Here is a 54,118-nt window from a genome sequence, read left to right as displayed (position 1 = left end):
GAGCGAGCCGGGCAAGGGCGCCGCCTTCATCCTGCACCTGCCGCTGGGCGCCGCGACCACCGCCGCTGCGCCGGAACTTCAACTGGAACTGTAAGATCGTCCCGGGTTCGTCCTTCGACGCCCGAGCGACGACCTTGGGGATTTCAGCGCCGCGCGGTCTTCGACGCATCCCGCGCCGGTCCGAACTCCGCGCCTGCGTTCCATTCCGGCCACTGTTCGCTGTCGGCCAGTTCTCGACCGACGGCGTAGATCAGGGCCACGTCGGCCGCCGCCGCATCCATGCGCCAGGTTTCATCCCATTCATCTGTAGGCTGATGATAGCGGTTCCGCACATAGTCGCGACTGGCGGCGCTGGCGCCGGTGAAGCCCGCCGCCGGGAACAGGGCGGGCACGCCCTTCAGGGCCAGGGGGAAGTGGTCGGAACGATAGAAGGCCCCGGCCTGGGGCGCCGGGTCGGCGATCAGGGCGCGGCCCGCCTGGGCCGCATGACGCGCCAGGACGTCGTCCAGCTGATTCTTGCCCTTGCCGATGACGACCACGTTGGGATCGATCTCGGTCCCCGGCAACAGACTGTCGACATTGATGTCGGCGACCGTGGTCTCCAGCGGCCAGACCGGATTGGCGGCGTAATAGGTCGAGCCCAGGAGGCCCGCCTCTTCGCCCGACCAGGCGGCGAAGAGGACCGACCGTTTCGGACGCGGGCCTTCGGCGAAGGCGCGGGCCAGCTCAAGCAGGGCCGCGACGCCGGTCGCATTGTCCACGGCGGCGTTATAGATATTGTCGCCCTGGGCGTTCGGCGTGCCGACGCCGTAGCCGTCCCAGTGGGCGCCGTACATCACGGTCTCGTTCGGCCGTTCGGCGCCCGGAATGCGGGCGATGACGTTCTTGGTCTCGACCCGGTCGGCGATCTGGCCGAAATCGACGCTCATCGTCAGGCCGGGCAGGGCGACGGGGCGGAAGTCGGCGCGGCGGGCGCTGGCCTTCAAGGCGGCAAAATCCAGGCCGGCGGCGGCGAACAACTCTTGCGCCTTCGCCTGTTGAATCCACCCCTGGAAAGGCGCGCGTTCGGCGTCGGGATCGGCGCGCACGATATCGAACTTGGGCGCGGCGGACGAGTTCTGCAGCGTCGACCAGCCGTATCCGGCCCCCTCCGTCTCGTGCACCACCAGCACGCCCGCTGCGCCCCGCCTGCCCGCTTCCTGGAATTTGTAGGTCCAGCGGCCGTAGAAGGTCATGGCCTGCCCGTCGAACCGCCCCGCGACAGGATCGCCCTCGGGCGCTTCGAAATCGGGGTCGTTGACCAAGACGACGACGATCTTGCCGCGCACGTCCACGCCCTTGAAATCGTCCCACTGTCGCTCGGGCGCGGTCGCCCCATAGCCGACGAACACCGCGGGCGCGTCGGTCACGGTGATGCGGGTCACGGGCCGATCGCTGGAGACCAGCACATCCGGGCCGCGTTCCAGGGCGATGGTGCGGCCGCCCACATGGGCGGCGACGCTGGCGGGACCGTCCTGGCGCGTGCGCGACAGATGGGCGATCTGGACGAAGGCGCCGTCGGGTCCGCCGCCCTGGGCGCCCGCTGCGCGGAACTGTTCGACCAGCCAGGCGACCGTTTTCTCCTCGCCGGGCGAGGCGGGGGCGCGGCCTTCGAATTCGTCCGACGCCAGCACCCGCACCGCTTCATTCATCCGCGCCGGGTCGATGACGGTCGCCGGCTGGGCCAGGGCGGGCGCGCAGGCCGTCGTCAGGGCCAGGGCGGAAACGGCGGCGTAGGCGAGGCGCATCGGAAAACTCCTGCTGGGATGGGCCGACCCTGCCCGCCTCGGCCTTATCTGTCGAGCCAGGCGATCACCCCGGCCGCCGCGACCACCCCCGAGGCGAAGCTGGCCTGAAGCAGATAGCCGCCCGTCGGCGCCTCCCAGTCCAGCATCTCGCCGGCGACGAAGACGCCCGGCCGGCCGCGCAGCATCAGCCGGTCGTCCACGCCGTCCAGCCGGACCCCGCCCGCCGAGGATATGGCCCGCTCCAGGCCTTGCATCCCCGTCAGATTCAGCGGCGAGGCCTTGACCCGTTCGGCCAGGGCGCGCGGCGACGACGGCAGGGGGCCGGCCTCATGCAACAGGGCGACGGCCGCCGGGTCCAGCCCGACGGCCTTACGCAGATGATTGGACAGGCTGGCTTTGCCGCGCGGTTTCGACAACCGTTCGGTCAGCCGCCCGGCCGCCATGTCGGGCTTCAGGTCGATGCGGATCTCGGCCTTGCCCTCCGCCGCCACCGCCTCGCGAAGAGACGCCGACAGGGCGTAGATCGCGCCGCCTTCGAGGCCATAGAGGGCGATCATCGCCTCGCCCCGCACGGTCCGGTCTGCGTGCGTTACGGCGATCCCCTTCAGCGGCCGGCCGGCGAACCGATCGCGGAACCGGGGCGACCAGGCGACGTCGAAGCCAGCATTGGCAGGGCGGAACGGCGTCGTCGGCGCATCCAGCCAGGCCATCCAGGCGCCGTCAGATCCCAGACGCGGCCAGCTGGCGCCGCCCAGGGCCAGGACCGCGGCGGCCGGCCTTTCCAGCCGCTCGCCGTCGGGGGTGTCGAACGCCAGCGCCCCGTCGCGCCAGCCGATCCAGCGCGAGCGGGTGCGCATCTCGACCCCCAGCCCTTCCAGTCGCGTCAGCCAAGCCCGCAGCAGGGGTGAGGCCTTCATCGCCTTGGGGAAGACGCGCCCGCTGGAGCCGACGAAGGCGGGCTGGCCCAAGCCCTGGACCCAGGCGACCAGATCGGCGGGCGAAAAGACGTCCAGCCAGCCGGCCACGGTGGTTCGAGCGTCGCCGTAGCGCCCGACGAACGCCTCCAGGGGTTCGGAATGGGTCAGGTTCAGCCCGCCCCGCCCGGCCATCAGGAGTTTTCGCGCGACCGACGGCGTCCGCTCGTGGACGACCACCCGAAGACCGGCCTGGGCCAGCCATTCGGCGGCCATCAGCCCGGCGGGGCCGGCGCCGATCACATGGACCTGATTTGCGGGCGGGGTCATCGCCCCGCTTTGCCCGGTCGCGGCCGCGCTGGCTATAGCCGTCGGCTTCGCTATGTTCCGTGTCATGAGCGTCGCCTTCACCCGAGAGGAAGATCTCGAGGCCACCGCCGCCGACCTGGCGGACCGCCCGATCTCGCCCCATCCCAACCTGGTCACGCCGCAGGGCCTGGCGATGATCGAGGCCGAACTGGCCGCCGCGCGGGCCGCCTATACGGCCGCCCAGGTCCAGGGGTCGATCGAGAGCGACCGCACGGCCATGGCGCGCGCCACGCGCGACCTGCGTTACTGGTCCGCCCGCCGCGCCTCGGCCCAGTTGGTCGAGCCGGGCGAGGATGAGGGCGCGGTGCGTTTCGGCGGCTGGGTCGCCATCGAACGCGACGACGGCCGCACCCAGACTTGGCGCATCGTGGGCGAGGACGAGGCCGATCCCGCGAGCGGCTCCGTCAGCCATGTCTCGCCCCTGGCCCGCGCCGTCATGGGCCGCCGCGTGGGAGACGAAGTGATCGTGGCGGGTCAGGCCGCCGAGATCACGGGGGTCGGATAAGGCGCTCAGCGCGGTTTGTCGCCGCCTTCGCCCAGGATTTCGCGCATCATGTCCAGGATCAGCTTCTGACTGCGCGCGGGCAAGCGCGGCGCCAGCCGGGCGATCTCCAGACTGTTCTTGGTCGGGCGGTGTTCGTGATCGAATCCGGGGGCGTCGTCCTCGGCCACGCCCGGCTGGGTCGGATGGAAGCCCTCGAAGAAGAAGGGAATGCCGACCTGCATGAACTCGGCCATCTCGAACAGTTTCGAGGCTGAAACGCGGTTCGCGCCCTTTTCATACTTCTGCACCTGCTGGAAGCTGACGCCGACGGCCTTGGCCAGCGCCGTCTGGGTCAGGCCCAGGTCCAGCCGCTTCTCCTGCACGCGGCGGCCGACATGGCGATCGACGGGGTGCGACTCTTCGCCTTTTTCACGCGCCATGGTCTCGCTCCCCCGCCTCAGATCGCCAACCGATTCGACCGGACCCTAGATCGGCGAAAGGACGGCGCCAAGGACATGGTGAACGCCGTTAGCAACATCAGCGCCAGCGGCCAATCGCCCAGCCGGCCGTAGGGGGTGATCCCGACAGGACGGGGCAGAGGGGCGTCGATAACCCCCATGACGCCGGGCTCCAACCGTTCTCCGTCCACGATTCGGCCCCACGGGTCGATCATGGCCGAAATCCCTGTCGGGGTGGCGCGCGCGATGGGCAGGCCGGTCTCGATGGCGCGATAACTGGCCAGGTTCAGATGCTGGCGCGGGCCGGACGTGGCCCCGAACCAGGCGTCGTTCGAGGCGTTGACGATCCAGTCCGGCCGCCCTGCCGCACCGGGGGTGAAGCCGGGATAGAGGCTCTCGTAGCAGATCAGAACCTGGGCCGGCGGCGCGCCCGGCATCGCGATCGGCGCCGGCGTCGGGCCGGCGGAGAAGTCGCTGGGCATATGCACCAGGCTGCGCAGACCCAGGGACGTCATCAGCGAACCCAGCGGCAGATATTCGCCGAACGGCACCAGCCGGTGCTTGTCGTAGACCGCCGTGATCCGCAGACCCGCCCCGCCCTCGTCGGCCAGGGCGAACAGGCTGTTGTAATAGCGGGCGCCCTCTGGCGAGGCCGGGTCGGCCTCGCCGCGCGCCAGTCCCATCAGCAGGGTCTGGCCGGGCCGCAGGGCGCCGGCGATGGCGGCGGCGTCGGCCGAGGCGAAGACGTCGTTGGCCGACGCGGGCAGGGCGCCCTCCGGCCAGACCACGACATCGGGCGTTCGCGCCGCCGCCTGGCCGGTCAGAGCCACATAGCGATCAACGATGGAGCGATAGGCCTCGGGCGACCATTTGGTCTCCTGCTTCACATCGGCCTGGACCAGACGCACGACCGTATCGGTGAACTCGAGGTGCGATTGCGCCAGCCGAACTGCGCCGAACAAGCCGACCGCGATCAGGGCCAGGGCGCCCAGACCGGCCGAGACCAGGCGGCTGCGCCTCTCGCCCGGCCCGATCAGCGGAGCGAAGGCGGCGGTCGCCGCGACGGTGATCAGGCTCAGTCCGTAGACGCCGACGACCGAGGCGAACTGGGACATGCCGCCGCCCGCGCGCCAGGTCGCCCCGGCCGGATTCCACGGGAAGCCGGTCAGCACATGGCCGCGCAGCCATTCGGCGGCGCAGAACAGGGCGGCGAACAACAGGACCCGCACCGCCCCCAGCGGCGCGAAGCGACGATACAGGGCGCAGGCCGCGCCCCAGAACAGGCCCAGGCCCGCCGGCAGCAGGCTGGCCGCGAACGGCGCCATCCACGCCTGGTCGGGATTGACGAAAAACGCCTCGGCCACCCACCAGCAACCGATGAAGAAATAGGCGAAACCGGCCAGCCAACCCATCCAGAAGGCGCCGCGCACCGTGTCGGACCGCTCCGACAGGATCATCAGCAGCGGATAGCCCAACAGACCGATCAGAACGCCGAACGGCGGATGGGCCAAGGCCGTCCCGGCTCCGGCCAGCAGGGCCAGGGCCACGCGGATCAGTCGCCAGATCCAGGCGCGCCGGCGCTGGGGCAGGGCGCGGATCGGGGCGGCGATACGGTTCAGCAGGGCGTCGGGAAACATCGGTCGGTCCTGGCTGAACTCTAGGCGAAATCGCCGGCATAGGGGTCGGCGACCCCGATCCGGGCCAGGACGTCGCGCTCCTCGGCCTCCATCTCCTCCGCCTCGGCGTCGTCCTCGTGGTCCCGGCCCAGCAGATGCAGCACCCCGTGGACCACCAGATGGCTCAGATGGTCGACCAGGGTCTTGCCCTGGGTTTCGGCCTCGGCCGCGCAGACGCCATAGGCCAGGACGATGTCGCCCAGGTGCGGCGCGGCGCTTTCGGGCGCGGGAAACGACAGGACGTTGGTCGGCCTGTCCCTGTCGCGGAACCGGGCGTTCAGATCGCGCACGGCGGCGTCGTCGGTCAGCAGGACGACGACATCGCCTTCGACCGCGCCCAGGGCCGCGCCGGCTGCGCGTTCGACCACGGCTTCTACGTCCGCCAGGGCGAAGGTCCAGTCGTCCGCCTCGACCTCGATCTCGATCATGCGGGGTCTTCGAGGTCCGGCGCGGGGCGCCCTTTCGCCGCGTCGGCGTCATAGGCGCGCACGATCCGCTCGACCATGGCGTGGCGCACCACGTCCGAGGCCTCGAACTTCAGGACGCCGACCCCCTGCACCCCGTCCAGAATCCGCAGGGCGTGGGCCAGGCCGGAATCGCGCGGATTCAGCAGGTCGACCTGCGACGGGTCGCCCGTCACCACCATCCGCGCGCCCTCGCCTAGGCGCGTCAGCACCATCTTCATCTGCAGCCGCGATGTGTTCTGAGCCTCGTCAACGATGACGAAGGCGTGGCTGAGGGTGCGGCCGCGCATGAAGGCGATGGGGGCGGCCTCGATCTCGCCCTTGTCGCGACGGCGCTGGACGTCTTCCGGCCCCAGGATGTCGTTCAGCGCCTCCCAGATGGGGGCGAGATAAGGATCGACCTTCTCGTTCAGATCGCCGGGCAGGAAACCCAGCTTCTCGCCCGCCTCGACCGCCGGCCGGGTGATGACCAGCCGGTCCACCTGGCCGCGCCGCAGCAGCGATGCGCCATAGGCCGCCGCCAGGAAGGTCTTGCCCGTCCCGGCCGGCCCGACGCCGAAGCTCAGTTCGCAACGGCCCAGCATGTCCAGATAGGCCGCCTGGGCCTTGGTCTTGGGCACGATGGCGCCCCGCTTGCCGCCGGGCAGGGAGACGCCGGCCGCCGTCATGCCGGGCGTGCCCTTGCCGCCGCGCGCCTGGCCCAGGGCGGCGCGCACGTCCGCCTCGGTGACATCGGCGCCCAGGGCCGCGCGCTTGGCCAGGTCCTCGACCACCCGGCGGGCGTCGGAGCGATCGCGCGTGCCGCCATTGACCGAAACGCCGCCGCCCGGCGCTTCTATCAACACCTTGAAGGCGTCCTCGATCAGGGCGACGTGGCGGCTGTTGGGTCCGATCACGGCGCGCAATTCGGCGTCGTTTAGGGGAATGAACTCGGACTCGCGCGCCACTAAGCCGCCTTTTGCTGGGAGATGAGACGGCCATGCAGGCTGTTCTGCCGGCCGGACAGGATCTGGACAGGAACGATCCGGCCGATCAGATGATCCGCATCGTCGACATGGACCGACTGCAGATAGGGCGAACGGCCGATGGCCTGGCGCCGTTCGGGGTGCCGACCCGGCCGTTCGAACAGGACGTTCAGGGGCCGTCCGACCTGGGCCTGGTTGAAGGCGACCTGCTGTTCGCTCACCAGGGCGATCAGCCTTTGCAGCCGTTCCCTGGCGACCTCCGGTTCGACCTGCCTGCCCATGCCGGCGGCGGGCGTGCCGGGGCGGGGCGAATACATGAAGGCGAAGGCCGAGGCGTAGCGGACCTGACGCACCAGGTCCAAGGTCTCCTCGAACTCCCGGTCCGTCTCGCCGGGGAAGCCGACGATGAAGTCGCCCGACAGCGCCATGTCGGGCCGCGCCGCGCGTATGCGCGCGATCAGGTCGAGATATTTCTGGCGGCCGTGCTTGCGGTTCATCAGCCGAAGGATGCGATCCGATCCCGCCTGAACCGGCAGGTGCAGATAGGGCATCAGGGCGTCCAGGTCGGCATGGGCGGCGATCAGGTCGTCCGACATGTCGTTGGGATGGCTGGTCGTATAGCGGATGCGGTCCAGCCCGGGAATGTCGGCCAGGGCGTAAGCCAGCTCGGCCAGGGTCGCCTTCTTGCCGTCCGCGCGCTCGCCGTCATAGGCGTTGACGTTCTGGCCCAGCAGGGTGACTTCGCGCACCCCGCGCCCGGCCAACTGGCGCGCCTCTTCCAGCACGGCGTGGAGCGGCCGGGACCATTCCGCCCCGCGCGTATAGGGCACCACGCAGAAGGTGCAGAACTTGTCGCAACCCTCCTGCACGGTCAGGAAGGCGGTCGGCCCCGTCGTACCCCGCGCGACGGGCAGGGCGTCGAACTTGTCGTCGGGGGCGAAGTCGGCGCCGATCCGCTCGCCCCGCGCCCGCGCCGTGCGCGTCAGCAGTTCGGGCAGCTGATGATAGGCCTGGGGGCCGACGACGATGTCGACCGCGGGCTGGCGGCGCATGATCTCCTCGCCCTCGGCCTGGGCGACGCAGCCGGCGACGGCGATGGTCATGTCCCGGCCGGCCTGGCGGCGTTCGTCGCGCATCTCGCGCAGCTTGCCCAGCTCGGAATAGATCTTCTCGGCCGCCTTCTCGCGAATGTGGCAGGTGTTCAGGATGACGAAGTCGGCCTCGGCCGCGTCGTCGGTCGTGGCGTAGCCCAGCGGGCGCAGCACATCGGCCATGCGCTCCGAGTCATAGACGTTCATCTGGCAGCCGTAGGTCTTGATGAACAGACGCTTCTCGGCCGCCGTCTCGGCTTGGGAAAACGGGGTCTGGGTCATGTCGGGCTTATGGTCGCCCGCGTCCATCCCGGCAAGGCGGGCCTCAACCGGCATCCACGTCGGCGGGATCGACGCGGGCGGCGTGGCGCGTGAAGATCAAGCCTTCGCGCTTGGACGGCTCGGCCCCCTCGATGGCGACGCCGTAAAGCTCCAGCTTGTGACCGATCAGCTGGAAGCCCAGACGTTCGGCGATCTCGGACTTCAGCCGTTCGATCTCGGCGTCGAAGAATTCGATCACCTCGCCCGACTTGGTGTCGATCAGGTGGTCGTGATGATCGTCGCCCGCCTCTTCGTATCGGCTGCGGCCGTCGCCGAAGTCATGCTTTTCGACCACGCCGGCCTCTTCGAACAGGCGCACGGTGCGATAGACGGTGGCGATGGAGATGTGCGGGTCGATGGCCGAGGCGCGGCGGTACAGCTCCTCGACATCGGGATGATCCTCGGCGTTGGATAGCACCCGGGCGATCACCCGACGCTGTTCGGTCATGCGCATGCCGCGTTCGGCGCAGAGTTTTTCGATCCGGTCCATGACCCTAGAATAGGGGTTCGACGCGCGTCAGGGAAGCGTCGGCGTGACGCGCGGGCCAGACAGGTCGCGCCGCAGCGCCAGGGCGTCGGTCCGGCGCCCGTCGGCTCCGGCGTAATAGGCCTTGCGTCGGCCGATCTCGACGAAGCCGGCGCGGGCGTAGAGGGCGCGGGCCGCCGCATTGTCCTCCGCGACTTCCAGGAACAGACTGTGGGCGCCGGCCGTCGCGGCGGCGTCGCAGGCGCGTTGGACCAGGCGGCGGCCCAGGCCCCGGCGACGCGCACCGGGCCGGACCGCCAGGGTCAGGATTTCCGCCTCGTCCAGAACGACCCGGATTAGGATGAAGCCGTCCGGCTCGACCCCCAGAAGGACGCCCGGCTGGGCCAGCAGATCGGCGAAGGCCCCCGCCTCCCAGGGCGCGGCGAAGGCCTGGGCGTGCAGGGCGGCCAGGTGTTCCGCCATCTCAGACTCGGTGGTGCTTTCGGTCATGCCGCAGTCTGGCGCGACTGGCCCGGCAGGCGGCTGGGGGGCGTGGCGTCGGGCGCGCGCAGATAGAGCGGGCGGGGAGGATTGCTAACCGGGTCTCGGTCGGCGGTTAGACGGGCCAGGGCTTGCGGGGCCGGCGCGACCCGGTCGTCCCTTTGCGAAAAGGCCAGGTCGGGGAAGGCTTCGGTCAGGACCGTCGCGCCATTGCCGATCAGCGAGACCGCCGGGCCGAGGTCCGCAATCCGCTGCGCCGCCTCTTGCAGCGAAAGGGCCTGGGCCTCGCCGAGCGGGGCGCCGGCGGCGAACAACCGGGCGTAGACCTGGCCGCGCCGCGCATCGACCAGGGCGGCGACCGGCCGGTCCTCGGCGTCCAAAGAGGCCGCCAGGGCGTTCAGCGTCGAGATCCCCACGACCGAGCGATCCAGGGCGGCGCCCAGCCCCTGGGCGAAGGCCAGGCCGACGCGCAGGCCGGTGAAGGAACCGGGGCCGACCGTGACGCCGATCCGGTCCAGGCTTTCGAAACCGCCGCCGGCCTCGGCCACCACGTCGCGCGCCAGCCCGCCCAAACGCTCCTGGTGGCCCTTGGCCATCGGCTCGAACCGAACGGCCAGGGGGCCTCCATCGGCGAACACCGCCGCGGTGCAGGCGCCCAGCGCCGTATCGATCACCAGAAGTTTCATGACGGCCTTTTAGGCGGCCTGGACCAGAACCTCCACCAGCCTCGTCAAGGCCTGGCGGATGGCGCGGTTCTCCATGCGCGAGAAGGTCAGCGCCATGGCCCGGCCCTCGGGCGTGGCGCCGACCGCCCGGATCAGGGACAGGTCGCCGTCGTCGGGGCGGTCCGTCGCCTGGGGGAAGAAGGCCTGGATCGGCGCGCCCAGCGCCTGCGCCAGCCCGTGCAGGCGCGAGGCCGATATGCGGTTACGCCCGCTTTCGTATTTCTGAACCTGCTGGAAGCTGACGCCCACCCGCTCGGCGAGGGCGGTTTGCGACAAGCCCAGCGCCATGCGCCGCGCCGCGATCTGCGATCCCACATAGCGATCGACGGGTTCCGAGGCGCGGGGCGATCTTGAAGCGTTCTCGACCATGGCGGCAATGTTTCACGGCTCGGCTTGAAACGCAACGATTTCGTTTCATTATACTTCGATGCGCGCGGTGACGGCGGACAGGCGGCGGATGCGGTCGCGCGCGATGGTCTCTGCGAGGTCCAGGGAACCGGCGCCGAAAACCTTGATCGTTTCGGCGTCGCTGCCTTCATAGACGCAGACCCTTATGTCGCCTTCGACGGTCTCGATCACGCAACCCTGTCCCCGCCTTGGCCAGACGCCGGGCCGGTATTCCACGACGACGCCCGAGACAGCCCACGGCGACAGCCGATCGTCCGAGATCTGGAGACGCCGCACGACGTCCGACGGGGGGCTGTCCATGAACGCCCGACCGCGGCTCTCGACCCCGGAAGGCGAAGGATCGGCGTCGCCGTGCGATTCGCCGGCGGTCGCCAGCAGCGCCAGCGCCTCGGGGGTCGAATCGAGGGCGCCTGTCAGGCGGCGTTGCACATCGGGGCGAAACAGGCCGGATCGGCGACCGGCCTCGTAAAGCCCCCATCCCTGGCTGGTCATGTCCAAACGCGCGCCGGCCTCGGCCTGGGACAGCCCGCGCTCTCGGCGCAGCGCGGCCAGGGCCTCGCCCAGACGCAGGGCTTCGGGATCGGGGGTGAAACGCGGCATCGCGGCCAGGATGGCGCAAGCCGGCGTCCGTGGCGAGGATGAAACCGTTTCAGGCGGTCAGAGCGTCTGCTCGACCCGCGTCACCTCGGGCACATAGTGGCGCATCATCTGCTCGACGCCGGCCTTCAGCGTGGCGGCGGATGACGGACAGCCGGCGCAGGCGCCGCGCATCCGCAAGGCCAGCACGCCCGTTTCCTCGTCGAAGGAATCGAACAGGATGTCGCCGCCGTCCTGGGCGACCGCCGGGCGGATGCGGCTGTCCAGCAGGGCCTTGATTTCCGTGACGACCTCGCTGTCGTCCTGAGCGTGGTCGTCTGTCTCGCCGCCGCGCGTCAGCGGCTGGCCGGAGACGAAATGATCCATGACGACGCCCAGTATGGGCGCCTTCATCTCCGACCAGTCCGGCCCCTGAGCCTTGCGCGTCACCGAGACATAGTCGGCGCCGAAGAAGACGCCGTCGACGCCCTCCAGTTCGAACAGGGCCTCGGCGAGGGGGGAAGCGGTCGCCTCGTCGATGGTGCGGTATTCGAGCGCGGCGGCCGGGGACACGTCGCGGCCGGGCAGGAATTTCAGCACATTGGGATTGGGCGTGGGTTCGGTCTGGATGAACATGGGCGGGAGATGCGCTCGCCCCCGCCCGGTTGCAAGTCCCGCCCCCATCCTTAGCGGCGCTTCAGTCCGCCCAGAATGCCGCGCATCAGTTCGCGGGTCAGGGTCGATCCGGCCGTGCGCAGCACGGACTTGGTCAGGGCCTCCATCGGCGTCTCGCGGGTGGAGCGGCGGGCGCCTGTCGCGGCTGTGCGCCCGGCCTGCGCCTGAGCTTTGGCCTGGACCCTGGCCTGCGCCTGGGCGGCCTTGTCCGCCTCTGCCCGGGCTTTCGCCTGGGCCTGGGCTTGCGCCTCGGCCTGATCGGCGGTGTGGCGGTTGGACAGGATTTCGGCGGCGGACTCGCGGTTCAGCACCTGGTCGTAGAGGCCCCGCACCGGGCTGGCGGCCATGATCGCCGCCCGCTCGGCGTCCGTCGCCGGCCCCAGACGCGAGGCGGGCGGCCTGATCTTGGTGCGGGCTACGACGGTGGGCGCGCCCTTTTCATCCAGCACCGACACCAGCGCCTCGCCCACGCCCAGGGCTTGAATGGCCTCGGCCGTGTCGAAGGCGACGTTGGCGCGGAAGCTTTGGGAGGCCGCTTTCAACCCCTTCTGCTCCGACGGCGTATAGGCCCGCAGCGCATGCTGGATGCGGTTGCCCAGCTGGGCCAGGACGGTGTCGGGGATGTCGGCGGGGTTCTGGGTGACGAAATAGATCCCGACGCCCTTGGACCGGATCAGCCGCACCACCTGTTCGACCTTTTCCAGAAGGGCGCGCGGGGCGTCGTCGAACAGCAGGTGCGCCTCGTCGAAGAAGAAGACCATACGCGGTTTTTCCGGGTCGCCCACCTCCGGCAGTTGTTCGAACAGTTCCGACAGCAGCCAAAGCAGGAAGGCGGCATACAGGCGCGGGCTGTTCATAAGCCGAGTGGAATCCAGCACGTTGACCTGGCCTCGGCCGTCCAGGCCGACGCGGATCATGTCCTCCAGCTTCAGGGCCGGCTCGCCGAAGAAGGCGGCGCCGCCCTGCTGCTCGATCTGGAGCAGGGACCGCTGGATGGCGGCGATGGAGGCGGGGGCCACATTGCCGACCTCGCGCCCGATCCGCTCGGCGTTCTCGCCCACATAGACCAGCAGGCTGCGCAGATCGTCGAGGTCCAGCAGCAGCAGGCCGTCCTTGTCGGCGACGTGGAAGACGACGGTCAGCACGCCTTCCTGCACGTCGTTCAGATCCAGCATCCGCGCCATCAGCACCGGACCGATCTCCGAGACCGTGGTGCGGATCGGATGCCCCTTCTGGCCATACAGGTCCCAGAAGACGACCGGCGCCGCGCGCGGCGTCAGGGTTAGGCCCATCTCGGCCGCGCGGGCCAACAGTTTCTCGTTCGGCGCGCCGACCTGGGAAATGCCCGACAGGTCGCCCTTCACGTCGGCGCAGAAGACCGGCACGCCCGCGTCGGAAAAACCCTGGGCCATGATCTGCAGCGTCACCGTCTTGCCCGTGCCCGTGGCGCCGGCGACCACGCCATGGCGGTTGGCCCGGTTGAACAGCAGGTTCTCGGGCTGGGCGGCGTCGGACTGGCCGAGGAACAGGCCGGGCGGGGTGTCGGACATCAGGGTCTCCGATTGGGGCGTCAGCCTAAGCCTTAGCGCGTTCCAAACACGGTCGGAACAGCGATTGACGCGGCCGCCGCACGGCTTGACAACACAGGGATGAAAACCCCTGTCGCCGTCCCGTCCTCGAGCGTGTCTCGAAACGCCGTGGCCCTGATCGCCACCGTGGCGGCGGGGGCGGCCCTGTATTGGCTGCGGGACATACTGACGCCCCTGGCCATGGCCATCTTCCTGCTGATCATGATCGACGGGGTGAAGCGATCGGTGGAGGCGCGAACGCCGCTGGGCCACCGCTGGGCCGGAATCGCGGCCCTGACGCTGGTGGTGCTGGCCTTCTTCGCCTCCATCGCCATCATCGTGAACGGAGCGGCCGGCTTCTTCGGCGAGGCCTCGGGCGTGTCGCAGAACCTTGGCCCGCGGATCGACCAGATCATCCGCGACGGCTACGCCCTGTTCCGGCTGGACAATCCCCCCACGGCCCAGGATCTGGTCAATGGCGTGGACGTGCGCGGCTGGCTGACGACCCTGGCCTTCCAGGTCCAAGGCATCGCCTCGGGCGCCTTCTTCGTCCTGGTCTATCTCGGATTCCTCCTGGCTTCCCAGGCTGGTTTTCGAAAGAAGATCGTCGCCATGTTCCCGCAGAAGGCCCAGCGCGACGAGGCGGTGGCGGTGTTCCAGCGCGTGCGCGGCGGGGTCGAGGGCTATATCTGGGTCCAGTCGGTGACGGGCGCGATGATCTGCGTCGTGGCCTGGGGCCTGATGCGGGCGGTAGGGCTGCAGAACGCGGAGTTCTGGACCTTCGTCATCTTCGTCGTCGGCTTCATTCCGGTGCTGGGCGGGGCGGTCGCGGGCCTGGCGCCGCCGCTGTTCGCCCTGGTCCAGTTCGAAAGCTACTGGCCGGCCGCCATCCTGCTGGTCGGGCTTCAGCTCATCCTGTTCGTGGTCGGCAACTTCATCCAGCCGCGCATGCAGGGCGACAACCAGAATATCGACCCGGTGGTGGTGCTGCTGGCCCTTGCCTTCTGCGGCAAGATGTGGGGCGTCGCGGGCATGTTCCTGTCCACGCCGCTTGCGGTGATGGCCATGGCCATCCTGGCCGAGTTCAGGGGATCGCGCTGGATGGCCGTGCTGCTGTCCGGCGACGGCCAGCCCTATGCCGAGGAGAAGGCCGCGACCCGGCACAGGGCCAGGCCGGAGCCGACCGCCGACACCTGATCAGGGCCGCCAGCCGCTGACCTGGTCCGCTTCCGTCTCGCCGTCCAGGGCGCCGCGCGTCTTCTTCACCTCGGCCCAGGCGGCGCGCAGCAGGGCGGGCACGCCTTCGCCCGACACGCCCGACACCAGCATTGGGCGCCGACCGGCGACCGCTTCCAGCTCGGCCGCCTTCTCCTCGCGCGCCTCGGGGGTCAGGGCGTCGATCTTGTTCAGCGCCAGGATTTCGGCCTTGTCCGCCAAGCCCTCGCCGTAAGCCTCCAACTCGCCGCGGATGATGCGATAGGCCTCGGCCACGTCGTCCTGCGTGCCGTCGATCAGGTGGATCAGGCTGGCCGAGCGTTCGACATGGCCCAGGAACCGGGTGCCCAGCCCCGCGCCCTCGCTGGCGCCCTCGATCAGGCCGGGAATATCGGCGATGACGAACCGTTCGGACGGCGACAGGTCCACCATCCCCAGGTTCGGCGCCAGGGTGGTGAAGGGATAGTCGGCGATCTTGGGCTTGGCGGCGCTGGCGGCCGACAGGAAGGTCGACTTGCCCGCATTGGGCAGGCCCGCCAGACCGATGTCGGCGATCAGCTTCAGCCGCAGCCAAATCCAGCGTTCCTGACCTTCCTGGCCGGGGTTGGCGTAGGTCGGCGCCTGGTTGGTCGGCCCCTTGAACCGCACATTGCCCCAGCCGCCGTTGCCGCCCTTCAGCAGCAGTTCGACCTTGCCGGGCGCATCCAGGTCCAGCAGCACGGTCTCCTTGTCCTCGTCCAGGACCTGGGTGCCGACCGGCACCTTCAGATGGACGTCCTCGCCCTTGCCCCCATGCATCTGCCGGCCCTGGCCGTGGTGGCCGGTCTGGGCCTTGAAATGCTGCTGATAGCGATAGTCGATCAGGGTGTTCAGCCCTTCCACCGCCTCGATCCAGACGTCGCCGCCCTTGCCGCCGTCGCCGCCGTCCGGCCCGCCGTTCGGAATGAACTTCTCGCGTCGGAACGACACGGAGCCCGCCCCGCCGTTGCCGGAGCGGATGTAGATCTTGGCCTGGTCGAGGAACTTCATCGCGGGCTTATGCCGCAGATGTGCGGCGAATTACAGGCCCGGCCGCCCGGCTCTATTTCAGCGCCAGCGTCACCGTCTTGATGTCCACATATTCGTCGATGCCGTGGATCGAGCCTTCGCGGCCATAGCCCGACTGCTTCACCCCGCCGAACGGGGCGACGGCGGTGGAGATCAGGCCGGTGTTGACCCCGCACATCCCCGCTTCGATCCGGCGGCTGAAGCGCATGGCCCGGTCCAGGTCGCGGGTGAACAGATAGGAGGCCAGGCCATAGTCGCTGGCGTTGGCCTTCTCCAACGCCTCTTCCTCGGTGTCGAAAGCGAAGACCGGGATCATCGGGCCGAACGTCTCTTCGTCGCGAAACAGGGCGTCGTCCCCGCCCAGGGTCACGGTCGGCTGGAAGAAGCGCCCGCCCAGTTCGTGGCGCGATCCGCCGGTGAGGACGCGGCCGCCGTCGGCCTTGATCGCCGCGACGTGTTTCTCGACCTTGTCGACGGCCTTGTCCTCGATCAGCGGCCCGACCTTCACCCCTTCCTCGAAGGCGTTCCCGACGCTGATCCCGGCCACTTCGGCGGCCAGCTTCTCGGCGTAGGCGTCCGCGACCGATCGCTCGACATAGACGCGGTTGGGACAGACGCAGGTCTGGCCCGAGTTTCTGAACTTGCCCTTGATGGTTTCGGCCACCGCCAGGTCCAGATCGGCGTCGGCGAAGACGATCAGCGGCGCCGCCCCGCCCAGCTCCATCGACAGGCGCTTCAACGTCGCGGCGCACTGCTCGGCCAGCTTTCGCCCCACGCCGGTCGAGCCCGTGAAGGACAGTTTTCGGATGTCGGGGCTGTCGGTCAGCACCTTGCCGATGGTCGCCGCATCGCCGGTGACGATCGACAGCGCCTCTTTCGGCAGTCCGGCCTCATAGGCCAGTTCGGCCAGGGCGATGGCGGTGAAGGGGGTCTGGCTGGCGGGCTTGACCACCGCGGTGCATCCCGCCGCGAAGGCCGGTCCCAGCTTGCGCGTCAGCATGGCGGCCGGGAAGTTCCAGGGCGTGATCAGGGCGCACGGTCCGACCGCCTCGCGATAGGTCAGGATCAGATGGCCCAGCGGGCTGTCCTGGGTTTCGCCGATCAGCCGCTCGGCCTGGCCGGCGAACCATTTCAAGAAGCCGTTGGCGTAGGCGACCTCGCCCTTGGCCTCCTCGAACGGCTTGCCGTTCTCCAGCGCCATCAGGGCGCCCAGACCCTCTGTGTGATCGTCGATCAGCGTGGCCCAGGCGCGCAGGAAGGCCGCGCGTTTGTGGGGATCGCTGCGGGACCACGATGCGAAACCCGCGGCGGCCGCCGCAACGGCCCGTTCGGTCTCGGCCGCGCCCAGGTCCGGCACATGGCCGATGATCTCGCCGGTCGCCGGGTCGTCCACGGCGATCCCGGCGCCGTTCGCGGGAATGGGTTCGCCGCCGATCAGGGCGTGCTGACGAAGCAGCGCGAGGCCGGCGTTGCGGGCGGTCTGGTTCACGGCGAACTCCTGTGGCGATCCGTAAACGAACAAGGCCCCGACGAAGCGGGGCCTTGCAAGTCTGTCGAAGCAGCCGAGGCTGCTTCGAAATCAGTTCTTGACGTCTTGGGCGGCGCCGGTCACGGCTTGGCCGGCGGCCTGGGTGTCGCGACCCACGCCTTCGACGGTGTTGCAGGCGGCGGTGGTCAGGGCGGCGGCGGCGGCGACCAGAACGAAAATCTTGCGCATCAGGAAACTCCGGGGGTTAGCCGAGGTGAACGCCTCGGTCCTGCCGGATCAACGCGACGCCACGGCTCCGGTTCCTTTGGCTGCGGACGACGTGTCGGCCGGGTCGACGGGGATGAGCGCCTCGGGCGTGGCGAAGGTCATGCGGGCGATGGTGCCGCCGGTCGGCGCGGGTAAGAACTCGGTCTCGCCGCGAAGCTGTTTGGCGAAGGCGCTCATCAGGGTGCGGCCCACCCCGACCTCGGCGCCGGCGGGGGCGCCTGGCCCGTCGTCCTCGACTTCGAGAACCGAGGTGTCGCCCTGGACGCGGAAACGCACCTTCAGCATGCCGCCGCGCAGGGCGAAGGCGTGCTTCTGGGCGTTCGTCACCGCCTCGACCAGCCACAGGGCCAAGGGCGCCAGCTTGTCGGGATCGACGTGCAGGGAATCGGCGTCCACCGAACTGACCACCACGGGCCCGCGGCCTGCCTCGCTGGCCACCAGCTGGCCGACCAGTTCGTTCAGGAACTCGCACGCGTCCGCGTGGCGGATGTCGGCGCTCTGGTAGAGGGTGCGGTAGATCAGGGCCAGGGCCGAAATCCGCTGGCGCGTGTCGCCCAGGGCCGCCTTGGCCGGCGCGTCGGTCAGGGCCCGCTGCTGCATCGACAGCAGGGACGAGATGATCTGCAGATTGTTCTTCACCCGGTGGTGGATCTCGCGCATCAGCGCGTCCTTTTCGGCCAGGGCGTCGGTCAGCTCGCGGTCGCGCACGGTGATGGCCTCGGCCATCTCGTCCAGGGTCTTGGCCATGGTGCGGATCTCGGCGGGCGCGTTCATGGCTTGCAGCGGGCGCACAGAAAACCGGCCCCGCGCATAGATGGCCGCCACCCGCTCCAGATAGTCCAGCCAGCGGATGAAGATGCGCTCGGACAGAAGCATCACCGCCGCGAAGGCCGTCAGCCACGCCCCCAGCGGCAGCAGCAGCGTCCCGATCGGATTCAGCCGCGCCCAGGACAACAGGCCTTGCGACGGCGCGGACAGCAGGGCGTAGAGGTCGCCGCCGGCCAGGGCCGCCCCGGCGTAGTCGCGCCGGGCGCCGGCGGCGTCGCGCGCGTCGAACACGGCCGAGCCCTGGCTTCGCGCCCGTTCCACCCAATCGGCGATGTCGTCGTCGCCCGCCAGAATGAAGGCGCCGGGATCGCTGGCGGTCAGAATGCGTCCCGCCCCGTCGGTCAGGGCGGCCTGGGAGCCGGAGGGCAGGGCCGGATCGTCCAGATCGGTTTGCAGCGCCGACAGCGGAATGACCGCGGCCATGGCGCCGTCGAACCGGCCCATCGGCCGCTCGGCCCGCGTCGCGACGATCAGGGCGGCGCGATAGCCGGCGTCGTCGGGCGCCCGCATGACGACCATTTCCTCGCCTTCGCGCAGACGCTGGAACCATTGGGCGCGCGCGGCCGGGGCCACGCCCGAACGCAGGCCGTCGGGCCGGCCCGAGGCGCAGACGGCCTCGCCCGTCGGACTGATGCGATAGAGGCCCTCATAGCCCTCCAGCTGGCCGACCAGGGCGGTCAGCCGCGCAGCGCAATAAGGGCCGGTGGCGTCGGGACTGAGAGCGCGCAGCAACACCTGGGCGCTGTCCAGCTGGGCCTTGGCGTCCGAGGCGCTGCGTTCCGCCGCGAGTTGCAGATCGACCTGCCGATCCTCGGCCTGGCGGCGGAAATCGGCCTGGGTCTGGATCAGGCTGAGGACGAAGATCGGCAGCAGGGCCATGGCCATGGCCGCGCCCAGTCGAAAACGAATGCCTTGGAATCGGTCCTTCGTCCACGTGCGACCCGGGCGCGGCCCTGCGGCGTGGGACGGCGCATTCACCGCCGATCAGCCCCGTGCGCCGGCCAGCCTGTCGGCCTCGCCCAAGATCGTCCGCATCGCCTCTCCGGCCGCCTGGCCGTCGCGGCTGTATCCACCCTTCTCCAGCGTGGCCTGAAGCGCGCGGCGCGCGCGGCTGACGCGGCTCTTGACCGTGCCGACCGCGCACCCGCAGATTTCGGCCGCCTCTTCGTAGGCGAAGCCGCCGGCGCCGACCAGGATCAGGGCTTCGCGCTGTTCCTCCGGCAAGGTCTTCAGCGCCTGGCGCAACTCGTCCAGGGCGACGGGCGCTTCCGGGTCGTCCACGGCGACCAGGGTGCGTTCGGCGGCTTCCTGGTCCAGCTGCGACTGACGCCACGATCGGCGCTTCTCGGAATAGAACTGGTTGCGAAGGATCATGAAGGTCCAGGCCTTCATGTTGGTGCCCATCTGATAGCTGGCGCGCGCGTCCCAGGCCTTCATCATGGCGTCCTGCGCCAGATCGTCGGCGGCGGTGGGATCGCCGGTCAGGGTGCGGGCGAAGGCGCGCAGATGCGGGATCAGCAGGACCAGCTCGCGCTTGAAGCCCTCGTCGTCGGCGGACGCCGGCTTGGGGGCGGCTCCCAGGCGTGAGGTGCTCATGCGGGACCGTCCAACGCCGCCTTGGCGTCGGCGCGCTTCAGGATTTCCAGGAACTCGTCCGGCACCGGTTCGTTGACGACTTCGTCGAACATATGCCGCAGCTTGACGCCGATGGCCTGTTGGCGAAGGCGCGCTTCTTCGAGGTCCGCCTCCCCTTTGCGGTCCGCGCCGCTGGCGCCCGAGGAGTCGGTAGAATCAATCATAGACAGAACAAGGCCCACCCAACGTCTTCGCGAGATGCCAACCTAACGTCGTCCCCGCGCGCCGGTTCCTGCGACGCCGATATTTTAAGCTCAAGCTTGGTCGAAGGCTGGGAACCGCGACGGATATGATACGTTTATGTCCGCTGTAGCGCTTTCCCTTGCCGGGAGGGCGGAGATTTGTCGGGGACTTTCTGAATGAGCCTTTTGGCTAGACTCGCGCCGCACCTGCCTTATGTGCGTCGCTACGCCCGCGCCCTGACCGGCGATCAATCCACGGGCGACAACTATGTGCGCGTCGCGCTCGAAGCTCTGGCGGCGGGCGAGCAACAGCTGTCGCCGGACATGACGCCGCGCGTGGCCTTGTATCACGTGTTTCACGCCATCTGGTCCTCGACCGGCGCCCAGCTTGAGAGCGGCGGCCTGGAGACGACGGGCGCCGACGCCTCCCAGCGTCTGCTGCGCATCGCGCCTCGATCGCGTCAGGCCTTCCTGCTGACGGCCCTGGAAGGGTTTACTCCGTCCGAAGCCGCCCAAATTCTTTCGGCCGATCCCCGCGACGTCGAACGGCTGATCGCCGACGCTCAGGCCGACATCGACGCCGAACTGGCCACCGACGTTCTGGTGATCGAGGACGAGGCCATCATTTCGGCCGATATCCAGAGCCTGGTGCAGGAGTTGGGCCACCGAGTCACCGGCACCGCCACTACCCATGACGAGGCCATCGAGGCTGTCGCTCGCCACAAGCCGGGCCTGGTCCTGGCCGACATCCAGTTGGCCGACGGCTCTTCCGGCATCGACGCGGTCAAGGACATTCTGAAGACGATGGACGTGCCGGTGATCTTCATCACCGCCTTCCCGGAACGCCTGCTGACCGGCGAGCGGCCCGAACCGACCTTCCTGATCACCAAGCCGTTCCAGCCCGAGACAGTGAAGGCGGCGATCAGCCAAGCCCTGTTCTTCCATCCCTCGCGACAGAAACAGGCCGCTTAAGCCCCTGGATCCTTCTCGAATCCTATAATGTCGGAGGCCCCGTTCGCTCGAAGCGACGGGGCTTCCTTATCTGGGCGGCGCCGGGGCGAAAGAAAAGATGCGCGGCGGGAACCCCCGTTGGTCGGCGTCGTTATCGGCATGCGGAGGCGGCGACGCCCCCCCGACTTAGACTGGCCACTGCCGGTCTGCCGCCTCCGCGCCTCATTCTCGATGACGCCACTTCAAAGCGGTCCGAAAGGGCCGCTTTTTTCTTGGCCTGCCGCTCGACCGACGGCAGCGGCCGGGCCAAGATGGTGGTCAAAGAACCTTCAGGAGAGACGTCGATGGCTTCGCGGGAACACAGGACAAATCGTCAGTGGGTGCTGCGCCAGCGCCCTAAAGGATTGTTACAGCCCGGGGATCTTGAATTGATCGAGACGCCCGTGCCCGACCTGGCCGAGGGCGAGGTGCTGGTCCGTACCGTCTATCTGTCGCTGGACCCGACCAACCGCACCTGGATGAACGATTCTGAAGGCTATCTGCCGCCGGTGGGCCTGGGCGAGGTCATGCGCGGCCTGACCTTGGGCGTGGTGGAGGACAGCCGCGCCCAGCGGTTCAAGGCCGGAGACGTGGTCATGCCGATCTCCGGCGGCTGGGCCGACTACGCCGTCGTGCCCGAGGCGGCCCTGCGTCCCGTCCATCGCGCGCCCGGTCTGCCGCTGACGGCCAATATGTCGGTGCTCGGCATGACCGGCCTGACCGCCTATTTCGGCGTGACCGACGTGCTGAAGGCTCAGGCCGGCGAGACGATCGTCATCTCGGCGGCGGCGGGCGCGGTCGGCTCCATCGCCGGCCAGATCGCCAAACAGCGCGGCTGCCGCGTCGTCGGCATCGCTGGCGGGCCGCGGAAATGCGCCTGGCTGGTCGACGAGCTCGGCCTCGATGCGGCCATAGACTACAAGAACGAGGATGTGGGCCAGGCGCTGGATCGTCTGGCCCCAGACGGCGTCGATCTGAATTTCGAGAACGTCGACGGCGACATCATGATCGCCGTGTTCAATCGCCTGAAGGTGCAAGGCCGCATGGCCGTGTGCGGTCTCGTGTCGTCCTACAACGCCACCAAGGCGCCGCCTTCGCCGAACTTCGCGCGCATCATCACCCATCGCCTGCACGTCCAGGGCTTCCTGGTCCTGGACTACGCCGCGCGCGCCAGAGAGATGGTCGCCGAGATGGGGCCGTGGCTGGCCGACGGCCGGGTGAAGTGGAAGGTGCACGTCGACGACGGCCTGGAAGGCGCCGTGGATTCGCTGAATCGCTTGTTCACCGGCGATCACGACGGCAAGCTGCTGGTCCGGGTTTCCGAGGAACCCGCCTGATCCCGCCCGACCCCGCTTAGACAAGGCCCCGCGCATGAGCGACCCGCTGCACGTCCATTTCGAAGACCTGGAGGTGGGTCGGGTCGTGCCCCTGGGCGCCTGTGCGGTGGATCAGGCGGCGCTGGACGTCTTCGTCGAGCGGTTCTCGCCCGGCTGGGACGCAGCCTACGGCGCGCCGGACGCCATGGTCTATGTTCTGTGGAGCCGCCTGGCCGCCGACAAGTCCGGCGGCTGGGCCCAGACCAAGGTCCTGGCCGTCGACGGCCTGCGCTATATGCGCAATCCCCCGGCGGGCGAGCTGCTGCGCGGGCGGATGACGGTGATGGGCAAGGATCCGGTCGGGGACGAAAAGGGCATCGTCATCGCCTCCCACGACCTGCTGGACGAGGCGGGGCGGCTGGTCTTCTCATGCCTGACGCGGGCGGTCTTCTCGCGGCGCTGAAAACCAAAACGCCCCGACGGCGCGAACCGTCGGGGCGTCTATTTGGTCCGAACGTCCGTCCTAGTTGACGGTCGCCGGCTGGGCTTGGCGCAGGAAGGCCAGGGCGATCAGGCGGTCCCAGCCCAGCAGCGACACCAGGTGGGCGTAGATCTGGCCCAGGGCGCCGTTGTCGCGCAGTTCGGCCAGCTTCTCGGCCGGCAAGGCGCGCAGCTTGTCTTCCGACACGGCGAAGTATTCGGCCAGCTTCTGCGGCTCGCCCGGCGTGCCGTCGGGGTTGCGCGGCGTGAAGACGGCGTCGCGGGTGTCCAGCAGGTCGAGGTCCTTGATCAACTGGACGAAGCTTTCGGTGCGTTGGCGCTCCTGCTCGAAGTTGTTGCAGAACTCCATCGCCATATTGGTGTAGTCGCTGGGCTGGCCATCGACGAACAGCGGGTTCTGGCCGCCCTCGGCGACGATGGCCGCGCCGCGGTCGATGCACAGGATCAGGCGCTGGTTCTGCTTGTCGTCGGCGAAGACGAACGGATAGCGGCGCACATAGGCGGGCACATAGGCGTCGCCGCGGAACTCGCCGTCGTCGGCGACGAACAGGTTCTCGCCCTGCCGCAGGCCCATGACCACCACCGGCTGGCGGTTCTCGCCGGTGAAGATGATCGGATAGGACAGGGCGGCGGCCGCGAATTCCGTGACCGTCAGCGGCACGATGTTGGTCTGGGCCACGAAGGCGTAGGGCTTGTCGGACGGATTGACGCCCAAGGTCCCGTGAACGCTCTGATCCAGCGGCTCGGGATTGGTGTAAAACAGGACATTGCCTTCGAGCGGCGAGTTGTTCGTGTCGGTCATGAAGCGAGGACGCTCTGGAAATGGTGGTATGCGGCGGGCCTTCTAGCCCAACCCCGACCCAGCGGCAAACCGTCGGCTTGCGTGTTGCGGCGAAGGGCGTCAGCCATTAGCTGTGGGCCATGGGCGCCGCTTGCGATCACGACCACGACCATTCCGGCCTGAAGGGCGGCGCGCTGGATCGCGCCCTGGCCTCGGCCGAGGCGCGCGCGATCCGCCAGGGCGAGCGGATGACGGCCCAGCGCCGTCGGGTCCTGGCCCTGCTGCTTGAGGCCGGAGAGCCGGTCAAGGCCTATGACCTGATCGCCCGCTTCGGCGAGGACGGCCAGGCCGCCAAGCCGCCCACCGTCTATCGCGCGCTGGAATTTCTGGAGCGGTTGGGCATGGCGCACCGCATCGCCTCCATCAGCGCCTATGTCGCCTGTAGCGACGAGGGGGACGCCGTCCACGCCGCCGCCTTCCTGATCTGCGACTGCTGCGGCGCGACGCGCGAGGTCAGCGGGCCCGACCAGGGCGCCATGAGCGCCGCCGCCTCGGCCGCCGGCTACGCCATCGCCCGCACGACCATAGAGGCGCACGGGCGCTGCGCCGCCTGTCGCGAGGCGGCGTGATCATGGATGCGGCGTTGCTGTCCCCGCCGCGCCGCCTGTCCGTGCCGATCGACAACCGCTGGGGCGCCGGCGAGATGGCGGTGCTGGATTTCGGCGATCCGAACCGGCCGGTCGACCTGATCTTCAGCCACGCCAACGGTTTCAACGCCGCCACCTATCGCAGTCTGCTGTCGCCGCTGTCGACCTCGCTGCGCATCTGGGCGCCGGACCTGCGCGGCCACGGGCGTTCGACCCTGCCGGTCTTCACCCGGCCAAAGACCAGCTGGCTTGACCATCGCGACGACCTGCTGGCCCTGCTGGAAACCCTGGACGGGCCGCCGGTGGTCATGGCCGGCCATTCGATGGGGGGAACCGCCTCGCTGCTGGCGGCCGCCCAGCGGCCGGACCGCGTCTCCAGCCTGGTGCTTTTCGATCCGGTGATCTGGAGGCGGATGACGGTCCTGGCCTTCAACCTGCCCTTCGCCCATCGTTTCATGGGCGCCATCCCCATCGCCAAATCCACGCTTCGCCGCCGCAGCCGGTTCGACAGCCGCGAACAGGCCATGGCCGCCTACCGCGGGCGGGGGGGCTTCAAGGGCTGGCCCGACACGGTGCTGGCCGACTATCTGTCCGAGGGTCTGAAGGCGGACGGCGGCGGTTTCGACCTGGCCGCCGCCCCGGCGTGGGAGGCGGCCAACTACGTCGCCCAGGCGCACGATCCGTGGCGGGCGCTGCGGCGCTATCCGGGGCCGGTGCGGATATTGAAGGCCGAGCACGGCGCCCTGACCCATTTGCCGGTCGCGCCGCGCGTCATGCCCAATGTGACCGTGGAGATCGTGGCGGGCGGCGGGCACCTGTTTCCCATGACCCACGCCGACATCGCCCGCGACGCCCTGTTCGAGGCGGCGGTCTGACGACGATTTCTGTAGGCTGAACAAAGTCCCGCGTTATAAGGGCGCCGCTGAGCAAAACCCCGCCGCCCGAGACGCCGCTTGTCCTTCTTCCACGCCGGTCCCGCGCCCAAAGGCGCCGGCCCCCGATCCGGGGCGCTGCGCGACGGCCTGACCCTGGCGCCGGGCATGAAGGTCGGTCTGTTCGGCGGGTCGTTCAATCCGGCGCACGACGGTCACGCCCATGTCGCGGAAACGGCCATGCGCCGCCTTGGGCTGGACCGCGTGGTGTGGCTGGTCTCGCCTCAGAACCCGCTGAAAGACGCCCTTCACAGCGCCCCCCTGGACGAACGGATGGCTTCGGCCCGCGCCCATGCGCGCGGCCCGTCCATGATCGTGTCGGATTTCGAGAGCCGGGCGGGAACGGCCTGGACGGTGGACACGCTGCGCCTGCTGGCCGCGCGGCATCCCGGCGTGCATTTCGTCTGGCTGATGGGGTCGGACAATCTGGCCAGCTTCCACCGTTGGCGCGGCTGGACCGACATCATGCGGCTGATGCCGGTCGCGGTGATCGCCCGGCCGGGGTCGCTGCTTGACAGCCGCACGGCGCCGGCGGCCGCCCGGTTCGCCGGCTTCCGCGTGCCGGATCGGGAGGCGGGGCTGTTGCCCGTCCTGGCCGCTCCCGCCTGGACCTATCTGACCGCGCCGCTCAATCCGCTGTCCTCGACGGCCATTCGCGGCGCCGGAAGCCGCCGCCCCGGCGCGCCCACGGGGGCGTGATTTCGACGCCGGTTCACGTTTCGGCCCATCCGTGCTAGAGGGCGTCTTTAGTCAACGCTCCCGGAGCCCTCCGCTGACCCCCTCGCCCGCGTACGATACGCAAGACGCCGCCGTCTCGAATACGGCGCACGAGATGGACCCTATCGAACCTCTCCATTCCGAAGACGACGCCGATTTCGATGCCGCGCCGCGCGGTTTCGACGACGCTGCGCCGCGCCCGATCGGCGCAACCCCGCTGGAAGAAGCCCTGCTGAGCCGCCTCGACGAGGACAAGGCCCAGGACCTCGTCCTGATCGACCTGAGGGGCAAGAGCGCCATGGCCGACACCATGATCGTGGCGTCCGGCCGGTCGCACCGCCATGTCGGAGCCATCGCCGACCACCTGCTGCGCACCCTGAAGGAACAGGGGCTGGGCAAGGCCAAGGTCGAGGGCCTGCCGCACTGCGACTGGGTGCTGATCGACGCGGGCGACGTGATCGTTCACCTGTTCCGGCCCGAGGTCCGCACCTTCTACAACATCGAGAAGATCTGGGCCGTCGATTCCGCGCACCGCACCGCGCGCGACTGACCGATGAAGCTGGGCATCGTCGCCGTCGGCCGACCGGGCCGGGGGCCCGAGGCCACGCTGGCCGACGACTACGCCCGGCGCGCCACCCTGGCGGGGCGCGCGCTGGGCCTGGGGCCTTTGGAACTGATCGACCTCGAGCCCAGGAAGCCGGGCAAGGCGGCGGAGGCGGAGCTGATCCTGGCCGCCGCCGAAGGGGCGCACCTGATCGCCTGCGACGAGCGGGGCCGGACCTATGGTTCGCGCGCCTTCGCCGACCATGTCGCCAGGCTGCGGGATCAGGGCGAGCGCCGTCTGGTCTTCGCCATCGGCGGGGCGGACGGGCTGGACGACAGCGTGCGCGCGGCCGCGGCCTCGACCCTGGCCTTCGGTCCCCAGACCTGGCCCCATGCCTTGGCCCGAGTCCTGCTGGCCGAGCAACTGTATCGGGCCGTGACCATCCTGGCCGGATCGCCGTATCATCGCGACTGATGCGTCGCGCCCCCGTTCCTGTTGTCGTCGCCCTGCTGGCCGGGCTGATCGCCGCCCCGGCGACGGGACGTCAGGCGCCCGAAAGCGAGCTTTCGCGAATCCAGGCCGAGTATCGCGACGAGGCGGTGCGGGCGCGGCGGCTGCGCGCGGATGCCGACGCCGCCAAGGCCGAACTGGCCCAGCTGGAGCGGCGGCTGGCCAGCTTGCGTGTCGACGAACGCAACGACGACCGTCAGATCGACGATCAGCGCGCCCGCCTGCGGCAACTCAGCGAGCGCGAGGCCGAACTGGTCTCCGGCCTGGCGCGCGAGCGCGGCGCCCAGAGCCGGCTGCTCAGCGCGCTTCAGATGATGAGCCGCCGCCCGCCGCCGCCCCTGCTGGTCCCGGCGGACAAGGCCATCGACACCGTGCGCGCCTCCATCCTGCTCAAGGCCATGACCCCCGACCTGGAGACCCGCGCCAAGGCCCTGGCGGCGCGCCAGGCCGAGATCATGCGCATCCGCCGCCTGGCCGTCCTGTCCTCCGAACGCCTGCTGACGACCGAGAGCGCGCAAGGCGATCGGCGGGCCGAGATCGAGGGGCTGACGGCGCGCAAGACCGCCCTGACCGCCGTGCTGAACGCCGAGGCGCGCGCCGCCGAACGCGCCGCCTATGTGCTGGAGCGGCGCATCCGCGAACTGGGCGGAGCCGTGCCCGAGGCGCAGGCTGTCGAGACCCCCACGGCCAGCCTGCCGGCCAATCGCGCCCGCCTCAGCCCGCCCGTCGCCGGGGCGCCGACCCAGACCTGGGGGCAGGGGACATCGGGCTGGCGCTGGCGGGCGGACCGGGCGGCGGTCAAGGCGCCCGCCGACGCCAAGGTCGCCTACGCCGGGCCGCTGACCGGTTGGGGCAATGTGGTGGTGCTGGACCTGGGGCCTGGCTGGCGCGCCGTCGTCGCCGGGCTGGAGAGCATAGAGGTCCATGGCGACGCCCGCGTCGCGGACGGCCAGACCCTGGGCCGCAGCGGGCCGGACGGCGATGTCTATTTCGAACTGCGCCGCGACGAAAGGCCCATAGATCCGGGGCCGTGGTTGCGGTGAAGCTGCAATAGTCCTTTGCATTCTCGCCTGACGCTGATTTTATCGGAGGGACGCTGCGTCGCCACGATTTGGTCGTGTCTGCGGGGCCTTACCCTTCCAACGGGCGCCTTGAATGATCGGCCCGACCGAAAGAGACCGAATGCGTAAATTGCTCCTCGTCGGCTGCGCCGCACTGGTGCTCGGCGGGTCCGCCGCCGCTGTTTCCAGCCAGACCCCTCGCAACGAAACCTTCCGCATGCTGGAGTTGTTCGGCGATGTCGTGGGCATCGTCGAGCAGGCCTATGTCGTCCCCGTCGACAACAAGAAGCTGATCGAGGCGGCCCTGGCCGGCATGATGACGGCGCTGGACCCGCACTCCAACTACCTGCCGCCCTCCAACTACGACGAACTGCGCGAGCGGACCGAGGGCCAGTATTCGGGCGTCGGCCTGACCATCAGCGCCGACGGCGGCATGGTGAAGGTCATTTCGCCGATGGACGACAGCCCGGCCGCCCGCGCCGGGGTCCAGGCGGGCGATGTCATCTCCTCCATCGACGGCCAGAACGCCGCCGGCCTGACGGTCAGCCAGGTATCGGAGAAGTTGCGCGGTCCGGTGGGCGCCAGCGTCAAGGTGACGTTCCTTCGCGACGGTTCCGACCCGCTGGAGGTCACGCTGACCCGCGAGGTCATCAAGGTCCAGTCCGTCACCGGACGGGTCGAGGGCGACTTCGGTTATCTGCGCGTCTCGACCTTCAACGAAAACACTGGCCGCGAGCTGAACGAAGCCATCGCCAAGATCAAGGCCGAGAAGCCTGGCGTTAAGGGCTATGTGCTGGACCTCCGCAACAACGGCGGGGGCCTGCTGAACGCCGCCATCGACGTGTCCGACGCCTTCCTGGAGCGCGGCGAAATCGTCAGCCAGCGGGGGCGCAAGCCCGAGCAGATTCAGCGCTATTCGGCAAAGCCCGGCGACATCACCGGCGGCCTGCCGCTGGTCGTGCTGGTGAATTACGGCTCGGCCTCGGCGTCGGAAATCGTCGCCGGCGCCCTGAAGGATCATCAGCGCGCCACGGTCGTCGGCCTGACCAGCTTCGGCAAGGGGTCGGTGCAGACGGTGATCCCCCTGCGCCAGGGGCAGGACGGCGCCCTGTCGATCACGACGGCGCGCTACTACACGCCGTCTGGCGCCTCGATCCAGAAGATCGGCATCGAGCCGGACCTGGAAGTCGCCCGGTCGGAAGCCGAGGCGCGCATCGTCTCGCGCTCCAGCTTCATCTATTCCGAGGCCGCCTACGCCACGGCGCTGGACGCCTCCATCGGGGCCGAGCGCAAGGGGCCGCACACCCCGCGCGAGGCGCCGGGCGAGGACTTCCCCAAAGACAAGGACTATCAGCTGGAGCGGGCGCTGGACGTGCTGCGCGCCGGCGGCGATCTGTCCAAGCTGTCCAAGGCGCCAGAAGGGATCATCGTCACCGAACTCGGTTCGACGGCCCAACCCGAGGCGAAAAAGCCCGAGGCGCCCGAGCCGGACGCGCCCGAAGACCAGTAGGAGGGCAAGGGGCGGTTGTCGCCGCTCCTTCCTGGACGGCCCCTCGTCAGGACAGGCGGTCGCGGAAGGCCGGATAGTCGAAGTCGCGCACCGTCTTCAGCGCATCCGTCTCGCTGTTCCACAGTACGATGGACGGCAGGGGCACGCCGTTGAAGGTGTTGGTCTTGACCATCGAATAATGGGCCTGGTCCAGGAAGGCGATCCGCGTTCCGGGCGCCGGCCGCTGGGCGAAGACATAGTCGCCGATGATGTCCCCGGCCAGGCACGACGGTCCGCCCAGCCGCACCGTCACCCCGTGTTCCGCCTCGCCCAGCAGGGCCGGACGATAGGGCGCCTCGATCACATCGGGCATATGGCAGGTGGCGGAGATGTCGGTGACGCCGATGGGCATGCCGTTGTCGAAGACGTCCAGCACCTCGCCGACCAGGATGCCGGCGTCCAGGGCCGCGGCCTCGCCCGGCTCCAGATAAACCTGAACGCCGTGACGCGCCTGAAGGTCGCGCACGAAGGCGACCAGATCGTCCCGCTGATAATCGGCGCGGGTGATATGGTGGCCGCCGCCCAGGTTCAGCCATTTGATCTCGCCCAGCAGCGGCTGAAGCTTGGGCTCCACCGCCGCCCAGATGCGCGCCAAGGGCTGGAAATCCTGCTCGCACAGGGCGTGGATGTGCAGGCCGTCCACTCCGATCAGATGTTCCGGTTTCAACTGCGATACGGGAAAGCCCAGGCGCGAACAGGGCTGGGCCGGATCGTATTTGGCGACCTCGCCCTCGGAATGTTCGGGGTTCAGCCTGAGGCCGATCTCGAACGCCTCACCCTCGGCGCGGGCCTTGGCGATCAGGTCGGCGAACCGGGCGATCTGGGCTGGGTTGTTGAAGATGACGTGATCGGACAGCCGCAGGATCTCGGGCAGATCCTGCGCCGTATAGGCCGGCGAATAGGTGGTCAGTTCGCCCTGATAGAACTCGCGCGCCAGCCGCGCCTCCCACAGGCCCGAGGCGCAGACCCCGTCGAGATATTCGCCGACCACATTGGCCAGCGACCACATCGAAAACGCCTTCAGCGCCAGAAGCACACGCGCCTCCGCCCCGTCGCGCACGCCCTTCAGCACGGACAGATTGCGACGGATGGCCGCCTCGTCCACCACGAAGGCGGGCGAGGCGACGCGGTTCAGGTCGAAATGCGCAAAGGCGCCCGGATCGCCGGCCTGGGTCTGCATTCAGTCGGTCCGATCAGAAGTCCAGAGGGGCGTCCAGGTCCTGAACCTTCCACGGCAGGCCGTGCTGGTTCAGCATCGCCATGAAGGGGTCGGGATCCAGCTGCTCCATGTTGAACACGCCGTCGCCCCTCCACTGGCCGGTCAGCATCAGGGCCGCGCCGATCATGGCGGGCACGCCGGTGGTGTAGCTGACGGCCTGGTTGCCGGTCTCGGCATAGGCCTCTTCGTGGTCGCAGATGTTGTTGACGTAGACCGTCTTCCTGACCCCGTCCTTCAGGCCGGTGGCGATGACGCCGATATTGGTCTTGCCCTTGGTGATCGGCCCCAGCGAGGCGGGTTCCGGCAGCAGGGCCTTCAGGAACTCGATCGGAACGATCTCGCGACCCTGGAACATCATCGGCTCGATCGAGGTCATGCCGATGTTCTCCAGCACTTCGAGGTGCTTCAAATAGCTGTCGCCGAAGGTCATCCAGAAGCGGATGCGCTTGATCTCGGGATAGAATTTCGCCAGCGATTCCAGTTCCTCATGATACATGAGGTACATGTTCTTCGGACCGACGCCCTCGAAGTCGAAGGTCTGTTTGCGGCTCAGGGCCGGACCCTCGACCCACTGGCCGTTCTCCCAGTGACGCGAGTTCGCCGTCACTTCGCGCAGGTTGATCTCGGGGTTGAAGTTGGTGGCGAAGGGCAGGCCGGTGTCGCCGCCGTTGCAGTCCAGGATGTCCAGCGTTTCGATGGAATCCAGCAGGTGTTTCTTGACGTAGGTGGTGAAGACCGAGGTCACGCCGGGATCGAAGCCCGAACCCAGCAGCGCCATCAGGCCCGCGTCCTTGAAACGGTCCTGATAGGCCCACTGCCACCTGTATTCGAACTTGGCCTCGTCGCGCGGCTCGTAGTTGGCGGTGTCCAGATAATCGACGCCCGCGGCCAGGCAGGCGTCCATGATCGACAGATCCTGATAGGGCAGGGCCAGGTTGACCACCAGCTGGGGCTCGACCCGCTCAATCAGGGCGGTGGTCGCCGCCACGTCGTCGGCGTCGATGGCGGCCGTGTCGATGGCCACGCCGAAGCGCGCCTTCACCGACTCGGCGATGGCGTCGCACTTGGACTTGGTGCGGCTGGCCAGGGTGATTTGCGAGAAGATGTCCGTGTTCATCGCCATCTTGTGGACGGCCACCGAACTGACGCCGCCCGCGCCGATAACCAGCACCTTGCTCATTCGTGCTTCTCCCGAAGTCAAAAACCCTGGCGACAGCGCCGCCCCTATAAAGGGCGCGGCTCTTAGCACGATGATGACGATCCGCTAAATGCCTTCGAACGCCAGCCTTATGCCGCGCCTTATATGTCGATTGCTTGCTGCGGTTGCCTTGCCGCCGGTTTTCCTTCATAAGCCGCCGCTTCCGACGCAAGTGAACCTCGCGTCTCCACCCACACGACAGCTCTTTTTGTCGTGCTACCGCGCTCCGCGCTGCTTGAGCACGGCCCGTTCGGGCTCAAGCAGGCCGCAAGGCCGATAGCCCGCTATAAAGAGAACGAGGTGGGCGAGAACCCTCCGCCGACGTGATCGTCGCCGGGGGCCGTTGTCGTATGGAGCCGTTTCACCCGTCGATATGAGGTAGTGAATGTTCGAGGCTCTGAACGAGCGGCTGACAGGCGTCTTCGACCGGATCACCGGGCGCGGCGCCCTGTCCGAAAAGGATGTGGCCGAGGCGATGCGCGAAGTGCGCGTGGCCTTGCTGGAGGCCGATGTCGCCCTGCCGGTCGTCAAGGACTTCATCGCCTTCGCCACCGAGCGCGCCACCGGCGAAGAGGTCATCCGTTCGGTCAAGCCGGCCGACCAGGTGGTCAAGATCGTCTATGACGGCCTGATCGAGATGTTGGGCGGCGAAGAGCCGGTCCCGCTGAACACCAACGCCAATCCGCCCGCCGTTGTGCTGATGGCCGGCCTGCAGGGCTCGGGCAAGACCACGACCGCGGCCAAGCTGGCGCTGCGCCTGACCAAGTTCGATCGCAAGAAGGTCATGATGGCCTCGCTGGACACGCGTCGTCCGGCCGCGATGGAGCAGTTGGCGACCCTGGGCAAGCAGATCGAGGTCGCGACCCTGCCGATCGTGGCCGGCGAAAGCGCGGTCCAGATCACCCGCCGGGCGCTGCAATCGGCCAAGCTGCAGGGTTTCGACGTCCTGATTCTGGACACCGCCGGCCGCATCACCCTGGACGAGGGGCTGATGAACGAGGTGGCCGAGGTCGCCGAGATTTCCAAGCCGGTCGAGACCCTGCTGGTCGCCGACAGCCTGACCGGCCAGGACGCGGTCCGCACCGCCAAGGCCTTCCATGAGCGCCTGCCCCTGACCGGCCTGGTCCTGACCCGCGCCGACGGCGATGGGCGCGGCGGCGCCATGCTGTCGATGCGGGCCGTCACCGGCCTGCCGATCAAATATCTGGGCGCCGGCGAAAAGGTCGATGCGCTGGACGTGTTCGACGCCCGCCGCGTCGCCGGCCGCATCCTGGGCCAGGGCGACATCGTCGCCCTGGTGGAAAAGGCCAGCCAGGACCTGGACCAAGCCAAGGCCGAGAAGATGGCCCGCAAGCTGGCCAAGGGTCAGTTCGACCTGGACGACCTGGCGGCCCAGCTTCAACAGATGAAGCGGATGGGCGGGCTTCAGGGCATCATGGGCATGCTGCCCGGCGTGGCCAAGATGAAGGGCCAGATGGCCGAAAGCGGCATCGACGACCGCATGATCCTGCGCCAGGAAGCCATCATCTCTTCGATGACCAAGGCCGAGCGCAAGAAGCCCGACCTGCTGAACGCCAGCCGCAAGAAGCGCATCGCCGCCGGCGCCGGCGTCGATGTGCAGGACGTGAACCGGGTTCTGAAACAGCACCGCCAGATGGCCGATGTGGTCAAGTCGATGGCGCGCGGCGGACCCAAGAAGATGCAGCAGATGGCCGCCATGCTCGGCGGTCTCGGCGGCGGCGGAATGCCCGGCATGGGCGGCGCCGACCTGAACCGATTGAAGGCCCTGGGCGGCGGCAAGATGCCCGAACCCAGCGCCGATGAATTGAAGGCCGTGCAGGACCGCTTGGCGGGTCTGGGCGGCGGTCAACTCCCGAACCTGCCGGGCGACCTTCCGGGGCTGCCGGGTTTCCCCAAGAAGAAATAATATAGAAAGAGATTGAAAATGCTGAAGATTCGTCTGGCCCGCGGCGGCGCCAAGAAGCGCCCCTACTACCACATCGTCGTCGCCGACTCGCACTCGCCCCGCGACGGCAAGTTCATCGAGAAGGTCGGCAGCTACAACCCGATGCTGCCCAAGGACGGCGCCCAGCCCCGCGTCGCCCTGAAGGTCGAGCGTATCGCCGAATGGCTTGGCAAGGGCGCCCAGCCGACCGACCGCGTCGCTCGCTTCCTGTCGCAGGACGAGACCCTGGGCGCCAAGGTGAAGTGGACGCAAGGCCAGAACCCCAACAAGGCCCAGCCGGGCAAGAAGGCGCAGGAACGCGCCGCCGAGCGCGCCCAGCGCGAAGCCGACCGCCTGGAAGCCGAAGCCGCCGCCAAGGCCGAGGCCGCTGAGGCCGCCGCTGCCGCCAAGGCCGAAGCCGAAGCCGCCGCGGCCGCCCCGGCCGCCGAAGAAACGCCGGCTGCGGAAGCCGCCGCCGAAGACGCCCCGGCCGCCGAGGAAGCGACCGAGGAAAAGGCTGAAGGCTGAGCCTTTCGCCTCGTCGATGATCAGGGCGGCGTCTTTCGGCGCCGCCTTTTTCATGCGCTAAGGATCGACATGACCCAGGACAGCAGCAGACTCATCCTCGTCGGCCAGGTCGGCGGCGGTTTCGGGGTTCGGGGGGAGGTGCGGGTCACGGCCTTCACCGCCGATCCCTTGGCCCTGACTGCCTATGGGCCGCTGCTGCGCGCCGACGGAACCGTGGCCCTGACCCTGACCTCGACCCGGCCCGACAAGAACGGCGTCGTCGGTCGGGCCAAGGAGATCGCCACCAAGGAACAGGCCGACGCCCTGCGCGGCCTGAAGCTTCACGTCCCCCGCGACCGCTTCCCCGAACCGGACGAGGACGAATTCTACCTGGCCGATCTGATCGGCGTGGAGGTCCGCGACATGGCCGGCGCCGTCCTGGGCGCGGTCAAGTCGGTCCAGAACTTCGGCGCCGACGACATGCTGGAGATCGCCCCGGCGACGGGCGGCCCGACCTGGTACCTGCCCTTCACCAAGGCGGCGACGCCCGAACTGCATCTGGCCGACGGCTGGCTGGTCGCCGTGCCGCCGATCGAGGTGGGCGAGCGCGAACCCGACTAGGGGCGTCGCCCCCCTATGCGTCTTCGACGGGCGCGTCGCCGACGTGCTTCTTGATCGATTCGATCGCCCGCTTGGCGCCCGACTTGTCGGAATACCCTTCGGTCGAGAAGATGACCTCGGCGTTGTATTTGAAGCGGACTCGGTATTCGCCGGCCTTGTCCTGATAGACTTCGAACTTGTGCGCCATCGGGCGTCTCCCTTGATGCGACCGATCGGCGGTCACGGCCAAGCTTGGCGCCAGGACGTGTTCGGTTCCAGACACAAGCTTGCGATCAACCGCGCCTGGGGCGGTTGCCAAATGGCGGCGTCCTCCCGACATGTGGGCCTAACCGCCGGAGGCCCGCCCAATGACCGACCTGTCCGCCTTCCCCATCACCCGCCGCTGGCCGGCGCGGCATCCGGACCGGATCCAGCTCTATTCCCTGCCGACGCCCAACGGGGTGAAGGTCTCGATCATGCTGGAAGAGATCGGCCTGCCGTACGAGCCGCACCTGGTCGACATCATGGCCAACGAGACCTGGGGGCCGGAGTTCCTGTCGCTGAACCCCAACGGCAAGATTCCCGCCATCATCGATCCGAACGGGCCGGGAGGCAGGCCGCTGGGCCTGTTCGAATCCGGCGCCATCCTGATCTATCTGGCGGAAAAGACCGGCCAGCTGCTCTCGGCCGATCCGGCGACCCGCTACGAGACGATCCAGTGGGTCATGTTCCAGATGGGCGCCATAGGCCCGATGTTCGGCCAACTGGGCTTCTTCCACCGCTTCGCCGGCAAGGATTACGAGGACAAGCGTCCGCGCGACCGCTACGTCGCCGAAAGCCGCCGCCTGCTGGGCGTGCTGGAGACGCGGTTGAAGGACCGGGACTGGATAGTGGACGACTACTCCATCGCCGATGTCGCTGCGCTGGGTTGGGTGCGCAATCTGATCGGCTTTTACGAAGCGGGCGAGATCGTGGGCTTTTCCGACTTCCCCCGCGTCGCCGCCTGGCTGGAGCGGGGGCTGGCCCGGCCGGCCGTGCAGCGCGGCCTGGAAATCCCGGCCAGAAGCTGAGGGCGCCGAACCCGGACGCCGGGGCGGAAGCTTTGCGGCGTCACTGAACCGTCGCGGCCTCTGGGCATTATCGAAACGCATCAACAGGAGCGCGAACTCATGGGTATCTTCTCTTCGATCTGGAACAGGATCACGGGCCACAAGCCCAAGCCGGCCCCGCAACAGACGCCCGCCGCCGGCGCCCCGCCCGTTCCCGGCGCCGCGCCCACCGCCGCCCCCGCCCCCACGCTGGCGCCTGTCGATGTCGAAGCGGTGCTCAGCGATCTGGCGGCGTCCAAGGGCGGCGGCGGCAATTGGCGCACCTCCATCGTCGACCTGCTGAAGCTGCTGGACCTGGATTCCAGCCTGTCGGCGCGCAAGGAACTGGCCGAGGAGCTGAACGTCCACGCCGGCGAGCACGGCTCGGCCGAACAGAACATCGCCCTGTCCAAGGCCGTCTGGCGGAAGCTCGCCGAAAACGGCGGCCAGGTGCCGGCGTCGCTGCGCGACTAAGATCGCGTTCGGGCGATAGGCCGGACAGGATGAACGCTGGGTCGGGCCTTCGGTCTGATCCAGCGTTTCGCCATCAGGGCCGCAAAGCCCACGATCAGCCCCCAGAAGGCCGATCCCACGCCGAACAGGGCCAAGCCCGATCCCGTGGCGGCGAAGGTCAGCACCGCCGCCTCTCGTTCGCCCCTGTCGCTCAGCATGGTCTCCAGCGCCCCTGACAGAGGCGCGACCAGGGCCAGGCCGGTGATGATGGCCAGGATGGCGGACGGCATGGCGATGAACAGTCCGACCAGGGGGGCGGCGAACAGGGCGACCGCCAGATAGAAGACCCCATAGATGACGCCCACGACCCATCGCCGATCCGCATCGGGATGGGCGTCCGGCCCGGTGCACAGGGCGGCGGTGATGGCGGCCAGATTGACCCCGTGCGCTCCGAACGGCGCCGCCGCCAGACTGGCCAGGCCCGTCGCCAGGATCAGCCGGTCGGCCGGCGGGGCGTAGCCTGCGGCCTTCAGCACCACCAATCCGGGAAGATTCTGGGAAGCCAGCGTAACCAGGAAAAGCGGCAGACCCAGGCTGATCGCCGCCTTCCAGTCGAAGGTCGGCGTGACGGGCGCCAGCGTCCCGAACAGGCCCGTGCTTGCGGGCAGTTCCACTCGGCCCGTCAGGGCCAGGATCGTGAAGGCTGCGGCCAGCACCGCAGGCAGGGCCCAGGCCGGCCATAGCCGCCGCATGACGAGAAACACGCCGAGCAGGGCGACAGCCAGGGTCAGCGCCTCGGGCGCCGCCTTGAACAGACGCAGGACGAAGGGCAGCAGAACCCCCGCCAGCATGGCCGAGGCGATGGCGGGGGGTATCCTCTGGGCCAATCGACCCAGGACCGGCAGAAGGCCCGTCAGGATCATCAGCACGGCCGCGACGACGAAGGCGCCCACCGCATTGGCCCAGCCCAGCCCCAGAGCCGATGCGGCCAGAAGCGCTGCGCCCGGCGTGGACCAGGCCAGGACCACAGGCGTTTTCAGCGCCAAGCTCAGCCCCATGCCCGTCAGGCCGATGCCCAGGCAGAGCGCCGTCACCATGGAGACGATCTGGACCGGCGCGGCGCCCAGGGCCTGTCCCGCCTGGACCACCAGAGCCACCGTGCCTCCGAACCCGACGACGGTCGCCACGGCGGCGGACGAAAAGACGGACGGGGGCAGGGCGCGTGCGGAAAAGGCCGGAGCAGTCATGCCCCGGCCTTAAATCGTCGTCGTGAAACCCGGAAGAGCCGGATCAGCCCTCGATGTCTTCCGGCAGGCCCACGGCGTGGAAGCCTGCGTCGACGTGAACCACTTCGCCGGTGGTCGAACGCCCCAGGTCGGAACACAGCCACAGGGCCGCCCCGGCGACGCCCTCCATCGAGGTCTCCTCCTTGATGAGGGAGAACTGGGCCGACTTGGAATGCAGGCCCCGCCCGCCCGAGATGCCGGCCAGCGACAGGGTGCGCATGGCTCCGGCCGAGATGGCGTTGACGCGGATGTTCTTCGGCCCCAGGTCGCGCGCGATATAGCGGGTCGCGGCTTCCAGCGCGGCCTTGGCCACGCCCATGGTGTTGTAGTTCGGAATGACCCGCTCGGACCCCAGATAGGTCAGGGTGATCATCGAACCCCCGTTCGGCATCAGCTTGGCCGAGCGGCGCGCCACGTCCACGAAGCTGAAGGCCGAAATGTTCATGGCCAGCAGGAAGCCGTCGCGCGTGGTGTTGTCGACGAAGCTGTCTTTCAATTCGTCCTTGTTGGCGAAGGCGACCGAGTGGACCACGAAGTCGATGGTTCCGAATTCCTTCTCCAGCTCGGCGAAAGCCTTGTCCATGGAGGCGTCGTCGGCGACGTCGGCTTGGATCAGCAGTCTGGCGCCCACGCTTTCGGCCAGCGGGCGCACACGGCGCTCCAGCCCCTCGCCCAGATAGGTGAAGGCCAGTTCGGCGCCCTGGGCTGCCAATTGCGAGGCGATGCCCCAGGCGATGGAGGAAGCGTTGGCCACCCCCATGATCAGGCCCTTCTTGCCCTTCATGAGTTCGCCGGTCGGCATGTCCCAGCCCTCGGAAGCGGCCATGGTTCGTCTCCTGATGATGTGCGCGGAGGGTTAGCAGGGGGCGCGGCGAACCGGAACCCCCGCCGCATTGCCCAAGGTCAAAGCAGCGCCGAAACCGCCGTGCGCGCCGCCTCGCCCAGGTCGGGGCGTTTCAGGGCCAGGGCGACGTTGGCGCGCAGCAGCCCGATCTTGTCGCCGCAGTCGTGGGTCACGCCGGCGTATTCGACGGCGGTGAAGGCCTGATGCGCCATCAGCCGGGCCATGGCGTCGGTCAGCTGGATTTCGTTGCCGGCCCCCCGCTCCTGGGTCGCCAGGAGGTCGAAGATTTCCGGCTGAAGGATGTAGCGGCCCGCGATCGACAGGTTGGACGGGGCGGTGCCGGGGGCGGGTTTTTCGACCATCCCCTTCATGGTGATGCGGTTTCCGTCGCGGGCGGCCGGATCGACGATGCCGTATTTGTGGGCCTGTTCGATATCGACCGATTCCACCCCGATCAGATTTCCGCCGGTCTCCGCGTAGACCTCGACCAGTTGTTTCAGGGCGCCGGGCTGACCGTCCACGATGACGTCCGGCAGGATGACGGCGAAGGGCTCGTGGCCGACGATGTCGCGCGCGCACCAGACGGCGTGGCCCAGGCCCTTGGGCTGCATCTGACGGGTGAAGCTCATCTCCCCGGCCGAGGCCAGTTCGGCGTTCATCATCTCCAGGATTTCGGTCTTGCCCTTGGCCTGGAGCTGGGCCTCCAGCTCGATCTGGTGATCGAAATAGTCCTCGATGGCGCCCTTGGAGCGGCCGGTGACGAAGACGATGTGCTCGATCCCCGCCTCGCGCGCCTCTTCGACGATATAGGACAGGATCGGCCGGTCGACGACGTTCAGCAGCTCCTTGGGCGTCGTCTTGGTGCCGGGGAGAACGCGGGTGCCGAGGCCCGCGACGGGCAGTACGGCCTTGCGCAGGCGCGCGGGCGTGGAGGTCATCGATGTTTCCTGACAGCTATGCCGCCCCTTCTAGCCGGTGCGGTCCGGCGAAAGAAAGGGGCGGGAGAACTGTCGGTTCCGTCCTAACGGGCGGGGCGCGACATCGGGGTCATGGCGGCGATGACGGCGCGCTGGGCCTGAAGCTGATCCTCCGGCAGCGGGATCAGGCCGCGGTCGGCCAGATAGCCGCCCTTGCCGGCGGCGCCTTCCGACAGGAACTCCTGCACGAACTGCTGCAGGCCCGGAATGACGCCGATGTGGGCCTTCTTCACATAGATGTAGAGGCTGCGCGACAGCGGATAGGCGCCGCTGGCGATGGTGTCGGCGGTCGGGGGGACGCCGTCGATGGTTTCGGCCTTCACCGTATCGAGGTTCTGCTCCAGGAAGGAATAGCCGAACACGCCCAGCGAGCCCGGCGTGCGGGTCAGGGTCTGGACGATGGCGTTGTCGTTCTCGCCCGAGTCGATCCAGGCGCCGTCCTCGCGCAGGGTGTGGGCGGTGGCCTCGAAACGGTCCTCGTCGCCCTCGATGGCCTTGACCGCGGGCACCAGCTTGGCGCCCGGCGTCATGCCCAGTTCCAAGAAGGCGTCGCGCGTGCCCGAGGTGGGCGGCGGGCCATAGACCTGGATGCGCTGGTTCGGCAGGCCGGAGTTGACCTGGTTCCAGGTCTTGGCGGGGTTGGCGATGAAGGTCCCGTCGGGACCAGGCACTTCCTTGGCCAGGCCTTCGTAGAGATCGTTCAGTTCGAAGTTGAAGCCATTGCCGTTGCGGGCGGTGGCGATGACGATGCCGTCGAAGCCGATCTTGATCTCGACGATCTCGGTGACGCCGTTCTTGGCGCACAGGTCGAATTCGGACGCCTTCATCTGGCGCGAAGCGTTGGCGATGTCCGGGGTGTTGGGGCCGACGCCCTGGCAGAAGGCCTGGATGCCGCCGCCGGTGCCCAGCGATTCGACGCGCGGGGCGCCGCCGCCCGACGTGCGGGCGAAGGTTTCGGCGACGCGCGTGGCGAACGGGAAGACGGTGGACGATCCCGCCGCCCAGATGCCCGCGCGCGCGCCGGACGACGATCCGCCGCCGTCGCCGCAGGCCGCCAGGGCCAGAAGGGCGGCGGCCGAAGCCGCCAGTTTCAGTATGCGGATCATCCTGAGCTCTCCCTGAGTATCGATTTCGCGATGCTTAGAGCAGAGGATTGTGACAGTCCGACGAAGAGACGGGCGCGGCGTTTTCTCGTCCGATCAGAACGCCGTCACAGCAGACGGCGGCGCATGACCTGTGACAGGGTGTCTATCAGGGTCACGGCGACCACGACGACGATGACGATGGCTGAGACGGCGCGGAAGTCGAAGGCGTTCATGCTGTCGAACAGCACCTGGCCGATGCCGCCGGCGCCGATCAGACCCAGCACCGTCGCCGAACGACTGTTGGATTCGAAGCGGTAGAGGGCGAACGAGGTCCACAGCGGCGCCACCTGCGGCAGGACGCCCCAGACGATCTCGTGCAGCTTGCCGGCGCCGGTGGCGCGCACGCCTTCGACCGGCCCCTTGTCGATGGACTCCACGGCCTCCGAGAACAGTTTGGCCAGCACGCCGGCGGTGTTCAGGGTGATGGCCAGGACGCCGGCCAGCGGCCCCAGGCCCACGGCGGTCACGAACAGCAGGCCGATCACCAGGTCCGGCACCGAACGCAGCAGGTTCATGATCCAGCGCACCGGCGTCACGATCCAGACGGGGGCGATGTTGCGCGCCGCCGCCAGACCCAGCGGAATGCCCAGGATCACGGCCAGGAATGTGCCCCACAGGGCGATCTGGATCGTCTCCCACATCTTGGCGACGAACATCCTCCAGTCGGAGAAGTCGGGCCGCATCAGGTCGTGGACGAACAGTTGGGTGCTGTCGTTGCCGGCGAACAGGCGCGAGATGTTGCCCAGGTCCACCGCGTCGATGCTGTAGAGCAGGGCGGCCGCGACGCCGCCCCACACCAGGATGTCGGCGACCCAGGCCAGGGTCGATTTCTTCGGCGCCGCCGGAATGGCGACGGGCGTCACGGCTGCGGTCAAGGCCGAACCTCGCGCAGGCTGCGCAGGCGTTGAAGCTCGCGCTCGGCGGCGGCGGCCCCGGCCGTGTCGCCCTTTGCGCGGGCCTCGCCCAGCTTCTGATCGGCGATCATCTCGCGCACCGGGTCCAGATAGCTGTCGTCGGCGGCGGCGAAGCGCGAATACTCCAGGTCCGCCAGAATCTTGCGCTGGCGCTCGGCCTCGGCGCCCTCGCCCTGGCCGTAGGTCAGGAAGAAACTGCGGATCTTTTCCTTCAAGGCGGGATCCAGGTCCTCGCGCACGACGATGCCGCTTTCGGGAATGGGGGGCGAGGTCCAGATGTCCTCGATCTGGCCGGCCAGCTGCGGATTCTCCTTGCGCATGAACAGGGTGTTGACGCTGTTGGAGGTGGCCACGTCGATCACGCCCGTCGCCACGCCGAAGGCGTTGGCCTGGTGATTGGCCGAGCGCACGGTCTTGAAGCACTGGGCCGGCACCACGCCGCGCGGATTGAACAGGAAGGTCAGCGGCGCCAGGGTGCCCGAGGTCGACTGTGCGTCGCCGATGCCGAAATTGTACTGCTTGCCGCAGGCCAGAACCTTATCCAGGGTGATGCCCGAACCCTTCTTGACGATCAGGGTCGACTGATAGCTGTCCAGCCCCTCGCGGTTGACGGTGCGGGCGATGACCTCGGCCTTGGCGCGGTCGATGGCCTCGACCTCGGGCTTGGCCGAGAACCAGCCGACTTGGGTGTGGTTGCCGCGCATGGCCTCGACCAGAACCGTGTAGTTCGAGCCGAAATAGGGTTTCACCGGCACGCCGATGGCCTTGGACATGTCGTCCAGCAGCGGCTGCCACAGCGGGCCGGCCGAAGCCTGGCCTTCCGCCGACAGGATGGAGAAGGTGATCTCGCCAGGCGCGCCGTCAGCGGCCTGCTTGTCCTCGCCGCCGCCGCAGGCGGCCAGGCCCAGGATCATCGCGGCCGCGCCGGCCGCCGCGAACAGGCGGCGAGCGGCGGCATTACGGAACAGGCTCATGCCTTGGTCTCCCAGAACGCATCCTCGAATTCGGGACCGTAGATTTCGATCAGGCGCTTTTGGTCCAGCGCCGTGGAGGGGCCGTCGTAGACGATCCTGCCGCCCTGGAGCGCGATGACCCGGTCGCAATAGCGGATGGCGTAATCGACCTGGTGCAGTGTGACGATCACCCCCATGCCGTCGCGCTTGTTCAACTCGACCAGCAGCTCCATCACCTTGCGGGCGGACACCGGGTCCAGGGAGGCGACAGGTTCGTCGGCCAGGATGGCCTTGGCGCCCTGGACGATGGCGCGGGCGATGGCGCCGCGCTGCTGCTGGCCGCCCGACAGGGTGTTGGCGCGCTGGGCGGCGTAGTCGGAGACGCCGACGCGGTGCAGGGCCGCCATGGCCTTGTCTTTGTCGGCCTGGGGCCACAGGCCCAGCAGCCCCTGCCACGACGGCAGGCGGCCCAGCGCCCCCAGCATGACGTTGGAGAACAGGCTCAGGCGGCCGACCAGGTTGAACTGCTGGAAGATCATGCCCAGCTTGCCGCGCGCCCTGCGCACCGCGCCGGTCATGCGGCCGTCCTTCTGCACGGTCTCGCCGAAGACCTGGATGGTTCCCTTGCCGGGGTCGATGGACTGAAGCCCGGTGATGGAGCGCAGCAGCGTGGACTTGCCGGACCCCGAGGGACCGATCAGGGCGACCATCTCGCCCGAGGCGACCGAAATCGAGACGCCATCCAGCGCCTTTCGCGATCCGAAGGTCTTCGACACGTCACGCGCCAGGACTAGCCCGGGGGCGACGGCGGCTGCGGAGGAACTCATGAACTCGCTAGGAGGCTGTGGCGAAGGGGCGCCGCATGACGCGACGAAGGCGTTTGGGCAAGTCCTAATCGCACGGCGGGCGCAATCTCGTCCAGTGCGTCGCTTCGTGCACGGGGCGACACGCAGCCCGAATGCGTGCCCCGCCACGAAATTACCACTTTACATGACGGTGCGAAGTCCCCATATCGCGCCTTCCGGCGGACCCCGTGGTCTAACCGTTAAGCGCTGCTAACGCCGGTCTGGGTTAACAATTGGCAGGGGGTTACGTGAATTGCGCACGTACCAGTTTCCCCTGGACCTGGTCCGTGAGCGGTCCCCTGAGCGTCCCGTCGCCCTCGTGCGGCCGCGTTCGGTTTCCGTAGCGGCGCGCTGGTTCCAGGATAATCTAAAGGCCGACGTCTTCTATGCTGTGAAGGCCAACCCTTCGCGCTGGGTCATCGAGACCTTGGTCGAGGCCGGGGTTCGCGCCTTCGACGTCGCCTCCATCGCCGAGATCGAACTGGTGCGTTCGGTCAGCCATGACGTGCGCTTGGCCTTCATGCATCCGGTCAAGAGCCGCTCTGCGATCGCCAAGGCCTATTTCGATCACGGCGTCCGCACCTTCTCGCTGGATTGCGTGGAAGAGCTGAACAAGATTCTCGACGCCACTGGCGGCGCCGACGACCTGAACCTGATCGTGCGCATGGCCGTCTCGGCCGATGGCGCGGCCTATACGCTTTCGGGCAAGTTCGGCGTGTCGTCGGACCAGGCCCCGGCCCTGCTGCTGGCCACGCGCCAGGCGGTCAAGGACGGGCTGATGGGCGTCAGCTTCCATGTCGGTTCGCAATGCATGCGCCCCACCGCCTATCAGGCGGCGATGGCCCAGGTCGGCCGTTCGATCAGCCGCGCCGGCGTGATCGTGGACATCGTCGACGTCGGCGGCGGCTTCCCCTCGGTCTATCCGGGCATGGTTCCGCCGGACATGAGCGAATACGCCGACGCCATCCATCGCGGCTTCAACGAGATGCCGGTGTCGGAGACGACCGAGCTGTGGTGCGAGCCCGGCCGGGCGCTGGTCGCCGAATCCTCGTCGATCCTGGCTCGCGTCGATCTGCGCAAGGGCGACGCCCTGTATCTGAACGACGGGTCTTACGGCTCGCTGTTCGACGCGACCCATTCGCGCTGGCCCTTCCCGACCAAGCTGGTGCGGCCAGAAAGCGTAAATGGGGGCGAAAGCGCAGGCGAGTTGAAGGCCTTCCAGTTCTACGGTCCGACCTGCGATTCCATCGACCACATGCCGGGCCCGTTCTGGCTGCCGGCCGATGTGCGCGAAGGCGATTTCATCGAGATCGGGATGCTGGGGGCTTACGGCGTGGCTATGTCGACGGGCTTCAACGGCTATGGCGAACACGACATCGCCGCGGTCGAGGACGCCCCGATGGCTTCGCTGTACGGCCTGGCCCCGCGCTCCATCCCCACGGTCCGCACCACGGCGGAAGAGAACGCCCGAAAGGTCGTCCGCCTGTCGCGCCCCAAGGGCAAGGCCGGCCAGCGCAAGTCGCGCCGGAAGTAGGTCGCTCCAACTCTAGCCGTCATCCTCATGCATGACCCGAGGATCGGGTCGTGCGCGACTCCCTTGCGGGATGGTCGTGGCGGCGCGTCTGGCCCTCGGATCAAGTCCGAGGGTGACGGCTGGGTGTTGGAAGTCTATCGGTCCTGTCGGTCGCTCCGTCCCGGCAGGTCTGCTTGTTCGACGGGCGCTCAAATCACAGGGAAACCGCCGAAATGAACGCACCCGTCTCGTCCAACCATAAGGCCCAGCTGCTGCAAAATGTCGTCGAGCACGTCGACATCACCCGCTTCGACGCGCGCCCGATCATCGACTCGATGCGCAAGATGTCTTTCTCGTCGCGCGACACCGCCCGCGCCGCCGACATCTTCTCCATGGCCATCGAGGACAAGGACTGTTCGCCCTGGCTGATCCTGGCCGGCTCGACCTCGGCGGGCGGCTGCATGCACGTCTATCGCGACATGGTGAAGTTCGGCATGGTCGACGCCGTGGTCGCCACTGGCGCCTCCATCGTCGACATGGATTTCTTCGAGGCCCTGGGCTTCAGACACTATCAGGCCGCCGGCCAGGTGGACGACAACGTTCTGCGCGACAACTACATCGACCGAATCTACGACACCTATATCGACGAGGAAGAGCTTCAGGCCTGCGATCACACCATTCTGGAGATCGCCAACCGGCTGGAGCCGCGCGGCTATTCCAGCCGCGAGTTCATCTGGGAAATGGGCAAATGGCTGTCCGAGGGCAACGCCAAGAAGCCCGGCTCGCTGATCCAGACCGCCTATGAAGAGGGCGTGCCGATCTTCTGCCCGGCCTTTGTCGATTCCTCGGCCGGCTTCGGTCTGGTCAAGCACCAGAAGGAACGGGCGGCGGCGGGCCAGCCCTATCTGATGCTGGACGCCATCGCCGACTTCCGCGAACTGACCGACATCAAGATCGCGGCAGGCGTGACGGGCCTGTTCATGGTCGGCGGCGGCGTGCCCAAGAACTTCGCCCAGGACACCGTCGTCTGCGCCGAAATCCTGGGCGTCGAGGCCGAAATGCACCGCTATGCCGTCCAGATCACCGTCGCCGACGTGCGCGACGGCGCCTGCTCGTCCTCGACGCTGAAGGAGGCGGCGTCGTGGGGCAAGGTCCAGACCACCCACGAACAGATGGTCTTCGCCGAGGCCACCACCGTCGTGCCCCTGATCGGCTCCGACGCCTATCACCGCGGCGCCTGGAAGGCCCGAGACAAGCGCCGCTGGAACAAGCTGTTCGGCAAGGGCTGACGCGCGCTTCAGGCCCGAGGATGGGCCGCCGCATAGGCGTTCAGCAGCCTGTCCGCATCGACGCCGGTGTATTTCTGGGTCGTGGACAGGCTGGCGTGGCCCAGCAGTTCCTGGATCGACCGCAGGTCGGCTCCGGCGCCCAGCAGATGGGTCGCGAAACTGTGGCGCAGGGCGTGGGGCGTGGTGCGTTCGGGCAGGCCCAGCCGTCCGCGCAGCCGCTGGACCGAAGCCTGGACGTGGCGGGGGCTCAGAGGGCCGCCGCGCCGTGCGCGGAACAGGGCGTCGGCGGGCTGGAGCGGGAAGGGCTGGAGCGCCAGATAAGCGTCCACCGCCTGTCGCACGGCGGGCAGGACTGGAACGATGCGGGTTTTTGCCCCCTTGCCGACGATGCGCAGCGTCTCGCCGAACGGAGCCTCAGCGCGCGTCAGGGACAAACCTTCGGAAATCCGCAGGCCGCAGCCGTAGAGCAGGGTCAGGACGGCGCGGTCGCGCGCCGCCTCCCACGGTGCGGCGTCGGGATCGGCGTCGGGTTCGGCCAGCAGGCCGCGCGCCTGATCCTCGGTCACGGGGCGGGGCAGGGACGGCTTGGCCTTGGGACCGCGCACCAGGGCCAGCTGGGGCGCCGGCGTGTCCAGTCGCCGGTCCAGAAAGGCGTGAAAACCGCGTATGGCCGACAGGGTCTGGCTGAGCGAGCGGGCCGCCAGCGGGTGGTCGCCCGCCTCCTTTGAGCCTTGGCGGCGCTCGGCCATATGGGCGCGCACCTCGGCGGCGGCGACGGTTCCCAGGTCGGCCAGCGACAGGGCCTCGCCGCGATGCCGCTCCAGGAAGGCGACATAGAGCCGGCCGATATGGCCGTAGGCCTCCAGGGTGCGCGGCGACAGCCGACGCTCATGCGCCAGATGATCCAGCCAGGCGCGCAGGGCGTCGGCGGCTGTCATGGGCGCCGCAGTCAGTTCAGGACCGGCCATCGCTCGGCCATCCGTTCGACCACCCGCGCCAGGAAGGCCGCCAGTTCGCAGCCCATCGTGGGGGTGAACCCTTCGGGTTCGGGCGAGCCGAAGGCGCAGATGCAGGGACGCGGCGGGGCGCCCGGAGTCAGATGCGGGGCCATGCGGATCAGGGCGATGGACTTCACCTGATCCTCGGCCGCGCCGAAGAAGTTGAGGCCGGCGATCATCGGTCCCAGCCAGGTCAGGCCGTGCTCGCCCAGCAGATTGTCCACGTCGCCTTCCTCCAGCGCGCGCCAGCCGAAGGGCACGCCGCCAGGCTTTTCCAGGGCGATGGCGGCGCCGGCCAGGCCGAAGCGGCCTTGCGCCGCGCCGTCCAGGCGCCGCGCCAGGTCGGAGTGGTTGCGCGCCTCCATCAGGTCCAGGGTCGCGACATGGGTCTGGGTCTGGGCGGCGAAGTTGGCGCGGGCGATCATCTCGATCTCGCGCCGGGCGCCGGCCTCGCGTTCGGCGACGGCTTCCAGCCGCGTCAGGGCGGCGGCGCCGAAGTCGACCACATTGCGCCCGTGCGGCCGCAGCCCGATTTCTTCCAGCAGGGATCGGTCGTCCAGCAGGGTCTGGGCATGGGTCTGCAGCCAGCCGCGCACCTCGGGCCAATGCAGCCCGTCGCCGATATGCGGGGTTGCGTCCGTTTCCGACGTTTCGAAAAGGTCCAATGAGCCGCTCAACAGACCTCTCCGGAACGTGCGATGCTATAGAATAGACTGGCCGGTCTTGGCCCAGTCCGCCACGAAGGCATCAAGCCCCTTGTCGGTTAACGGGTGGTTCACCAGGGCCTTGAAGGTGTCCGCGCCGAAGGTGGCGGCGTCCGATCCGGCGACGGCGGCGGCGGCGACGTGGGCCACGTTGCGCAGGGACGCGGCCAGGATATGGGTCTCGAAACCATGCACGTCATACAGGACGCGGATTTCCTCCAGCAGACCCACGCCGTCGGCGCCATTATCCTCCAGCCGGCCGACGAAGGGCGAGACAAAGGTGGCGCCGGCCTTGGCGGCCAGCAACGCCTGGGCGGCCGAGAAGCACAGGGTGACGTTGGTCTTGACGCCCTTGTCGGAGAAGACCCGGCAGGCGCGCAGCCCGTCCCAGGTCAGGGGCAGTTTCACGACCACGTTCGGGGCGATGGCGGCCAGCTTGTCGCCCTCCTTGAGCATGGTCTCGAAATCGAGCGAGACGGCCTCGGCCGAGATCGGCCCCTCGACCAGGGCGCAGATTTCGGCGATGACCTCGGCGATGTTCCGGCCCGACTTGGCGATCAGCGACGGATTGGTGGTGACGCCGTCCACCATGCCGGTGGGGACCAGGTCCTGGATGACGGCGACGTCTGCGGTATCGAGAAAGAGTTTCATGGGCGGCTTCATAGCCGAGGGCGAAGTTCGGTGAAAGTCGCCTCGGTCCTCATTCCCCTGCCGGTGCCGGAAGCCTTCGACTACGCGGTTCCCGAGGCGCTGACCTTGACGCGCGGCGATCAGGTCGCCGTGCCCCTGGGGCCGCGCCTGATGCGGGGCGTGGTGTCGGAGGTGTTCGAGACGACGGGCTCGAACCGGCGGCTGAAGGCGGTGGAGGCGCTGCTGGACGATCCGGCCCTGCCGGCCGGGGTGATGGATTTCGTGGAATGGGCCGGGCGCTGGACCCTGTCGGCCCCGGGCGAAATGGCGGCGACGGCGCTGAAGGGCTTGCGCGCGCCGCGTCCGCGGCCCGAACGGCGGGTGAGGCGGGTCGGGGAGCGGACGCCGGCGCGGGCCACGCCGGCGCGGACGGGGGTGCTGGAGGCGCTGGGCGAGCGGGCGATGACGGCGGCCGATCTGGCGCGGGCGGCGGGCGTATCGTCCGGCGTGGTCAAGGGGCTGATTGACGAGGACGTGCTGGAGGTCGTCGAGATCGCGGCCGAGGCCGCTTTCGACCGGCCCGATCCTGCCCATGCGCCGGCGTCCCTGAACGGGGATCAGGCGGCGGCGGCGGCGGCGATGGCGGACGGCGCGATCGGCGGCGGTTTCCGCCCCTTCCTGCTGGACGGGGTGACGGGATCGGGCAAGACCGAGGCCTATCTGGAGGCCATCGCGCGGGTGCTGCGCGCCGATCCGGCGGCCCAGATCCTGATCCTGCTGCCCGAGATCGCCCTGACCCAGGCCCTGATCGAGCGGATCGCGGTCCGGTTCGGCGCGGCCCCGGCCGAATGGCATTCCGGCGTCGCCCCGCCGCGCCGTCGCCAGGTGTGGGAGGCGGTGATCGCCGGCCGCTGCAACATCGTGGTCGGCGCGCGCTCGGCCCTGTTCCTGCCCTTCGTCGACCTGCGCCTGATCGTGGTGGACGAGGAGCACGACGGCTCGTTCAAACAGGAAGAAGGGCTGGTCTATCACGGCCGCGACCTGGCGGTCGCGCGGGCGCGGATCGAGGGGGCGGCGGTGGTCCTGGCCTCGGCGACGCCGTCGCTGGAGACGCTGTGGAACGCTCAGGGCGGGCGCTACGACTGGCTGAAGCTGGGGGCGCGGCACGGGACGGCGGTCCTGCCCGACATCGACCTGATCGACCTGCGTCAAAATCCGCCCGATCCGCAGACCTGGCTGTCCCAGCCTCTGCGTCTGGCCATCGGCGAGACCTTGCTGCGCGGCGAACAGACGCTGCTGTTCCTGAACCGGCGCGGCTATGCGCCCGTCGTCCTGTGCCGCGCCTGCGGGCATCGGCTGACGGCGCCGGACACCGACAGCTGGCTGGTCGAGCATCGCTACACCGGCCGCCTGGTCTGCCACCTGACCGGCTTCTCGATACCGCGCCCGAGACTGTGCCCGTCGTGCGGGGCCGAGGATTCGCTTGTCTCGGTCGGGCCGGGGGTCGAGCGGGTCGAGGAGGAGGTGCGCCAGCTGTTCCCCCAGGCGCGCACGGCGGTCTTCAGCTCCGACACCGCACCCGACGCCCGCTCTGCACGCGCCCTGATCCAGCGAATGACGGACGGGGAGATCGACATTCTGGTGGCCACCCAGGCGGCGGCCAAGGGGCACAACTTCCCGCGCCTGACGCTGGTCGGGGTGGTGGATGCGGACCTGGGGCTTCGCGGCGGGGACCTGAGGGCGGCCGAGCGGACCTATCAGCTGCTGGCCCAGGCGACGGGGCGGGCGGGGCGGGCGGACCGGCCGGGCCGGGCCCTGCTGCAGACCTGGACCCCCGAACATCCGGTGCTGCAAGCCCTGGCGGCGGGCGACCGCGACGCCTTCGTCGAGGCCGAGATGGCCGAGCGGGAGGCGGCGTCCCTGCCGCCCTATGGCCGGCTGGCCGCGATCATCCTGTCAAGCGAGAATGCGGCCGCCGTGGAGAAGACCGCCGCCGACCTGGCCCAGGCCATTCCCAACGCCGAGCGGCTGGAGGTATACGGCCCCGCCGACGCGCCCCTGGCCCTGGTCCGGGGTCGACGCCGGAAGCGGCTGCTGGTCCGGGCGGACCGCGACGTGAACATCCAGGCCTTCCTGCGCGCCTGGCTGCAACGGGTGAAGGTTCCGGGGTCGGTGCGGCTGACCGTCGACGTGGACCCCTATTCCTTCCTCTAAGGACGGCCCGGTTCAGACCGCCATCACCGTGCCCAGCAGCACGCGGACCCCGGGTCGGCCCAGGGCCGTATTGGTGGCGGCCTGGAGTTCGGCGGCCAGGCGGTCGATGTCGGGCACGGCGCCGGGACGAAGCCCCGCGCCGAAACGCTGGGCCACGGTGTTGTAGGCGGCGCGCAGGCGCGGCGCCGACTGCTGGGCGCGGGCGCGAAGGGCGGCGTCGGGCACGTCCACCCCGGTCTCGATCGACAGCACCCCCCGACGGCCGTCGGCGTGGAGGATGGAGGCGGTGATGATCGGCAGACGGAAATAGGTGTCCGCCGAGGCCGCGCCGCCGCCCGACGAGGCGCGGGCGGCGGGGGCGGTCGTCGCGGCCGCCGTCGCGGCGACGGCCAGTCCGAGTAGGGCGCGGCGTTCCATGCGATGTCCTTTAGGCTGCGACCGCTTTGGGAAAGCTTCACGCCGCATGGCGGGCGGCCTGTTCGGCCAGGGAGGCGTCGGCGTCGAAGCGGAAGCCGGCGATCTGGCGGGCCAGGACCTCGGCCTCGTTGGCCAACTGGCGGCTGGCGGCGGTGGCTTGTTCGGTCATGGCGGCGTTCTGCTGGGTGATCTCGTCCAACTGGCCCAGCGCCCGGCGCACCTCGGCCAGACGGTCGGCTTGATGGCGCGAGGCCGAGGCCATGCCGCCGGCCAAGTCGTCGACCGCCGCGACCCGCTCGCCGATGCTGTGCAGGGCCTGGCCGGCCCGTTCGACCAGTTCGACGCCGCGCGCAACCTGGGCGGCCGAGGTGGCGATCAGGGTGCGGATCTCGCCGGACGCCTCGGCCGACCGCTGGGCCAGGGCGCGAACCTCGGCGGCGACCACGGCGAAGCCGCGGCCGGCGTCGCCGGCGCGGGCCGCCTCGACCCCCGCGTTCAGGGCCAGGAGATTGGTCTGGAAGGCGATCTCGTCGATCAGGGAGGTGAAGCGGGCGATCTCGACGGAGGAGTCGCGAATGGCGGTCATGGCCTCGGTGGTCTCGTCCACCACCGCCTCGCCATGTTCGACGTCGCGGCGGACCGAGACGACGGCCTGGGCGGTGTTCTGGGCGCCCTTGGCGGCCTGTTCGACCCCGGCGGCGATCTCCTCGGCGGTGGCGGCGGTGCGTTCCAGCCCGGCCGCCTGACGTTCGGTGCGCACGGCCAGGTCGTCCGAGGCGATGGCCAGTTCGCCCGAGCCGGTCCTGACCGCCTCGGCGCTGTCGGCCACGGCGCCGAAGGCCTGGCGCAGGCTGGCGGCGGCGGCGTTGAAGTCGGCTTTCAGCGTCTCGTATTCGGGGGGGAAGTCCGCCTGGATCGACACGCCCAGATCGCCCTGGGCCAGGGTCTTCAGCGCCTGGCCCAGGGCCGCGACCACCTGTTCCTGGCGGTCGTCCGCCTCGGCCTTGGCGGCGGCGGCCTGATCGCGCTCGGCTTCCAGGGTCTCCAGATAGATGGAGATGGCCAGGTCCATGTCCAGCAGGGCGCGCTGGCTCAGTTCGGCCAGGGCCTGACCCGTCCGGCGGTCGTGGGCGGCGCCGGCGAACGCCTTGCGCGGCCGCGTCGCCACCGCCTTGATCAGTTCGCCTAGCAGGACGCCATAGGCGCCGATATACCAGCGCGGCTCCAGGCCGATACGGGCGTGGGTGCGGCCGATGGCGGCGACCGCGCGGCCGTAGTCCTCGTCGGTCCGGCCATCGATGATGGCGTCCCAGTGGCCGATCTGGGCGGACTTGGCGCGGCCCATGTGGGTCTCGTCCTGGAAGAAGCGCCGGGTCTCGGGCGTGGCGCGGATGCGGTCGTAGAAGGCGTCCAGGGCGCCGGGCGCGGCGGCCCGCAGGATGTCCTGCATGGCCAGATAGTCGGGCGAGGGATGGGACAGGCCGGCGAAGTCGGTCCGCTGCTGGATCGCGGCGTCGGGCATGGTCCTGAACTCCAAATCTGGCCGGACGCCCCTGTCGCGGCGATATCCCCTTAACCAATGGGGGTTTTGCGGACGTTAACGCACCGCTTCCATTGGTGGCGGATCGCATAAGGATATCTTTATACGATCATTGCCCCCGCGCCGCTGTCGGGCTATGAGGCGCCAAATCCCTGTTTCGGCCCACGACAGGCCAGGAGCCCGAGCCATGACCGACTATATCGTCCGCGACATTTCCCTGGCCGCCTGGGGCGACAAGGAAATCGCCATCGCCGAGACCGAGATGCCGGGCCTGATGGCGCTGCGCGACGAGTTCGGCGCCAGCCAGCCGCTGAAGGGCGCCCGCATCGCCGGTTCGCTGCACATGACCATCCAGACGGCGGTCCTGATCCAGACGCTGGAAGCCCTGGGCGCCGAGGTGCGCTGGGCGTCCTGCAACATCTTCTCGACCCAGGATCACGCCGCCGCCGCCATCGCCGCCTCGGGCACCCCGGTCTTCGCCACCAAGGGCGAGACGCTGGTCGAATACTGGGACTACGCCCACAAGATCTTCGAATGGGCCGACGGGGGCTATCCGAACCTGATCCTGGACGACGGCGGCGACGCCACCTTGCTGACCGTGCTGGGCCCCAAGGCCGAGAAGGACATTTCGGTCATCTCCAACCCGCAGAACGAGGAGGAGGAGGCCCTCTTCGCCGTGATGAAGCGGTATCTGAAGGAGAAGCCCGGCTTCTATTCGGCCATCCGCGACGCCATCGGCGGCGTGTCGGAAGAGACGACCACGGGCGTCCACCGCCTGTACCAGATGGCCGAAAAGGGCGAGCTGCCCTTCCCCGCCATCAACGTCAACGACAGCGTCACCAAGTCCAAGTTCGACAATCTGTACGGCTGTCGCGAATCGCTGGTCGACGCCATCCGTCGCGGCACCGACGTCATGCTGTCGGGCAAGGTCGCCGTGGTCTGCGGCTATGGCGACGTGGGCAAGGGTTCGGCCGCGAGCTTGCGCCAGGGCGGCGCCCGCGTGATCGTGACCGAGATCGACCCGATCTGCGCGCTTCAGGCCGCGATGGAAGGCTATGAGGTCCAGACGCTGGACGACGCCGCCGAGCGCGCCGACATCTATGTGACGACGACCGGCAACAAGGACGTCATCACCGTCGAGCACATGCGCCGGATGAAGAACAACGCCATCGTCTGCAAC

General features: G+C 68.8%; 58 protein-coding genes (2 of these 58 running past the window's edge). 22 read left to right on the top strand and 36 right to left on the bottom strand.

The features are described 5' to 3' along the window. Positions 1-94, top strand: the 3' end of a protein-coding gene (locus AC0L6G_RS10690) for a sensor histidine kinase (RefSeq protein ID WP_293826945.1). 2,228 nt of this gene lie to the left of the window's left edge; only the last 94 of its 2,322 coding nucleotides appear in the window; its start codon lies off the left edge, out of view; the stop codon is at positions 92-94. Between the two features lie 49 nt (positions 95-143). On the opposite strand, the gene AC0L6G_RS10685 is transcribed toward AC0L6G_RS10690, so the two are convergent. After that, complete coding sequence (locus AC0L6G_RS10685; RefSeq protein ID WP_473252177.1) at positions 144-1,787, bottom strand: M28 family metallopeptidase; 1,644 nt, start codon at positions 1,785-1,787, stop codon at positions 144-146. Positions 1,788-1,831: 44 nt separating this feature from the next. Next, complete coding sequence (locus AC0L6G_RS10680; RefSeq protein ID WP_293826942.1) at positions 1,832-3,031, bottom strand: TIGR03862 family flavoprotein; 1,200 nt, start codon at positions 3,029-3,031, stop codon at positions 1,832-1,834. 64 nt (positions 3,032-3,095) lie between these two features. Between AC0L6G_RS10680 and greA the strand changes: the two genes are divergently transcribed. Continuing rightward, the gene (greA, locus tag AC0L6G_RS10675) at positions 3,096-3,575 is read left to right on the top strand and encodes a transcription elongation factor GreA (RefSeq protein WP_293826940.1); all 480 of its coding nucleotides are present in this window, start codon (positions 3,096-3,098) and stop codon (positions 3,573-3,575) included. A gap of 5 nt (positions 3,576-3,580) precedes the next feature. Here greA and AC0L6G_RS10670 read toward each other — a convergent pair whose 3' ends face one another. From AC0L6G_RS10670 to AC0L6G_RS10615, 12 genes are read right to left on the bottom strand one after another with little or no spacing between them, the layout of a single operon-like run. Next, entirely contained in the window at positions 3,581-3,994 is a 414-nt protein-coding gene (locus AC0L6G_RS10670) for a helix-turn-helix domain-containing protein (protein WP_293826939.1), read from the bottom strand. A gap of 17 nt (positions 3,995-4,011) precedes the next feature. Continuing rightward, positions 4,012-5,649: an apolipoprotein N-acyltransferase gene (gene lnt / locus AC0L6G_RS10665; protein WP_293826938.1), complete on the bottom strand. Its 1,638-nt coding sequence runs from the start codon at positions 5,647-5,649 to the stop codon at positions 4,012-4,014. Positions 5,650-5,669: 20 nt separating this feature from the next. After that, on the bottom strand, positions 5,670-6,116 hold the full coding sequence (ybeY, locus tag AC0L6G_RS10660) for an rRNA maturation RNase YbeY (protein ID WP_293826937.1): 447 nt from the start codon (positions 6,114-6,116) through the stop codon (positions 5,670-5,672). Next, complete coding sequence (locus tag AC0L6G_RS10655; RefSeq protein WP_291537012.1) at positions 6,113-7,099, bottom strand: PhoH family protein; 987 nt, start codon at positions 7,097-7,099, stop codon at positions 6,113-6,115. Before AC0L6G_RS10655 ends, ybeY begins: the two co-directional genes overlap by 4 nt. Continuing rightward, the gene (miaB, locus tag AC0L6G_RS10650) at positions 7,099-8,490 is read right to left on the bottom strand and encodes a tRNA (N6-isopentenyl adenosine(37)-C2)-methylthiotransferase MiaB (RefSeq protein WP_293826935.1); all 1,392 of its coding nucleotides are present in this window, start codon (positions 8,488-8,490) and stop codon (positions 7,099-7,101) included. Before miaB ends, AC0L6G_RS10655 begins: the two co-directional genes overlap by 1 nt. A 43-nt stretch (positions 8,491-8,533) precedes the next feature. After that, the gene (locus AC0L6G_RS10645) at positions 8,534-9,019 is read right to left on the bottom strand and encodes a Fur family transcriptional regulator (protein WP_291537009.1); all 486 of its coding nucleotides are present in this window, start codon (positions 9,017-9,019) and stop codon (positions 8,534-8,536) included. Between the two features lie 27 nt (positions 9,020-9,046). Next, entirely contained in the window at positions 9,047-9,505 is a 459-nt protein-coding gene (gene rimI, locus AC0L6G_RS10640; RefSeq protein WP_293826934.1) for a ribosomal protein S18-alanine N-acetyltransferase, read from the bottom strand. Beyond that, on the bottom strand, positions 9,502-10,182 hold the full coding sequence (gene tsaB / locus AC0L6G_RS10635) for a tRNA (adenosine(37)-N6)-threonylcarbamoyltransferase complex dimerization subunit type 1 TsaB (protein ID WP_473252175.1): 681 nt from the start codon (positions 10,180-10,182) through the stop codon (positions 9,502-9,504). The genes rimI and tsaB overlap by 4 nt, the downstream gene beginning before the upstream one ends. A gap of 9 nt (positions 10,183-10,191) precedes the next feature. Further along, complete coding sequence (locus AC0L6G_RS10630; RefSeq protein ID WP_473252174.1) at positions 10,192-10,590, bottom strand: helix-turn-helix domain-containing protein; 399 nt, start codon at positions 10,588-10,590, stop codon at positions 10,192-10,194. A 48-nt stretch (positions 10,591-10,638) separates the two neighbouring features. Continuing rightward, complete coding sequence (locus tag AC0L6G_RS10625) at positions 10,639-11,229, bottom strand: helix-turn-helix domain-containing protein (protein ID WP_473252173.1); 591 nt, start codon at positions 11,227-11,229, stop codon at positions 10,639-10,641. Positions 11,230-11,286: 57 nt separating this feature from the next. Further along, positions 11,287-11,841 (bottom strand): NifU family protein, encoded by a 555-nt coding sequence (locus AC0L6G_RS10620; protein ID WP_291537002.1) that lies wholly within the window; start codon positions 11,839-11,841, stop codon positions 11,287-11,289. A gap of 50 nt (positions 11,842-11,891) precedes the next feature. Beyond that, positions 11,892-13,430, bottom strand: coding sequence for a helicase HerA-like domain-containing protein (locus AC0L6G_RS10615; RefSeq protein ID WP_473252171.1), 1,539 nt, complete (start codon positions 13,428-13,430; stop codon positions 11,892-11,894). 147 nt (positions 13,431-13,577) lie between these two features. Between AC0L6G_RS10615 and AC0L6G_RS10610 the strand changes: the two genes are divergently transcribed. Next, positions 13,578-14,645, top strand: a complete 1,068-nt coding sequence (locus tag AC0L6G_RS10610; RefSeq protein ID WP_293826927.1) for an AI-2E family transporter — start codon at positions 13,578-13,580, stop codon at positions 14,643-14,645. Here AC0L6G_RS10610 and obgE read toward each other — a convergent pair whose 3' ends face one another. From obgE to nepR, 6 genes are all read right to left on the bottom strand, one after another. Further along, positions 14,646-15,692, bottom strand: a complete 1,047-nt coding sequence (gene obgE / locus AC0L6G_RS10605; protein ID WP_293826925.1) for a GTPase ObgE — start codon at positions 15,690-15,692, stop codon at positions 14,646-14,648. Between the two features lie 52 nt (positions 15,693-15,744). After that, positions 15,745-17,199 (bottom strand): NAD-dependent succinate-semialdehyde dehydrogenase, encoded by a 1,455-nt coding sequence (locus AC0L6G_RS10600; RefSeq protein ID WP_293826924.1) that lies wholly within the window; start codon positions 17,197-17,199, stop codon positions 15,745-15,747. A gap of 90 nt (positions 17,200-17,289) precedes the next feature. Then, on the bottom strand, positions 17,290-17,427 hold the full coding sequence (locus tag AC0L6G_RS10595; RefSeq protein ID WP_291536996.1) for an entericidin A/B family lipoprotein: 138 nt from the start codon (positions 17,425-17,427) through the stop codon (positions 17,290-17,292). A gap of 48 nt (positions 17,428-17,475) precedes the next feature. After that, positions 17,476-19,179 (bottom strand): sensor histidine kinase PhyK, encoded by a 1,704-nt coding sequence (gene phyK / locus AC0L6G_RS10590; RefSeq protein ID WP_293826923.1) that lies wholly within the window; start codon positions 19,177-19,179, stop codon positions 17,476-17,478. Between the two features lie 99 nt (positions 19,180-19,278). Next, positions 19,279-19,890: a sigma-70 family RNA polymerase sigma factor gene (locus tag AC0L6G_RS10585; RefSeq protein ID WP_087120860.1), complete on the bottom strand. Its 612-nt coding sequence runs from the start codon at positions 19,888-19,890 to the stop codon at positions 19,279-19,281. Continuing rightward, positions 19,887-20,093 carry an anti-sigma T factor NepR gene (nepR, locus tag AC0L6G_RS10580; RefSeq protein WP_293826921.1) on the bottom strand — a complete coding sequence of 69 codons (207 nt, stop codon included), beginning with the start codon at positions 20,091-20,093 and terminating at the stop codon, positions 19,887-19,889. Before nepR ends, AC0L6G_RS10585 begins: the two co-directional genes overlap by 4 nt. Positions 20,094-20,288: 195 nt before the next feature. Here nepR and phyR point away from each other — a divergent pair, with 195 nt between their 5' ends. The 3 genes from phyR to AC0L6G_RS10565 all read left to right on the top strand — a co-directional run bounded on the left by phyR (position 20,289) and on the right by AC0L6G_RS10565 (position 22,880). Next, positions 20,289-21,083, top strand: coding sequence for an anti-anti sigma factor/receiver protein PhyR (gene phyR / locus AC0L6G_RS10575; RefSeq protein ID WP_291536992.1), 795 nt, complete (start codon positions 20,289-20,291; stop codon positions 21,081-21,083). 290 nt (positions 21,084-21,373) lie between these two features. Next, complete coding sequence (locus tag AC0L6G_RS10570; RefSeq protein ID WP_473252170.1) at positions 21,374-22,438, top strand: NADP-dependent oxidoreductase; 1,065 nt, start codon at positions 21,374-21,376, stop codon at positions 22,436-22,438. A 34-nt stretch (positions 22,439-22,472) separates the two neighbouring features. After that, positions 22,473-22,880 (top strand): hotdog family protein, encoded by a 408-nt coding sequence (locus tag AC0L6G_RS10565; protein WP_293826917.1) that lies wholly within the window; start codon positions 22,473-22,475, stop codon positions 22,878-22,880. 60 nt (positions 22,881-22,940) lie between these two features. Here the strand turns inward: AC0L6G_RS10565 and AC0L6G_RS10560 are convergent, their stop codons facing one another. Then, positions 22,941-23,720: a SapC family protein gene (locus tag AC0L6G_RS10560; protein ID WP_293826915.1), complete on the bottom strand. Its 780-nt coding sequence runs from the start codon at positions 23,718-23,720 to the stop codon at positions 22,941-22,943. Between the two features lie 119 nt (positions 23,721-23,839). Between AC0L6G_RS10560 and AC0L6G_RS10555 the strand changes: the two genes are divergently transcribed. The 7 genes from AC0L6G_RS10555 (at position 23,840) to AC0L6G_RS10525 (ending at position 29,620) form a co-directional block, all read left to right on the top strand. After that, a complete protein-coding gene (locus AC0L6G_RS10555; RefSeq protein ID WP_291536986.1) occupies positions 23,840-24,328 on the top strand; it encodes a Fur family transcriptional regulator in 489 nt (162 codons plus the stop codon). 2 nt (positions 24,329-24,330) lie between these two features. Further along, positions 24,331-25,221: an alpha/beta fold hydrolase gene (locus AC0L6G_RS10550; protein WP_293826913.1), complete on the top strand. Its 891-nt coding sequence runs from the start codon at positions 24,331-24,333 to the stop codon at positions 25,219-25,221. Between the two features lie 78 nt (positions 25,222-25,299). Then, positions 25,300-25,977 carry a nicotinate-nucleotide adenylyltransferase gene (locus AC0L6G_RS10545; RefSeq protein ID WP_293826912.1) on the top strand — a complete coding sequence of 226 codons (678 nt, stop codon included), beginning with the start codon at positions 25,300-25,302 and terminating at the stop codon, positions 25,975-25,977. Between the two features lie 133 nt (positions 25,978-26,110). Next, the gene (rsfS, locus tag AC0L6G_RS10540; protein ID WP_473252169.1) at positions 26,111-26,545 is read left to right on the top strand and encodes a ribosome silencing factor; all 435 of its coding nucleotides are present in this window, start codon (positions 26,111-26,113) and stop codon (positions 26,543-26,545) included. A 3-nt stretch (positions 26,546-26,548) separates the two neighbouring features. After that, the gene (gene rlmH / locus AC0L6G_RS10535; RefSeq protein ID WP_291536979.1) at positions 26,549-27,013 is read left to right on the top strand and encodes a 23S rRNA (pseudouridine(1915)-N(3))-methyltransferase RlmH; all 465 of its coding nucleotides are present in this window, start codon (positions 26,549-26,551) and stop codon (positions 27,011-27,013) included. Further along, entirely contained in the window at positions 27,013-28,092 is a 1,080-nt protein-coding gene (locus tag AC0L6G_RS10530) for a murein hydrolase activator EnvC family protein (RefSeq protein WP_293826910.1), read from the top strand. Before rlmH ends, AC0L6G_RS10530 begins: the two co-directional genes overlap by 1 nt. Positions 28,093-28,231: 139 nt before the next feature. Next, positions 28,232-29,620, top strand: coding sequence for a S41 family peptidase (locus AC0L6G_RS10525; protein ID WP_293826909.1), 1,389 nt, complete (start codon positions 28,232-28,234; stop codon positions 29,618-29,620). Between the two features lie 46 nt (positions 29,621-29,666). Here the strand turns inward: AC0L6G_RS10525 and AC0L6G_RS10520 are convergent, their stop codons facing one another. Both AC0L6G_RS10520 and AC0L6G_RS10515 read right to left on the bottom strand, forming a co-directional pair. After that, positions 29,667-30,839, bottom strand: a complete 1,173-nt coding sequence (locus AC0L6G_RS10520; RefSeq protein WP_293826908.1) for a carboxynorspermidine decarboxylase — start codon at positions 30,837-30,839, stop codon at positions 29,667-29,669. Between the two features lie 13 nt (positions 30,840-30,852). Then, positions 30,853-32,058, bottom strand: coding sequence for a saccharopine dehydrogenase family protein (locus AC0L6G_RS10515; protein WP_293826907.1), 1,206 nt, complete (start codon positions 32,056-32,058; stop codon positions 30,853-30,855). A 403-nt stretch (positions 32,059-32,461) separates the two neighbouring features. Here AC0L6G_RS10515 and ffh point away from each other — a divergent pair, with 403 nt between their 5' ends. The 3 genes from ffh (at position 32,462) to rimM (ending at position 35,149) form a co-directional block, all read left to right on the top strand. Then, positions 32,462-34,003: a signal recognition particle protein gene (gene ffh, locus AC0L6G_RS10510; RefSeq protein ID WP_473252168.1), complete on the top strand. Its 1,542-nt coding sequence runs from the start codon at positions 32,462-32,464 to the stop codon at positions 34,001-34,003. An 18-nt stretch (positions 34,004-34,021) separates the two neighbouring features. Further along, positions 34,022-34,549: a 30S ribosomal protein S16 gene (gene rpsP, locus AC0L6G_RS10505; protein ID WP_314187653.1), complete on the top strand. Its 528-nt coding sequence runs from the start codon at positions 34,022-34,024 to the stop codon at positions 34,547-34,549. A gap of 69 nt (positions 34,550-34,618) precedes the next feature. After that, positions 34,619-35,149: a ribosome maturation factor RimM gene (rimM, locus tag AC0L6G_RS10500; RefSeq protein ID WP_473252166.1), complete on the top strand. Its 531-nt coding sequence runs from the start codon at positions 34,619-34,621 to the stop codon at positions 35,147-35,149. A gap of 13 nt (positions 35,150-35,162) precedes the next feature. Here the strand turns inward: rimM and AC0L6G_RS10495 are convergent, their stop codons facing one another. Then, the gene (locus AC0L6G_RS10495; RefSeq protein ID WP_291536967.1) at positions 35,163-35,336 is read right to left on the bottom strand and encodes a YegP family protein; all 174 of its coding nucleotides are present in this window, start codon (positions 35,334-35,336) and stop codon (positions 35,163-35,165) included. A gap of 160 nt (positions 35,337-35,496) precedes the next feature. Here AC0L6G_RS10495 and AC0L6G_RS10490 point away from each other — a divergent pair, with 160 nt between their 5' ends. Together AC0L6G_RS10490 and AC0L6G_RS10485 are read left to right on the top strand one after the other, a co-directional pair. Continuing rightward, positions 35,497-36,198, top strand: a complete 702-nt coding sequence (locus tag AC0L6G_RS10490; protein ID WP_473252164.1) for a glutathione S-transferase N-terminal domain-containing protein — start codon at positions 35,497-35,499, stop codon at positions 36,196-36,198. 99 nt (positions 36,199-36,297) lie between these two features. After that, on the top strand, positions 36,298-36,690 hold the full coding sequence (locus AC0L6G_RS10485; protein ID WP_473252163.1) for a DUF3597 family protein: 393 nt from the start codon (positions 36,298-36,300) through the stop codon (positions 36,688-36,690). Here the strand turns inward: AC0L6G_RS10485 and AC0L6G_RS10480 are convergent. The 7 genes from AC0L6G_RS10480 to phnC all read right to left on the bottom strand — a co-directional run bounded on the left by AC0L6G_RS10480 (position 36,687) and on the right by phnC (position 43,615). Then, positions 36,687-37,916: a benzoate/H(+) symporter BenE family transporter gene (locus AC0L6G_RS10480; protein WP_473252162.1), complete on the bottom strand. Its 1,230-nt coding sequence runs from the start codon at positions 37,914-37,916 to the stop codon at positions 36,687-36,689. The genes AC0L6G_RS10485 and AC0L6G_RS10480 overlap by 4 nt on opposite strands. 43 nt (positions 37,917-37,959) lie before the next feature. Then, on the bottom strand, positions 37,960-38,757 hold the full coding sequence (locus AC0L6G_RS10475) for an enoyl-ACP reductase FabI (protein ID WP_473253240.1): 798 nt from the start codon (positions 38,755-38,757) through the stop codon (positions 37,960-37,962). Between the two features lie 101 nt (positions 38,758-38,858). Continuing rightward, on the bottom strand, positions 38,859-39,737 hold the full coding sequence (gene galU / locus AC0L6G_RS10470; RefSeq protein WP_291536963.1) for a UTP--glucose-1-phosphate uridylyltransferase GalU: 879 nt from the start codon (positions 39,735-39,737) through the stop codon (positions 38,859-38,861). An 83-nt stretch (positions 39,738-39,820) separates the two neighbouring features. Beyond that, entirely contained in the window at positions 39,821-40,882 is a 1,062-nt protein-coding gene (locus AC0L6G_RS10465; RefSeq protein ID WP_473252161.1) for a substrate-binding domain-containing protein, read from the bottom strand. A gap of 104 nt (positions 40,883-40,986) precedes the next feature. Beyond that, positions 40,987-41,796, bottom strand: a complete 810-nt coding sequence (gene phnE / locus AC0L6G_RS10460; protein WP_473252160.1) for a phosphonate ABC transporter, permease protein PhnE — start codon at positions 41,794-41,796, stop codon at positions 40,987-40,989. Beyond that, positions 41,793-42,809: a phosphate/phosphite/phosphonate ABC transporter substrate-binding protein gene (phnD, locus tag AC0L6G_RS10455; protein WP_473252159.1), complete on the bottom strand. Its 1,017-nt coding sequence runs from the start codon at positions 42,807-42,809 to the stop codon at positions 41,793-41,795. Before phnD ends, phnE begins: the two co-directional genes overlap by 4 nt. Further along, the gene (phnC, locus tag AC0L6G_RS10450; RefSeq protein WP_473252158.1) at positions 42,806-43,615 is read right to left on the bottom strand and encodes a phosphonate ABC transporter ATP-binding protein; all 810 of its coding nucleotides are present in this window, start codon (positions 43,613-43,615) and stop codon (positions 42,806-42,808) included. The genes phnD and phnC overlap by 4 nt, the downstream gene beginning before the upstream one ends. A 271-nt stretch (positions 43,616-43,886) precedes the next feature. Here phnC and AC0L6G_RS10445 point away from each other — a divergent pair, with 271 nt between their 5' ends. Continuing rightward, on the top strand, positions 43,887-45,167 hold the full coding sequence (locus AC0L6G_RS10445; protein ID WP_291536957.1) for a type III PLP-dependent enzyme: 1,281 nt from the start codon (positions 43,887-43,889) through the stop codon (positions 45,165-45,167). A gap of 212 nt (positions 45,168-45,379) precedes the next feature. Then, positions 45,380-46,435, top strand: coding sequence for a 1,9-bis(guanidino)-5-aza-nonane synthase (locus tag AC0L6G_RS10440; protein ID WP_473252157.1), 1,056 nt, complete (start codon positions 45,380-45,382; stop codon positions 46,433-46,435). An 8-nt stretch (positions 46,436-46,443) separates the two neighbouring features. Here AC0L6G_RS10440 and AC0L6G_RS10435 read toward each other — a convergent pair whose 3' ends face one another. Genes AC0L6G_RS10435 through fsa form a run of 3 tightly spaced genes read right to left on the bottom strand, consistent with a single transcriptional unit; the run spans position 46,444 to position 48,788 of the window. Then, the gene (locus AC0L6G_RS10435; protein ID WP_473252156.1) at positions 46,444-47,403 is read right to left on the bottom strand and encodes a tyrosine recombinase XerC; all 960 of its coding nucleotides are present in this window, start codon (positions 47,401-47,403) and stop codon (positions 46,444-46,446) included. Then, positions 47,385-48,098 carry a DUF484 family protein gene (locus tag AC0L6G_RS10430; RefSeq protein WP_473253239.1) on the bottom strand — a complete coding sequence of 238 codons (714 nt, stop codon included), beginning with the start codon at positions 48,096-48,098 and terminating at the stop codon, positions 47,385-47,387. The genes AC0L6G_RS10435 and AC0L6G_RS10430 overlap by 19 nt, the downstream gene beginning before the upstream one ends. Before the next feature lie 36 nt (positions 48,099-48,134). Then, positions 48,135-48,788 carry a fructose-6-phosphate aldolase gene (gene fsa / locus AC0L6G_RS10425; protein ID WP_473252155.1) on the bottom strand — a complete coding sequence of 218 codons (654 nt, stop codon included), beginning with the start codon at positions 48,786-48,788 and terminating at the stop codon, positions 48,135-48,137. 30 nt (positions 48,789-48,818) lie between these two features. On the opposite strand from fsa, the gene AC0L6G_RS10420 reads away from it, so the two are divergent. Next, positions 48,819-50,981, top strand: a complete 2,163-nt coding sequence (locus AC0L6G_RS10420; RefSeq protein WP_473252154.1) for a primosomal protein N' — start codon at positions 48,819-48,821, stop codon at positions 50,979-50,981. A 12-nt stretch (positions 50,982-50,993) separates the two neighbouring features. Here AC0L6G_RS10420 and AC0L6G_RS10415 read toward each other — a convergent pair whose 3' ends face one another. Next, a complete protein-coding gene (locus AC0L6G_RS10415; RefSeq protein WP_473252153.1) occupies positions 50,994-51,398 on the bottom strand; it encodes a Tat pathway signal protein in 405 nt (134 codons plus the stop codon). 37 nt (positions 51,399-51,435) lie between these two features. Then, positions 51,436-52,920, bottom strand: coding sequence for a methyl-accepting chemotaxis protein (locus AC0L6G_RS10410; protein WP_473252152.1), 1,485 nt, complete (start codon positions 52,918-52,920; stop codon positions 51,436-51,438). A gap of 205 nt (positions 52,921-53,125) precedes the next feature. Between AC0L6G_RS10410 and ahcY the strand changes: the two genes are divergently transcribed. After that, on the top strand, positions 53,126-54,118 hold the 5' portion of the coding sequence (ahcY, locus tag AC0L6G_RS10405) for an adenosylhomocysteinase (protein ID WP_473252151.1). 399 nt of this gene lie beyond the right edge of the window; only the first 993 of its 1,392 coding nucleotides appear in the window; it begins with the start codon at positions 53,126-53,128; its stop codon lies beyond the right edge, outside the window.

The organism is Brevundimonas sp. D3-1P (assembly GCF_055809335.1).
The sequence above is the reverse complement of the archived record's forward strand: the minus strand, read 5'-3'. Positions and strand labels throughout refer to the sequence as shown.

Bases quoted from the DNA above. Each gene is read 5' to 3' on its own strand.
- AC0L6G_RS10685 (WP_473252177.1), bottom strand. From the start codon at position 1,787: ATGCGCCTCGCCTACGCCGCCGTTTCCGCCCTGGCCCTGACGACGGCC.
- AC0L6G_RS10680 (WP_293826942.1), bottom strand. From the start codon at position 3,031: ATGACCCCGCCCGCAAATCAGGTCCATGTGATCGGCGCCGGCCCCGCC.
- greA (WP_293826940.1), top strand. From the start codon at position 3,096: ATGAGCGTCGCCTTCACCCGAGAGGAAGATCTCGAGGCCACCGCCGCC.
- AC0L6G_RS10670 (WP_293826939.1), bottom strand. From the start codon at position 3,994: ATGGCGCGTGAAAAAGGCGAAGAGTCGCACCCCGTCGATCGCCATGTC.
- lnt (WP_293826938.1), bottom strand. From the start codon at position 5,649: ATGTTTCCCGACGCCCTGCTGAACCGTATCGCCGCCCCGATCCGCGCC.
- ybeY (WP_293826937.1), bottom strand. From the start codon at position 6,116: ATGATCGAGATCGAGGTCGAGGCGGACGACTGGACCTTCGCCCTGGCG.
- miaB (WP_293826935.1), bottom strand. From the start codon at position 8,490: ATGACCCAGACCCCGTTTTCCCAAGCCGAGACGGCGGCCGAGAAGCGT.
- AC0L6G_RS10645 (WP_291537009.1), bottom strand. From the start codon at position 9,019: ATGGACCGGATCGAAAAACTCTGCGCCGAACGCGGCATGCGCATGACC.
- rimI (WP_293826934.1), bottom strand. From the start codon at position 9,505: ATGACCGAAAGCACCACCGAGTCTGAGATGGCGGAACACCTGGCCGCC.
- tsaB (WP_473252175.1), bottom strand. From the start codon at position 10,182: ATGAAACTTCTGGTGATCGATACGGCGCTGGGCGCCTGCACCGCGGCG.
- AC0L6G_RS10630 (WP_473252174.1), bottom strand. From the start codon at position 10,590: ATGGTCGAGAACGCTTCAAGATCGCCCCGCGCCTCGGAACCCGTCGAT.
- AC0L6G_RS10625 (WP_473252173.1), bottom strand. From the start codon at position 11,229: ATGCCGCGTTTCACCCCCGATCCCGAAGCCCTGCGTCTGGGCGAGGCC.
- AC0L6G_RS10620 (WP_291537002.1), bottom strand. From the start codon at position 11,841: ATGTTCATCCAGACCGAACCCACGCCCAATCCCAATGTGCTGAAATTC.
- AC0L6G_RS10615 (WP_473252171.1), bottom strand. From the start codon at position 13,430: ATGTCCGACACCCCGCCCGGCCTGTTCCTCGGCCAGTCCGACGCCGCC.
- obgE (WP_293826925.1), bottom strand. From the start codon at position 15,692: ATGAAGTTCCTCGACCAGGCCAAGATCTACATCCGCTCCGGCAACGGC.
- AC0L6G_RS10595 (WP_291536996.1), bottom strand. From the start codon at position 17,427: ATGCGCAAGATTTTCGTTCTGGTCGCCGCCGCCGCCGCCCTGACCACC.
- phyK (WP_293826923.1), bottom strand. From the start codon at position 19,179: ATGGCCATGGCCCTGCTGCCGATCTTCGTCCTCAGCCTGATCCAGACC.
- AC0L6G_RS10585 (WP_087120860.1), bottom strand. From the start codon at position 19,890: ATGAGCACCTCACGCCTGGGAGCCGCCCCCAAGCCGGCGTCCGCCGAC.
- nepR (WP_293826921.1), bottom strand. From the start codon at position 20,093: ATGATTGATTCTACCGACTCCTCGGGCGCCAGCGGCGCGGACCGCAAA.
- phyR (WP_291536992.1), top strand. From the start codon at position 20,289: ATGAGCCTTTTGGCTAGACTCGCGCCGCACCTGCCTTATGTGCGTCGC.
- AC0L6G_RS10570 (WP_473252170.1), top strand. From the start codon at position 21,374: ATGGTGGTCAAAGAACCTTCAGGAGAGACGTCGATGGCTTCGCGGGAA.
- AC0L6G_RS10565 (WP_293826917.1), top strand. From the start codon at position 22,473: ATGAGCGACCCGCTGCACGTCCATTTCGAAGACCTGGAGGTGGGTCGG.
- AC0L6G_RS10560 (WP_293826915.1), bottom strand. From the start codon at position 23,720: ATGACCGACACGAACAACTCGCCGCTCGAAGGCAATGTCCTGTTTTAC.
- AC0L6G_RS10555 (WP_291536986.1), top strand. From the start codon at position 23,840: ATGGGCGCCGCTTGCGATCACGACCACGACCATTCCGGCCTGAAGGGC.
- AC0L6G_RS10550 (WP_293826913.1), top strand. From the start codon at position 24,331: ATGGATGCGGCGTTGCTGTCCCCGCCGCGCCGCCTGTCCGTGCCGATC.
- rsfS (WP_473252169.1), top strand. From the start codon at position 26,111: ATGGACCCTATCGAACCTCTCCATTCCGAAGACGACGCCGATTTCGAT.
- rlmH (WP_291536979.1), top strand. From the start codon at position 26,549: ATGAAGCTGGGCATCGTCGCCGTCGGCCGACCGGGCCGGGGGCCCGAG.
- AC0L6G_RS10530 (WP_293826910.1), top strand. From the start codon at position 27,013: ATGCGTCGCGCCCCCGTTCCTGTTGTCGTCGCCCTGCTGGCCGGGCTG.
- AC0L6G_RS10525 (WP_293826909.1), top strand. From the start codon at position 28,232: ATGCGTAAATTGCTCCTCGTCGGCTGCGCCGCACTGGTGCTCGGCGGG.
- AC0L6G_RS10520 (WP_293826908.1), bottom strand. From the start codon at position 30,839: ATGCAGACCCAGGCCGGCGATCCGGGCGCCTTTGCGCATTTCGACCTG.
- AC0L6G_RS10515 (WP_293826907.1), bottom strand. From the start codon at position 32,058: ATGAGCAAGGTGCTGGTTATCGGCGCGGGCGGCGTCAGTTCGGTGGCC.
- ffh (WP_473252168.1), top strand. From the start codon at position 32,462: ATGTTCGAGGCTCTGAACGAGCGGCTGACAGGCGTCTTCGACCGGATC.
- rpsP (WP_314187653.1), top strand. From the start codon at position 34,022: ATGCTGAAGATTCGTCTGGCCCGCGGCGGCGCCAAGAAGCGCCCCTAC.
- rimM (WP_473252166.1), top strand. From the start codon at position 34,619: ATGACCCAGGACAGCAGCAGACTCATCCTCGTCGGCCAGGTCGGCGGC.
- AC0L6G_RS10495 (WP_291536967.1), bottom strand. From the start codon at position 35,336: ATGGCGCACAAGTTCGAAGTCTATCAGGACAAGGCCGGCGAATACCGA.
- AC0L6G_RS10490 (WP_473252164.1), top strand. From the start codon at position 35,497: ATGACCGACCTGTCCGCCTTCCCCATCACCCGCCGCTGGCCGGCGCGG.
- AC0L6G_RS10485 (WP_473252163.1), top strand. From the start codon at position 36,298: ATGGGTATCTTCTCTTCGATCTGGAACAGGATCACGGGCCACAAGCCC.
- AC0L6G_RS10480 (WP_473252162.1), bottom strand. From the start codon at position 37,916: ATGACTGCTCCGGCCTTTTCCGCACGCGCCCTGCCCCCGTCCGTCTTT.
- AC0L6G_RS10475 (WP_473253240.1), bottom strand. From the start codon at position 38,757: ATGCCGACCGGCGAACTCATGAAGGGCAAGAAGGGCCTGATCATGGGG.
- galU (WP_291536963.1), bottom strand. From the start codon at position 39,737: ATGACCTCCACGCCCGCGCGCCTGCGCAAGGCCGTACTGCCCGTCGCG.
- AC0L6G_RS10465 (WP_473252161.1), bottom strand. From the start codon at position 40,882: ATGATCCGCATACTGAAACTGGCGGCTTCGGCCGCCGCCCTTCTGGCC.
- phnD (WP_473252159.1), bottom strand. From the start codon at position 42,809: ATGAGCCTGTTCCGTAATGCCGCCGCTCGCCGCCTGTTCGCGGCGGCC.
- phnC (WP_473252158.1), bottom strand. From the start codon at position 43,615: ATGAGTTCCTCCGCAGCCGCCGTCGCCCCCGGGCTAGTCCTGGCGCGT.
- AC0L6G_RS10440 (WP_473252157.1), top strand. From the start codon at position 45,380: ATGAACGCACCCGTCTCGTCCAACCATAAGGCCCAGCTGCTGCAAAAT.
- AC0L6G_RS10435 (WP_473252156.1), bottom strand. From the start codon at position 47,403: ATGGCCGGTCCTGAACTGACTGCGGCGCCCATGACAGCCGCCGACGCC.
- fsa (WP_473252155.1), bottom strand. From the start codon at position 48,788: ATGAAACTCTTTCTCGATACCGCAGACGTCGCCGTCATCCAGGACCTG.
- AC0L6G_RS10415 (WP_473252153.1), bottom strand. From the start codon at position 51,398: ATGGAACGCCGCGCCCTACTCGGACTGGCCGTCGCCGCGACGGCGGCC.
- AC0L6G_RS10410 (WP_473252152.1), bottom strand. From the start codon at position 52,920: ATGCCCGACGCCGCGATCCAGCAGCGGACCGACTTCGCCGGCCTGTCC.